The sequence below is a fragment of the Pseudomonas sp. MHK4 genome (assembly GCF_054600775.1).
This window is the reverse complement of sequence record NZ_BAAIAK010000003.1, coordinates 392,887-449,313: the sequence shown is the minus strand read 5'-3', so window position 1 is coordinate 449,313 and position 56,427 is coordinate 392,887. Positions and strand designations below refer to the sequence as shown.

Sequence of the window (56,427 nt, the reverse complement as noted above, 5' to 3'; positions counted from 1 at the left end):
CGTCAAGGCCACGCAACCGCTGCTCAAGCCACTGCGCCGGGTGATCCCGAGCATGTTCGGCCTGGACATGTCTTCGCTGGTGCTGGCCCTGATCGTGCAAATGGCGCTGTTCGCGGTCATCCTGCTGCTCAGTGGTTACTCGGTCGACGTGCTGTTCCTGGCACCCTGGGCGCTGATCGGCATCTTCGCGCTGTTTTTGAAGATCCTGTTCTGGGCGATGATCATCAGCGTGATCCTGTCCTGGGTCGCGCCGGGGAGCCACAATCCGGGCGCCGAACTGGTCCAGCAGATCACCGAGCCGGTACTCGCGCCGTTCCGCCGGATCATCCCGAACCTGGGCGGCCTCGACATCTCGCCGATCTTCGCCTTCATCGCCCTGCAATTGCTGCAGAGCTGGCTGATTCCGCGCCTGGCTTACTACGCGCTGATGCCGAAGGAATTGTTTGGGCTGATCTAAGACCGTGTCATCGTTCATCTCCAGCAAGCCGGCTCCTACAGGGGGGGGGTACGCAATCCCTTGTAGGAGCCGGCTTGCTGGCGATGGCAGCGCCTCGATACAACTGAATGAAATCAGGCCCGGCCTTTGCTTGCCGCTAACCCCACCGGTCTTTAGACTTACGCCTCATTTCAACGAGAGCAGGGTCGATGCCAGCTGCCTTTCCCCCCGATTCTGTTGGTCTGGTGACGCCGCAAGTGGCGCACTTCAGCGAAGCCCTGGCCTTGGCCTGCGGTCGATCGCTTGCGGCCTATGACCTGATCTACGAGACCTACGGCACCCTGAACGCCACGGCGAGCAACGCCGTGCTGATCTGCCACGCCTTGTCCGGCCATCACCATGCCGCCGGCTATCACAGCCCCGACGACCGCAAACCCGGTTGGTGGGACAGCTGCATCGGACCCGGCAAGCCCATCGACACCAGCAAGTTCTTCGTGGTCAGCCTGAACAACCTTGGCGGCTGCAACGGCTCTACCGGCCCGAGCAGCATCAATCCGGAGACCGGCAAGCCGTTCGGCGCGGACTTCCCGGTATTGACCGTGGAAGACTGGGTGCACAGCCAGGCGCGCCTGGCCGATCGCCTCGGCATCGCGCAGTTTGCGGCGGTGATCGGCGGCAGCCTCGGTGGCATGCAGGCGATGCAATGGAGCATCACGTACCCCGAGCGCATCCGCCATTGCCTGGCCATCGCCTCGGCACCCAAGCTGTCGGCACAGAACATTGCCTTCAACGAAGTGGCGCGCCAGGCGATCCTCACCGACCCCGAGTTCCACGGCGGTTCGTTCCAGGAACACAGCGTGATCCCCAAGCGCGGGCTGATGCTGGCGCGGATGGTTGGGCACATCACCTACCTGTCCGATGATTCCATGGGTGAGAAATTCGGTCGCGGCCTGAAAAGCGAGAAGCTCAACTACGACTTCCACAGCGTCGAGTTCCAGGTCGAAAGCTACCTGCGTTATCAGGGTGAAGAGTTCTCCGGGCGTTTCGATGCCAACACTTACCTGCTGATGACCAAGGCCCTGGACTACTTCGACCCGGCGGCCAACTTCGACGATGACCTGGCGAAAACCTTCGCCGGCGCCACCGCCAAGTTCTGCGTGATGTCGTTCACCACCGACTGGCGTTTTTCCCCTGCCCGCTCGCGGGAACTGGTGGACGCGCTGATGGCCGCGCGCAAGGACGTCTGCTACCTGGAAATCGACGCGCCGCAGGGCCACGACGCCTTCCTGATTCCGATCCCGCGCTACCTGCAGGCGTTCGGCAATTACATGAACCGCATTACGTTGTGAGATAGCCATGAGAGCTGATCTGGAAATCATCCAGGAATGGATCCCCGCCGGTAGCCGCGTGCTCGACCTCGGGTGCGGCGATGGCGAGCTGCTGACCTGGCTGCGCGACAACAAGCAGGTCACCGGCTACGGCCTGGAAAACGACGCGGACAACATTGCCGAGTGCGTGGCCAAGGGCATCAACGTCATCGAGCAGGACCTGGACAAGGGCCTGGGCAACTTTGCCAGCAACAGTTTCGACATCGTGGTCATGACCCAGGCGCTGCAAGCGGTGCACTACCCGGACAAGATCCTCGACGAAATGCTGCGGGTCGGCCGCCAGTGCATCATCACCTTTCCCAATTTCGGTCACTGGCGCTGCCGCTGGTACCTGGCGAGCAAGGGCCGGATGCCGGTTTCCGAGTTCCTGCCCTACACCTGGTACAACACGCCGAACATTCACTTCTGCACCTTCGCGGACTTTGAAGCCTTGTGTCGCGAACGTGAAGCCAAGGTCATTGATCGGCTGGCCGTGGATCAACAGCATCGGCATGGGTGGGCCAGTAAGCTATGGCCTAATCTGTTAGGTGAGATCGGTATTTACCGCGTCAGCAGCCCGGGGCTTTCAGACCACAAGGTCGCGGTCTGAATCACCACATTTCGAGGAGAATGATCATGGGTCGTCTAGCGCTGCTTCTGTTCACCGCCTGCCTGAGCGTCACGGCCATGGCCGCTGATGCGATCAAGGGCGAACGCCAGGAAAAATTCGGCGACGTGACGGTGCACTACAACACCTTCAACTCCACCTTCCTGACGCCGGACATCGCCAAGGCCGCGGAGCTCACCCGCAGCAAGAACCAGGGCGTGATCAACATTTCCGTGCTCAAGGAAGGCAAGCCGCAGATGGCCCAGGTCAGCGGTACGGTCAAGGACCTGACCAGCCAGAGTGTAAACCTGAACTTCCGCCAGATCACCGAACAAGGCGCGATCTACTACATCGCCCAGTTCCCGGTGGATCAGCAGGAAACCCGCACCTTCGACATCAAGGTGCAGACCGGTGACAAAATCAACACCATCAACTTCAACCAAGAGCTCTTCCCCGGCGAATGATCAACTTCACGCAACTCGTACTGGCCAGCCATAACGCCGGCAAACTCAAGGAACTCCAGGCCATGCTCGGCGAGTCGGTGCAACTGCGCTCGATCGGCGAGTTCAGCCAGGTCGAGCCTGAAGAAACCGGCCTGTCGTTCGTCGAGAACGCCATCCTCAAGGCCCGCAATGCCGCGCGCATTTCCGGCCTGCCGGCCCTGGCCGACGACTCCGGGCTGGCGGTGGATTTCCTCGGCGGAGCGCCGGGCATCTACTCGGCGCGGTATGCCGATGGCAAGGGCGATGCGGCGAACAACGCCAAGCTGCTCGACGTGTTGAAGGACGTGCCTGAAGCCGAACGCGGCGCGCAGTTCGTCTGCGTGCTGGCGCTGGTGCGACACGCCGACGATCCGCTGCCGATTCTCTGCGAAGGCCTGTGGCACGGGCGCATCCTGACCCAGGCCAGCGGCGAACACGGTTTTGGCTACGACCCGCTGTTCTGGGTACCGGAGCGTGATTGCTCCAGCGCCGAGTTGAGCCCGGCCGACAAGAACCAGATCAGCCACCGCGCCCGTGCAATGGATCTGCTGCGCCAGCGTCTGGGCTTGAAATGACCCGTGAATCCTCCGCGTCGCCGCTGATCTTCGGCGGCGCCGCACAATCGCCGCGGGCCGCCCTGCCGGTGCTGCCGCCCCTGGCGCTGTACATCCACATCCCGTGGTGCGTACGCAAATGCCCGTATTGCGACTTCAACTCCCACACCGCCAGCCCCGTGCTGCCGGAAGAAGAGTATGTCGACGCGTTGCTGGCTGACCTCGACCAGGACCTGCACGCCGTCTATGGCCGTGAGCTGAGCTCGATCTTCTTCGGCGGCGGCACGCCAAGCCTGTTCAGCGCCCAGGCCTTGGGGCGCCTGCTAAAAGGCGTGGAACAGCGCATCCCGTTTGCCCACGACATCGAAATCACCCTGGAAGCCAACCCCGGTACGTTCGAGCAGGAAAAGTTCGTCGCCTACCGCGCGCTGGGCATCAATCGCCTGTCCATTGGCATCCAGAGCTTCCAGCAAGAGAAGCTCACTGCCCTGGGTCGCATCCACAACGGCGATGAGGCCGTGCGCGCTGCCGGCATGGCGCGCCAGGCGGGGTTCGACAACTTCAACCTGGACTTGATGCACGGCTTGCCCGATCAATCCCTGGACGACGCCCTGAGTGACCTGCGCCAGGCCATCGCCCTGAAGCCGACCCACCTGTCCTGGTATCAGCTGACCCTGGAACCGAACACCGTGTTCTGGAACCAGCCACCGACACTGCCGGAAGACGACACCCTGTGGGATATCCAGGAGGCCGGGCAGGCGCTGCTGGCCGAACACGGCTACGCGCAATACGAAGTTTCGGCCTATGCCCAGCCCGGGCGCCCGGCGCGGCACAATCTCAATTACTGGAGTTTTGGCGACTTCATTGGCATCGGTGCCGGTGCCCACGGCAAGCTGAGCCACCCGGACGGCCGCATCGTGCGCACCTGGAAGACCCGCCTGCCGAAGGACTACCTGAATCCGACGAAAAGCTTCCAGGCCGGCGAGAAAGCGCTGACCAATGACGAGATGCCGTTCGAGTTCCTGATGAATGCCCTGCGCCTGACCGCCGGGGTTGAGGCGCGGCTGTATCCGGAACGCACCGGCATGAGCCTGGAAAGCCTCGCACAAAGCCGTCGCGAAGCCGAACAAAGCGGCCTGTTACAGGTCGAACCGTCACGTCTGGCGGCTACCGAGCGCGGACAACTCTTCCTCAACGACTTGCTGCAGAAATTTCTGAGCTGATTTCAGCCTTAAGGGAAAACGAATGGATTTGGTACTCGACCTGCTCGCCACCGCTTCTCGCTGGAGCCGCAGCAACCTCTCGGAAATCGCCCTCGCCCTGGTAGGTTGCCTGCTCGTGCTGTTCGGTGCGGATTTCAAAGGCTGGGTCGAGCAACGCCTGGGCAGCATCGCCGGCGCCTTGCGCGTACCGCTGATGTCCCTGCTGTGCATGATCGGCAGCGGAGCGGCGCTTATCTATGCCACGCCATGGATCGTCAAGGGCCTGAGCCAGTTCAACAACTACAGCCTGGCGCCGGTGTTGTTGGTGGTGCTGGTGTTGATCGGCGTAGTAGCAGACCGCCGCTGATTTTGCGTGTCCAAAAATAACTGTGGGAGCCAGCCCGCTGGCGATGGTGTGTCAGACACATTGATGTCGACTGACACACCATCGCCAGCAGGCTGGCTCCCACAGGTTTACAGCACAGGGTTTAGGACTGTTTTTCGAACTTCAGGTCCCAAACGCCATGCCCAAGACGTTCGCCGCGGCGTTCGAACTTGGTGATCGGGCGCTCGGCCGGGCGTGGTACGCACTTGCCGTCTTCGGCCAGGTTGCGGTAGCCCGGGGCCACGTTCATCACTTCCAGCATGTACTCGGCGTACGGTTCCCAGTCGGTCGCCATGTGCAGGATGCCGCCGACCTTCAGCTTGCTGCGCACCAGTTCGGCGAATGAAGCCTGGACGATACGACGCTTGTGGTGACGGCTCTTGTGCCACGGGTCCGGGAAAAACAGCATCAGGCGATCGAGGCTGTTGTCGGCCACGCAGCGGTTGAGCACTTCGATGGCATCGCAATCGTAGACCCGCAGGTTGGTCAAACCCTGGGTCAGCACGCCATTGAGCAGCGCGCCGACACCCGGACGGTGAACCTCGACGCCGATGAAATCCTGTTCCGGCGCAGCCGCGGCCATTTCCAGCAGCGAATGGCCCATGCCGAAGCCGATTTCCAGCGAGCGCGGTGCCGAGCGACCGAACACCTGGTCGAAATCCACCGGCGCGTCGGCCAGGGGCAGCACGAACAGTGGCGCGCCCTGCTCCAGGCCGCGTTGCTGGCCTTCGGTCATGCGCCCGGCGCGCATCACGAAACTCTTGATGCGGCGGTGTTGGCGCTCGTCGCCTTCTTCCGTCTGGATTGGCGTGTCGTTCGATTCAGTCATCAATGGCTCTTACTTGATCAGACCATCCAGCGGCGAAGAGGCGCTGGCATAGAGTTTTTTCGGCATGCGGCCGGCGAGATAGGCCAGGCGGCCTGCGACGATCGCGTGTTGCATGGCTTCGGCCATCATGATCGGCTGCTGCGCGTGGGCGATGGCCGAGTTCATCAGCACCGCATCACAGCCCAGTTCCATGGCGATGGTGGCGTCGGACGCGGTACCGACACCAGCATCCACCAACACCGGGATGTTCGCTTCTTCGAGGATGATCTGCAGGTTGTACGGGTTGCAGATCCCCAGGCCCGAACCGATCAGACCGGCCAGCGGCATGACCGCGATGCAGCCGATTTCCGCCAGTTGACGGGCAATGATCGGGTCATCGCTGGTGTAGACCATCACGTCGAAGCCTTCCTTGACCAGTGATTCAGCGGCCTTGAGGGTTTCGATCACGTTGGGGAACAGGGTTTTCTGGTCGGCCAGCACTTCCAGCTTCACCAGGTTGTGGCCATCGAGCAGCTCACGGGCCAGACGGCAAGTGCGCACGGCCTCGATCGCGTCGTAGCAACCGGCGGTGTTCGGCAGGAAGGTGTAGCGATCCGGCGAGAGGAAATCCAGCAGGTTCGGTTCGCCCGCGTTCTGGCCGAGGTTGGTACGGCGCACGGCGAAAGTGACGATCTCGGCACCCGAGGCCTCGATGGCCAGGCGGGTTTCTTCCATGTCACGGTACTTGCCGGTACCGACCAGCAAACGCGACTGGTAAGTACGACCGGCCAGGACGAAAGGCTTGTCGTTACGAACGATGCTCATGGGGAATCCTCTGTAGGAGTGAGGTACTTGCAGAATTCTGTGGCCACTCGGCCGAGACTACTAGCCGCCGCCGATGGCGTGTACCACTTCGACGTTGTCGCCGTCGTTCAACGCGGTGTCTGCGTGCTGACTGCGCGGGACGATATCCAGATTGAGTTCGACCGCCACCCGGCGTCCGGTCAAGTCCAGACGGGTCAGCAGGGCCGCAACGGTCTCACCGTCGGGCAGTTCAAAGGATTCGCCGTTCAACTGAATGCGCATGCGCAATGCCGCCATCATTTTTTGGGGCTGGCATTCTAGCCCGATCGTGACCTAAAGGTCAGCAACAAGCGTCAAGCGGTCAACGGCAAGCGCCAGGCGGCAAGGCCCAGGCAGAGCCAGCCCGCCAGGAACGCCAGGCCACCGAATGGGGTGATGATGCCGAGCTTGCTGACACCCGTCAGCGTCAGCACGTACAGGCTGCCGGAGAACAACAGGATGCCGATGACAAAGGAAGCGCCGGCCCAGGTGACCAGGCGACCGGGAATCTGCGTCGCCAGCAACGCCACGCCCAGCAATGCCAGGGTGTGCACCAGCTGATAGGTGACGCCGGTATGGAAAATCGCCAGGTATTCGGCACTCAGGCGGTTTTTCAGGCCATGGGCGGCGAACGCGCCGAGACCGACTCCGGTGAAGCCGAAAAAAGCGGCTAGCATCAAAAAGCCACGCAGCATGAAGAACTCCAGTCAGTCTCGATCAACAGGGTCTGTATAATGGCCCGCTCAACGGGTTCGGCCAAGCCATCTCTATGCTGCGTATCTATTTCCGTCGATTCACCAAGGCCGTACTCTGGTTCATGGGCGTCAGCGTCGTGCTGGTGCTGATTTTTCGCGTGGTGCCGCCGCCCGGGACCACGCTGATGGTCGAGCGCAAGGTCGAATCCTGGTTCGATGGCGAGCCTATTGACCTGCAACGCACCTGGAAACCCTGGGATGAAATCTCCGACGACCTGAAAGTCGCGGTGATTGCCGGTGAGGACCAGAAATTTCCCGAGCATTGGGGCTTTGATTTCGGCGCGATCCAGAAAGCTCTGGCCCACAACGAGCTCGGCGGCACGATCCGGGGTGCCAGCACCCTGAGCCAGCAAGTGTCGAAGAACCTGTTCCTGTGGTCTGGCCGCAGCTGGCTGCGCAAAGGCCTGGAAGCCTGGTTTACCGGGTTGATCGAGGTGTTCTGGCCCAAGCAGCGGATTCTTGAGGTGTATCTGAACAGCGTCGAGTGGGATGACGGGGTGTTTGGCGCCGAAGCCGCGGCCCGGCACCACTTTGGCGTAAGCGCGAAAGGCCTCAGCCGCCAGCAATCGAGCCTGCTGGCCGCAGTGCTGCCTAACCCCAGGGTGTGGAGCGCCAGCCATCCGACCAATTACGTGGCGCGACGCGCTGGCTGGATTCGGCAGCAGATGAGCCAGCTCGGTGGGGACAGCTATCTGGTGGGTCTCAACGATTCGCGTCGTGCGCCTTGGGCGCAGTAACACCGCAGAACCCCTTTGGGAGCGGGCTTGCTCGCGAAAGCGGTGTGTCATTCAGTATTAAAGCGCCTGACGCGACGCCTTCGCGAGCAAGCCCGCTCCCACATTGGCTCTGCGGCGCACCAGGGATTCTCGCTCCAAACAAAAAAGCCCCAATCATTGATTGGGGCTTTTTTTATTGCCTTGGTGCAGCTTACGCGGCGATCGACATTTTGAGCTTGTTCATCGCACTCTTCTCGAGCTGACGAATACGCTCAGCCGACACGTTGTACTTCTGCGCCAGGTCGTGCAGCGTGGACTTTTCTTCTGCCAGCCAGCGCTGGTAAAGGATGTCACGGCTGCGGTCGTCCAGCACTTCCAGCGCTTCGTGCAGGTTGTGGTTGGAGTTGTCGCTCCAGTCGGCATCTTCCAGTTGACGCGCCGGGTCGTACCGGTGGTCTTCCAGATAATTGGCCGGTGACTGGAAAGCGCTGTCGTCGTCGGCTTCCGCCGCCGGGTCGAAGGCCATGTCATGACCGGTCAGGCGACTTTCCATCTCGCGCACTTCCCGCGGCTCGACGCCGAGGCTTTCCGCCACACGGTGGACTTCCTCGTTGTTCAGCCAGGCCAGGCGTTTTTTCTGGCTGCGCAGGTTGAAGAACAGCTTGCGCTGGGCCTTGGTGGTCGCGACTTTCACGATCCGCCAGTTACGCAGGATGAATTCGTGGATTTCCGCCTTGATCCAGTGCACGGCAAAGGACACCAGGCGCACGCCCATTTCCGGGTTGAAGCGCTTCACGGCCTTCATCAGGCCGACGTTACCTTCCTGGATCAGGTCAGCCTGGGCCAGGCCGTAGCCGGAATAGCTACGGGCGATATGTACGACAAAACGCAGGTGGGCGAGCACCATCTGCCGAGCCGCCTCAAGATCCTGCTCATAATAGAGACTCTCGGCCAGTTCACGCTCCTGCTCCGGCGTCAGCAATGGAATGCTGTTGACGGTGTGCACATAGGCCTCCAGGTTCGCACCCGGGACCAGAGCATATGCAGGCTGCAAAGAATTGGTCATACGAAAAAACCTCCCACTTACATACTCGTGCCAATGGCACTGCGAAAATTGACCGGAAACCGAAAGACAAGTTCCCCTAAAAACTGCAAGGTCAATCACGCGCAAAAAAGATTCTACTTCGGCGCCAGCTCCCTGAGATGACGTGCGACTGCAATCCATGCACCGATATAACCCAACAGCACCGCGCCAAGCAAGAGAGACAGACCATCGGCAACCGGTACACCGGCCAGTGCGAAATCACTGCCATACAAACCAGCCAGCCCGACCACCGCATCGTTCAGCCAGTTCAGACCGAACGCCAACACGCCCCAGGAAAAAATCCCCGCACCAAAACCATAAAGCGCGCCCATATAGAGAAAGGGCCTGCGCACATAGCTGTCGGTGCCGCCCACGAGTTTAATCACTTCTATCTCTGTGCGGCGGTTTTCAATATGAAGACGAATGGTATTGCCTATCACCAAAAGTAATGCAGAAACCAGGAGCACGGTCAGACCGAAGACAAATCGATCGCCCAGCTTGAGGATGGCTGCCAGACGCTCGACCCAGACTAGATCAAGCTGCGCCTGTTGTACCCTGGGCAGTTCGGAAAGTTTTTGTCTTAATGCTTCAAGGGTAGGCTTGTCGACCTCGGTCGGCGTCACCAGCACCACGCCAGGGAGCGGGTTTTCCGGCAGTTCCTTGAGTGCTTCGCCCAGGCCAGACTGCTGCTGGAACTCTTCCAGCGCCTGCTCGCGGCCGACGTATTCGGCATCGGCCACGCCAGGCATGCCCTTGATCTGTTCGCGCAGCGCCTCGCCGTCAGACGGGCTGGCTTCGAGTTGCAGGTACAGGGAAATCTGCGCCGCGCGCTGCCAGGAACCGCCCAGGCGCTCGACGTTACTTAGCAAAAGTGACAGGCCCATGGGCAAACTCAAGGCCACCGCCATCACCATGCAGGTGAAAAAGCTGCCGATGGGCTGCTTGCCCAGGCGGCGCAAGCTGTCCAGCAGGCTGGCGCGATGACTTTCGATCCAGGCGCGCAACAGCGTAGCGAAGTCCGGACCGTCATCGTCGTCGTGTTTTTTCTTTTTCGGTTGCGGATCGGCGGCCTTGGGGGCCACGCGCTCGGAAACCTTTGGACTGCGTGTCGCACTCATTCGCCGGCCTCCCCATCGCCGATCAATCGGCCGCGTTGCAACGTCAGCATGCGGTGGCGCATACGTGCGATCAGCGCCAGGTCGTGGCTGGCGATCAGCACGCTGGTGCCCAGGCGGTTGATGTCTTCGAAGACACCCATGATTTCCGCCGCCAGGCGCGGGTCGAGGTTACCGGTCGGTTCGTCCGCCAGCAGCAAGGCCGGGCGGTGAACGATGGCGCGGGCAATACCGACGCGTTGTTGCTGACCGGTGGACAAGTCGCCCGGATACAGGTCGGTCTTGTCCGAGAGCGCCACGCGCTCCAGGGCCGAGTCCACGCGCTTGGCGATTTCGGCCTTGGACAGACCGAGGATCTGCAACGGCAGCGCGACGTTGTTGAACACCGTGCGATCGAACAGCAACTGGTGGTTCTGGAACACCACGCCGATCTGCCGACGCAGGAACGGGATCTGTGCGTTGCTGATGGTGCTCAGGTCTTGCCCGGCCAGCAGCAGCTTGCCGCTGGTCGGACGCTCCATGGCCAGCAGCAGCCGCAACAAGGTGCTCTTGCCGGCGCCGGAATGGCCGGTGACAAACAAAAACTCACCCCGACGGACTCGAAAGCTCAGCTCATGCAAGCCGACGTGACCGTTCGGGTAGCGTTTACCGACCTGTTCGAAACGAATCATGAACGCTCCCGCTCGGCAAACAGTGCCTGGACAAAGGGTTCAGCTTCAAAAGTGCGCAAATCGTCGATGCCTTCACCGACGCCGATGTAGCGGATCGGCAGGCCAAACTGCTTGGCCAGGGCAAAAATCACCCCGCCCTTGGCGGTGCCGTCGAGCTTGGTCAGCGCCAGGCCGGTCAGTTCGACGGTCTGGTTGAACTGTTTGGCCTGGTTGATGGCGTTCTGGCCAGTGCCGGCATCGAGTACCAGCAACACTTCGTGCGGCGCGTCGGCATCGAGCTTGCCGATCACCCGGCGAACCTTTTTCAGTTCTTCCATCAGGTTGTCTTTGGTGTGCAGGCGACCGGCGGTATCAGCGATCAGCACATCGATGCCACGGGCCTTGGCGGCCTGCACGGCGTCGAAGATCACCGAAGCCGAGTCGGCGCCGGTGTGCTGGGCGATGACCGGAATCTTGTTGCGTTCGCCCCAGACCTGCAATTGCTCAACCGCGGCGGCGCGGAAGGTGTCGCCGGCGGCGAGCATGACTTTCTTGCCTTCCAGTTGCAGTTTCTTCGCCAGCTTGCCAATGGTGGTGGTTTTACCGGCGCCGTTGACGCCCACTACCAGGATCACGAACGGCTTGCTCTGCGAGGTGATTTTCAGCGGCTGCTCGACGGGCTTGAGCATGGCTGCCAGCTCGGCCTGCAAGGATTTGTACAACGCGTCGGCATCGGCCAGTTCCTTGCGTGCGACCTTCTGGGTCAGGCGCTGGATGATCACCGAAGTGGCCTCCACACCCACGTCGGCGGTCAGCAGGCGGGTTTCGAGGTCATCGAGCAGTTCGTCATCGATGGCTTTGCGGCCCAGGAACAGGCTGGCCATGCCTTCGCCAATGCTGGCGCTGGTCTTGGACAGGCCTTGCTTGAGACGAGCGAAGAAACCGGCTTTGGATTCCTCGGTGCGTACCGGCTCGACTGGCACTTCGACGGGGGCCGCGACAACAGGCGTAATAACAGGTGCAGGTGCAGGTGCAGGCTCTGGCGCCTGGGTGATCGGTGCAACCGGTGCAACCGGCGGTACGAACGCAGGGGCCGCGGGCGTTGGCACAGCCTCGACGACGGGCGCAACGACCGGCTCGATCACTGGCGCCGGAACCGACTCCGGCGTCAACGCGGTCGGCGCCGGAATCGGCGGGGTAACATGCGGCGCCAGCTCATCTTCGACCAGCGCCACCGGCTCTTCCGCCACCGGCAAGGTCAGCCAGGGCTCGGCGACCGGGGTCAGCGGCAGTTCGGCGGCGATTTCAGGTGCAGGCTCGACAACCGGTTGCAGCACCGGCTCGGCGATCGGCAACACCACCGGCGCGGGTTCGGCGTCTATCACCGGCGCGGGCGTTGGCTCCGGAAGTGGCTGTGGCTGTTCGACGACGGGTTCCTGCGGCTTTTTGCGCAGCCATCCGAACAGGCTTTTCTTTTCGCCAGCCGCAGCTGGGGTCTTCTTGTCGTCGTTGGAACCAAACATGGAGGACGGCTATCTCACGGTAGCGACGCGCCAACGGGCGCCCCGGCAAATAAAAATTCGATGCAGAACAGACTGCGATTGACCCAGCTTGTTCACGCGCAACATTTTGTCGAGGTGCTTATCGGCGCCTCAAGGAATCGGCTTCTCATAGGACTAAAGCAGCAATATCGGCGAAAAAGCGGAATTCAGTTGATAAATATCCACCTTCCGTCGCAAACCCATTCAACCTGATCAAGCATAAAGGCCTGATAGGCGTGGCCGCCGCTAAAACGGATCAGTATCCTAGCACCCTCTCGCCCGCTGACGCTAAGACCAAGCGGGCAGCCCCAAAGGTTTAAAAACGAATGAATGCTCTAGCCCGCCGCGCCGCAGGCCTGCTGCTCAGCACAGTTTGCCTGCCCCTTTCGGCCCTGGCGGCCGACCCGCAACCGACCCACGAATTCACCCTCGACAACGGCTTGAAGGTCGTCGTGCGCGAAGACCATCGCGCACCGGTGGTGGTTTCCCAGGTCTGGTACAAGGTTGGCTCCAGCTACGAGACGCCAGGCCAGACCGGCCTGTCCCATGCCCTGGAACACATGATGTTCAAGGGCAGCGAGAAAGTCGGCCCCGGCGAAGCGTCGCTGATCCTGCGCGACCTCGGTGCCGAAGAGAACGCCTTCACCAGCGACGACTTCACTGCGTACTACCAGGTCCTGGCCCGCGACCGCCTGGGCGTGGCCTTCGAACTGGAAGCCGACCGCATGGCCAGCCTGCGTCTGCCGCCCGACGAGTTCGCCCGGGAAATCGAAGTCATTAAAGAAGAACGGCGCCTGCGCACCGACGACAAACCCATGTCCAAGGCCTACGAGCGCTTCAAGGCCATGGCTTACCCGGCCAGCGGCTATCACACGCCGACCATTGGCTGGATGGCGGACCTGGACCGGATGAAAGTCGAAGAGCTGCGCCACTGGTACCAATCCTGGTACGTGCCGAACAACGCCACGCTGGTGGTGGTCGGCGACGTGACGCCGGACGAGGTCAAGACCCTGGCCCAGCGCTACTTCGGCCCGATCGCCAAACGTGAGGTGCCGGCGGCGAAGATTCCGCTGGAGCTGGCCGAGCCCGGCGAACGCCAGATTACCCTGCACGTGAAGACCCAATTGCCCAGCCTGATGCTGGCCTTCAACGTGCCGAGCATCGCGACCGCCGAAGACAAACGCCTGGTCAACGCCTTGCGCCTGATCTCGGCGCTGCTCGATGGCGGCTACAGCGGTCGCATCCCGACTCAACTGGAGCGCGGCGAAGAACTGCTGTCCGGCGGCTCGTCGAGCTACGACGCCTACACCCGTGGCGACAGCCTGTTCACCCTGTCGGCAACCCCCAACAGCCAGAAGAACAAGTCCATCGCCCAGGCCGAAGCCGGTTTGTGGAAGCTGCTTGAACAACTCAAGACCACCGCGCCGACCAGCGAAGAACTGGAACGCGTACGGGCCCAGGTCATCGCCGGGCTGGTCTACGAGCGTGACTCGATCACCAGCCAGGCCACGGCCATCGGCCAGCTGGAAACCGTCGGCCTGTCGTGGAAGCTGATGGACAGCGAGCTCGCTGACCTGGAAAGCGTGACACCGCAAGATGTCCAGAACGCCGCCAAGCTGTATTTCACCCGCGAACGTCTCAGCGTCGCCCATGTACTGCCGGAGGAGACGACTCATGAGTGAGCGTAAAAAACCGCGCCTGGCCCTGCTCGGCCTGATCGCCGTCGCACTGGTAGGGTCCGCCGCGTTCTATTTTTCCAAGACCGACCAGACCAATGCCAGCGAAGCGCTGGACAAGGCCAAGGCCAGCCAGAAGCTGCAATCACTGACCGAACTCAATGGCAAGGCGCCGAGCCACCGCAAGCTCGACGTGCAGACCTGGAACACCGCCGAAGGCGCCAAGGTGCTGTTCGTCGAAGCCCGTGAGCTGCCGATGTTCGACATGCGCCTGATCTTTGCCGCCGGCAGCAGTCAGGACGGCAACGCACCAGGCCTGGCGCTGCTGACCAACGCCATGCTCAACGAAGGCGTGGCCGGCAAGGATGTCAGCGTCATCGCCCAGGGTTTTGAAGGGCTGGGTGCCGATTTCGGCAACGGTGCCTACAAAGACATGGCGATTGCCTCCCTGCGCAGCCTCAGTGCTGCAGACAAGCGTGAACCGGCACTGAAGCTGTTCGCCGAAGTCGTTGGCAAGCCGACCTTCCCCGCCGACTCGTTCACCCGCATCAAGAACCAGATGCTCGCCGGCTTCGAATACCAGAAACAGAACCCCGGCAAGCTCGCCAGCCTAGAGCTGATGAACCGTTTGTACGGCGATCATCCGTACGCGCACGCCAGCGATGGCACGGCGCAAACCGTTCCGTCCGTCACCCTCGCGCAACTGCGTGCGTTCCACCAGAAAGCCTATGCCGCAGGCAACGTGGTGATCGCGCTGGTCGGCGACCTGTCCCGCGCCGAAGCCGAAGCCATTGCCGCGCAGGTCAGCGCCGCACTGCCCAAAGGTCCGGCCCTGCCGAAGATCGAGCAACCCGCCGAACCCAAGGCCAGCATCGGCCACATCGAGTTCCCGTCCAAGCAGACCAACCTGATGCTTGCACAATTGGGCATCGACCGTGACGATCCGGATTTCGCGGCACTGTCCATGGGCAACCAGATCCTCGGCGGTGGCGGTTTCGGTACGCGACTGATGAGCGAAGTACGCGAAAAACGCGGCCTGGCGTATGGTGTGTACTCGGGTTTCAGCCCGATGCAGGCTCGCGGCCCGTTCATGATCAATCTGCAGACCCGCGCCGAAATGAGCGAAGGCACCCTGAAACTGGTGCAGGATGTGCTTGCCGACTACCTCAAGACCGGCCCGACCGAAAAAGAACTCGATGACGCCAAGCGCGAACTGGCTGGTAGCTTCCCGCTGTCCACCGCCAGCAACGCCGACATCGTCGGCCAGCTGGGCGCGATCGGCTTCTACAACTTGCCGCTCAGTCACCTGGAAGACTTCATGCAGCAGTCACAGAACCTGACCGTCGAGCAGGTCAAGGCGGCCATGAACAAACACCTGAGCACGGACAAACTGGTCATCGTCAGCGCTGGCCCGACCGTGCCGCAAAAGCCGTTACCGGCCCCTACTGATAAACCCGCCGAGCAGCCGCTCGGGGTTCCGGAGCATTAATGGCCACTTCTCGTCCGAAAAAACCAGTCCACAACGTGCATAACGGCGTGAACCAGCTGCGCATCATCGGCGGCGAATGGCGCAGCCGCAAACTGAGCTTCCCTGACGCTCCGGGCCTGCGCCCGACGCCGGACCGGGTGCGTGAAACCCTGTTCAACTGGCTCGCACCCTACGTCCCGGGCGCCAAGGTGCTCGATCCGTTCACCGGCAGCGGCGCGCTGTTTCTCGAAGCGCTGTCTCGCGGCGCAGCCATGGGCCAGGCACTGGATGCCAGCAGCCTTGCGGTGTCCAGCCTCAAGGAGCATCTGGGTACGCTGCGCTGCACCACCGGCCAGGTCCAGACTGCCGACGCCCTGCGCTATCTGGAAACCCAGCCAGCGACTGCCTACGACCTGGTGTTCCTCGACCCGCCGTTCAACCAGAACCTGCTGCCCGCCGTCTGCACGCTGCTCGAAGAGCGCCAGTGGCTGGCCGAAGATGCCTGGGTGTACACCGAAAGCGAAAGCGCGCCGTCGACCCTCGGCCTGCCGGGCAACTGGCGTCTGCACCGGGAGCAGAAGTCCGGACGTGTCTACTACTCGCTGTGGCAACGCAGCGCCTGAAGCCCAGGTTTTATGACTTCCCCGAAATCGCCCCGGGGACGCCCTACATAGTTACCGCCGGACATTCCTCCAGATAATCCACAGTGGTTTGCGCAAATACCTGCAAACCACTGAGGATGTACACGGATGAACATCTCCCGCAGCACATGTCTGTTGCTCTTTATCGGGTGGCTGCCGCTCCTGGCTGCCGCCGCATCCCCCCCTTCGACGCAAGCTTTCACCTTGGGCAACGGGCTGAAGGTTATCGTGCGCGAAGATCATCGATCAGCCGCCGTCACCGCTCAGCTCTGGCTGAAAGTCGGGGCAAGCTATGAGCCGCCTGGTCAATCCGGCTTGTCCCATGCCCTGGAACACATGGTCTACAAAGGCAGCAGCAAAGCCTGCGCCGGGGAGTTTGCCGCGCTATTGGAAAACCTCGGAGCCCGCGAAAACGCTTTCACCGGCAAGGACTACACGGTCTATCACCAGACACTTGCCCCCGGTCGGCTGGGCGTCGCGTTCGAAATCATGACCGACCTGATGAGTACGGCGAGTTTGCGCGAGCAAGACTTCGCCACGGAGAGGGAGGTCATTGCGCAGGAGCGTCGCGATAGTATCGACGACCATGCACCGGCACAGAGCGTCGAGCGACTGGAAAGCATTGCGTACCTGAGCAGTGCCTATCGCACGCCTACCATTGGCTGGATGCACGACGTGCAGCGGCTGAATGTCCTTCAACTGCAGCAGTGGTATCAGGCCTGGTACGCGCCAAACAATGCGACGCTGGTGGTGGTTGGCAATGTCACGCCCGACGGGGTGAAGGCGCTGGCGCAGAAATACTTCGGTCATCTGGAGCGCCGCACGACGCCCATTGCCCTCGCGCCTGTCGAGTTGCCCACACCTGGCGAAAGGTCGTTGATCCTGCACGCCCCGATTTCGGCTCCGCGACTCATCATGAGTTTCAACACGCCCGGCCTGGCCACTGCGCCAGAGCGCAGGATCGCTCACACCCTGCGCCTGCTCGAAACCCTATTGGCAGGCTCCAACAGTGCTCGGCTCAAACAGCAACTGCAGTTTGTGGACGGGATATTTTCCGAAGTCCAGTCAGAGTACAACGCCTTCACTCGCGGCGATTCATTGCTGACCATCAGCTCTCAACTCAACCTCGACAAGATAACTAACCCTGACCAGGCACTTGCGCGCCTGTGGCAAGCGATTGATGAACTGAAAACCAAGCCACCGACAAAAGCAGAACTGGATCGGGCCAAAACTATCCTGATCGCCAACACGGTTTATGCGCGGGATGATCTGGAAGGACAAGCCAGCACCCTTGGCCTGCTGGAAAGCATTGGCCTCGACTGGCAGCTGGCGGATCAGGACACGGATGAGCTGAACAAGATCACCCCGCTGGATATTCAAAACGCTGCCGCGACTTACCTGACACGCGAACGCATGAGCATCGCCAAGATCTTGCCGGAGAAAAACAATGGCTAAGTTCACATCCACCATGAAAGAAGCATGGCTGATACTGGCCTTAGCGCTTGTGAGCGGGCAGGCGTTTACGGCATCCGCCGCCACTATGGCTGCATCACAAAAAGCCGCGCTGCAATCGCTGAATGAACCTCAGGTTCAAGCGGTCCCGCGGTCGCTGCCGATCAAGGGATATAAAACCTTTACCGATACCAGGGTCCTGTTCATTCGCACCCCCGGCCTACCCATGTTCGACGTCCATGTCAGCTTCGCCGCTGGCAGCGCTCACACCCCCGATCAACCGGGCCTGGCAGCGCTGACCTATAGCCTATTGAATGAGGGGGTGGAAGGCAGGGACCTCAACGCCATCCTGGAGAGTTTCGACCAACTGGGAGCGAGCCTGGGCATGGGGATCACTCAGGATCGAGCCAGCTTTTCGTTGCGCAGCCTGAGCGACGAAGCCCGGCGAGCGCCAGCGCTGGAGCTGTTTGCCCTGATGCTTGGCAAACCTTCATTGCCGGAGCAGTCCCTGCCTCTGGCGAAATCCCAGCTACTGCATTTTCTCGACCTTGAGGACCAGTCCCACGTAAACCAGGCCAATCAAGCCCTCCATGGGTTGCTGTTCCCCGGACATGGTTACGCTCAGTCCGTCTATGGAACCAAGGCCGGGCTTGCGGCCATCACCCGCGACCAGGTGCAGGATTTCCATCGCAAGGCGTACGCAGCAGGGAACGCGCAGATTACGCTGGTCGGCGACCTTACGGAGGATGAAGCCCAGCGCATTGGCCTACAGATTTCCAGCGCATTGCCTCTGGGGCCAGCCGTCACCACGATCAAATCCCCGGACAGTCCCGCCCCCCCAGGTTATCTGCAGCTAGAAAGGCCGTCGACCCAGGCTTATCTGCGTCTTGCCCAACCAGGCGTCCTGCGCAACAGCCCTGACTTTGTCGCATTGCAGATGGCCAACCAGATTTTCACCACCCGGCTGATGCATGAACTTCGTGAGCGTCGAGGGCTCACCTATGACGTTCAAGCCAGACTCTCTGCCCTTCAGGCGCAGGGCATCCTGGTCATCGAGCTGCAGACCAGACCGGAGGTGGCCGATGCAGTACTGACAAAAATCAGGGAAATGTATCGCGACTTCCTTAACCACGGCCCCACACAGAAAGAACTCGATGACAGCAAAACGCGACTGGCAGGCAGCGCGCCATTGGACAGCACCACCAATGCACAGATCGTCAGGCAGCTGCGCGACATCGGTATCAACGACTTGCCTTTGGAACTCGATTTCTCCACGCAAAAAGCGTTGGAATTGAACCTCGAATCGGTCAAGAACGCACTCAACCGTCACCTCGATAACGAGCGATGGAACACTGTCATCCTGGGACCCAAGACCGACCAGCAACCGTTGCCAGACCCCATCGAAAGTGCGGCCAGTGCCACATGTCGCTCAACAGATGAGTTTGTGGCAGGTTAGAATTCCATGACGACGCGGCCGCAGCGCAGGCTGGCCGCGTCATTGTGCGGCTTCACGAAGACCTTTTACCGAGAATGGATGTGCAACCGCGCCAAACGATCACTCAACGGGCCGCCTTCAGGCCGGCCTTCGGCCTCGGCAACCCGCACTTGCAGACCTTGTGGGGACCGCTGTGGCGCAAAACCACCCACCTCGAACGTGAGCGTGAACGCCTGTGGCTCGAGGATGGCGACTTCCTCGACCTCGACTGGTATGGCCCGCACAGCGCCGAGGCGCCTTTGGTCCTGGTGTTGCACGGGCTGACCGGCTCGTCGAATTCGCCTTACGTGGCCGGGATACAAAAAGCCCTGGGTGACCAGGGCTGGGCCAGTGTCGCGCTGAACTGGCGCGGTTGCTCCGGCGAACCCAATCTGTTGCCGCGCAGCTACCATTCCGGCGCCAGTGAAGACCTGGCCGAAACCATCAGGCATCTGCGGGCGAAGCGTCCGCTCGCGCCGTTGTATGCCGTCGGTTACTCCCTGGGCGGCAACGTGCTGCTCAAGCATCTGGGCGAAACCGGCAGCGCCAGCGGCGTGCGCGGTGCGGTGGCGGTGTCGGTGCCGTTTCGCCTGGACCATTGCGCCGACCGAATCGGCCAGGGTTTTTCCAAGGTCTATCAGGCGCATTTCATGCGCGAGATGCTGGCCTACATCAAGAACAAGCAACGCCAGTTCCAGCACGACGGGCGCGAGGACGGCCTCGCGGCCCTCGCGGCACTGGGATCGCTGGAAAACATGCGCACGTTCTGGGATTTTGACGGCCGGGTAACCGCGCCGCTCAATGGTTTCGTTGACGCCGAGGACTACTACCGCCGCGCCTCGAGCCGCTACTTCCTCGGCGAGATCTGTACGCCAACCCTGATCATTCAGGCAGCCGATGACCCCTTCGTTTTCCCTCATAGCCTGCCGCAAGCCGACGAGTTGTCGGCCTGCACGCAATTCGAATTGCAGGCTCGGGGCGGGCATGTCGGATTCGTCGATGGCTCGTTCCGCCAACCGGGGTACTACCTGGAACGACGCATCCCGCAGTGGCTGACCGACATGGGGCGCGATTAGGCCATGGGCAATCCACTAGGCGAATCCATCCACTTCTGGCAAACGGCGCCATTGGCCGGGATCGAGTTGTTGTCGGCACGCTACATCGAGCAGCGATTCGCCCCCCATGTGCACGACGGCTACGTGATCGGCATGATCATGGCCGGCGCCCAGCGCTACCGCTATCGCGGCACCGAACACTTGGCAGGTAGCGGCACACTGGTGCTGATCAACCCTGATGAACTGCACACCGGCCACAAGGGCACGGAGGATGGCTGGTTGTACCGGGCGTTTTACCCCGATAGCGGGCAGATGCTGTCGCTGCTGGCCGAACTCGAATTGCCCACCGACCATCTGCCGGCGTTCGGCGCCACCTTGTACCGCGATCCGGATCTGGTGAACGGCTTCTGCCAATTGCATCGCTTGCTCGAAAGCCCGGCCACCGCGCTGCAACAACAGACCGCCTGGCGAGAACTGATGCTGTCACTGCTGCAGCGTCACGCGGCGGTTCCCGAAGCCGGCAAACCGGGCAAGGAACACCGGGCAGTGACATTGGCCAAGGACCTGCTGCACGCGCAATTGGCGGCACCCCCCTCGCTTGAAGAACTGGCAGCGGCGGTGAACCTGTCGCCTTTCCACTTCGCCCGGGTGTTCCGCCGTGCCACCGGCATGCCGCCGCACACCTGGCTGATGCAACAGCGCATCGCTCGGGCGCGGGTGTTGTTGCAGGGGGGGTGTTTGCCCCTGGAAGTCGCGACGCAACTGGGGTTTGCCGACCAGAGTCATCTGAGTCGGCAGTTCAAGCAGGTGTATGGGGTTGGGCCTGGGGCGTATCGCAATGCCCGATTGTTTTAAATCTCAAAACAAATCAGTTACCCATGTGGGATTTTCGCGTTCTATTCGCCAGTGGCAACGCCCCGCGCAGGATCATTGATCCACTCGCTCCACGACCCGGCATACAGCGCCGCCAACGGATAACCCGCCAGGCACAGTGCGAACAGGTTATGGCAAGCTGTCACGCCGGACCCGCAGTACGCCACCAGATCGGTCGGCGAGCGATCACCCAGCTTCGCGGCAAAACGCTGCTTGAGCTGGTCGGCTGGCAGGAACCGCCCGTCGCTGCCCAGGTTGTCGGTGAAGGCCGCACATTGCGCACCGGGGATGTGCCCGGCAATCGGGTCGATCGGCTCGACTTCGCCCTTGAAGCGCGGCAAGGCACGGGCATCGAGCAGGGTCAGCGCGGGTCGGGTCAGACGCTTGTGCAACTGCTCGGCGCTGAGAACCAACGCGGTGTCCGGTTTCCCGGTAAAGGTGCCGCGGCTGTTCGCCGGTGGATCAAGGCTCAGGGGCAGCCCCGCCGCGTGCCAGGCCTTGAGTCCGCCATCGAGGATGAACACGCCGTCACGCTTGCCCAGCCAGGCCAGCAGCCACCAGGCCCGTGCCGCGAACGCGCCCGGACCGTCGTCGTACAGAACCACTTCGCTGTCGGCATTGATACCCCAGGCTTGCAGGCGCTCAATCAGGTCCGCCGGCTCGGGCAATGGATGACGTCCGGTCACGCCCTTGATCACTTTTCCACTCAGATCACGCTCAAGATCGGCAAAAGCCGACCCGCCGATGTGCCCTTGCGCATAGCTGCGCTGGCCATAATCCAGGTCTTCGAGGGCAAAACGACAATCAAGAATCACCAACCCCGGCTGGTCCTTCTTCAGGTCCAGTACTTGCGGGCTGATCAGTTGCGCAATGGGCATAACGGGCTCCTGTGATGGGCGATTTTCGATCCTGCAGCAGGCTTTATTTCATACTTCTTCCAGCGCCTGGGCCAGCGGCACGTAAAACTCTTCAAACAACGCAGCGACCGCATCACGCGCCTGGTCCGTGACGAAACCCGCCTCCAGCACCAGCACCTGGTAGACACCGCGCTTGATGGCCTGCTCGCTGAGGTGGCTGGAGTTTTCCCGCGTGGTGCACAAAAAACGCACCCAGGAGGTGAGGATGATCCAGGCATTGATCGTCAGGGACTCGATCTGCACCCGATCCATCTTGAGGATGCCGGCGGCGACAAAACCTTCGTAGATGGCGGCGCCCTGGATCACGCAGCGTTGGGAAAAACGCCGGTAGCGGGCGGCCAGCTCCGGGTCACTGTCGAGCAAGTGCTCCAGGTCCCGGTGCAGGAACCGGTAGCGCCACATGGCTGACAACAGCTCCTTGAGGTAGAAGCGCTTGTCTTCCACCGTGGCTGCGCGGCCCTGCGGCGGACGCAGGAAACTGTCCACCAGGCTCTCATACTCACTGAACAGCACGGCGATGATCGCCTGCTTGTTGGGGAAGTGGTAGTACAGGTTGCCCGGAGAAATCTCCATATGGGCGGCGATGTGGTTGGTGCTGATGCTGCGCTCGCCCTGCTGGTTGAACAGCTCCAGGCTGTTCTGCACGATGCGCTCGCTGGTTTTGATCCGTGGGGCCATGGCTTGAGCTTAAATTCAGAGTGCGGTGAGGGGCATCTTACGACCTATCCGCCAGCGGATAAAACAAAGCGATGCCGAGGATGGTATTTGACTTTCTAGAGTATAGACTCTAAAAATGCTCTCACTACAATAAATCCGGAGCCGACCATGACTGCTGACATTTCCTACCTGCAAAACCTCCAGCAGCCCCTGGAAGAACTCCAGGCCCGGTTCGATGCACAGCGCGCGGCCTATGCCGCCCACCCGATGCCACCCGCGGCCCAGCGCCAGCAATGGCTCAAGGCACTACGGGATTTGCTGAACAACGAACGCCAGGCCCTGATCGATGCGATCAACCAGGATTTCAGCCACCGCAGCGCCGATGAAACCCTGCTCGCCGAACTGATGCCCAGCCTGCACGGCATCCATTACGCCAGCCGCCACCTCAACGGCTGGATGCGCCCGTCGCGGCGCAAGGTCGGTGTCGCTTTTCAGCCTGCCTCGGCGAAGGTGATCTATCAGCCACTCGGCGTGGTCGGGGTGATCGTGCCGTGGAACTATCCGCTGTACCTGGCCATCGGGCCCTTGGTCGGCGCGTTGGCGGCGGGTAACCGGGTGATGCTCAAGCTCAGCGAATCGACCCCGGCCACCGGTTTGCTGCTCAAGGCATTGTTCGCGCGGATCTTCCCTGAAGACCTGGTGTGCGTGGTGCTGGGCGAAGCCGATATCGGCGTGGCGTTTTCGCGCCTGCCTTTCGATCACCTGCTGTTCACCGGCGCCACCAGCATCGGCAAGCACGTGATGCGCGCGGCGGCGGAAAACCTGACGCCGGTCACGCTGGAATTGGGCGGCAAGTCCCCGGCCATCGTTTCCCAGGACGTACCGCTCAAGGATGCCGCCGAGCGCATCGCTTTCGGCAAAACCCTCAATGCCGGCCAGACCTGCGTGGCCCCGGACTACGTGCTGGTACCGGAAGATCGCGTCGACGCTTTCGTTGAGGCCTATCGGCAGGCGGTTCGCGGTTTTTATCCGACCCTCGCCGACAACCCGGACTACACCGCGATCATCAATGACCGACAACTGGCGCGACTCAACGGCTATGTCAGCGACGCCACCGGCAAAGGTGCGCAGCTGATCCCGTTGTTCGATCAAGGCCAGGGCCGCCGTATGGGGCATAGCCTGCTGCTCAACGTCAGCGACGACATGACGGTGATGCAGGACGAAATCTTTGGCCCGCTGTTGCCGATCGTGCCGTACAAACATCTGGACCAGGCGTTTGCCTACATCAACCAGCGCCCTCGCCCACTGGCGCTGTACTACTTCGGCTACGACAAGCGCGAGCAGAACCGCGTGCTCAACGAGACCCATTCCGGCGGTGTTTGCCTCAACGACACCCTGTTGCACGTGGCCCAGGATGACATGCCGTTCGGCGGCATCGGCGCTTCGGGCATGGGTCACTACCACGGCCACGAAGGCTTCCTGACCTTCAGCAAGGCCAAGGGCGTGCTGATCAAGCAACGGTTCAACGCGGCGAAACTGATCTACCCGCCCTACGGCAAATCCATTCAGAAACTGATCCAGAAGCTGTTTATCCGTTAACGATGATCACCCTCGGGTAATAACAAGAATGCACCCTAGCCTGTCCGATACTCCCGCGCTGTCACGGCGCGGCCTGCTCAAATTCAGCCTCGGCGCCAGCGCCTTTCTTGCCACCGCCGGGTTGGGGGCCAGTCTGAGCGGCTGCTCATCGAGCGTGCCTGCCAGCGGCTTCACGGCGCTGCGCAGTGGCGACCTGGCGTTTCTGCGCGCCCTCGTCCCGGTGCTGCTCGAGGGCGCCGTGGCTGCCCAGGGTATGCCCGATGCTGTCGAGGGCACCCTGAAAAGCCTCGATTACAACCTCGATCACCTGTCGCAGGAAATGCTCAAGCTCACCCGGCAATTGTTCGACGTGCTGGGCATGGCCGTCACCCGCGGGCCGCTGACCGGGATCTGGGGCAGTTGGGAAAACGCCAGTGCCGGCGATATCCGGCACTTCCTCGAACGCTGGGAAAACAGCTCGTTGAGCCTGCTGCGCATGGGCCACAGTTCATTGCTGCAACTGGTGATGATGGCCTGGTATGGGCGTAAGGAATCGTGGGCGCATTGCGGGTATCCGGGACCGCCGACGGTTTGAAACCGAGTCGACGCCTTCGCGAGCAAGCCCGCTCCCACAGGTATTGAGGTGTCTCACCTTTTTGCGAACGACTCAACCCCTGTGGGAGCCGGGCTTGCCCGCGATGGCGTCAGCCGCCTCACCACCTAATCCAACAATAAAAAGAGACCTCCAAAGATGCCCGTACCCGACCCGTTCCGCGAAGGCATGGCCCGCGGCTGGAAAACCCACAACGGCTCGCAACTGACCCAGGACCTGACCCTCGAAGCGGATGTGGCGATCATCGGCAGCGGCGCCGGCGGCGGGACCACGGCCGAAATCCTCAGCACGGCCGGCTACAAGGTGCTGCTGATCGAGGAAGGCCCGCTCAAGACCAGCAGCGACTTCAAGTTGCTCGAAGACCAGGCCTACGCCAGCCTCTACCAGGAAGGCATCGGCCGCATGAGCAAGGACGGCGCGATCACCATCCTCCAGGGTCGGGCGGTGGGCGGCACTACGCTGATCAACTGGACTTCGAGCTTTCGAACGCCAGAGCCGACGCTCGAACACTGGGCCAGGGAACACAACGTGAAGGGCCACTCCCCCGCTGAAATGGCGCCCTGGTTCGAAAAAATGGAACAGCGCCTGGGCGTCGCTCCGTGGATGGTGCCACCCAATGCCAACAACGATGTGATCCGCAAGGGCTGCGAAAAGCTCGGCTACAGCTGGCATGTCATCCCGCGCAATGTGCGCGGCTGCTGGAACCTCGGTTACTGCGGCATGGGCTGCCCGACCAATGCCAAGCAATCGATGATGGTCACGACCATTCCGGCCACCCTGGAAAACGGCGGCGAGCTGCTTTACTTGGCCCGCGCCGAAAAGCTCCTGATCAGCGACGACAAGGTCAGCGGCCTGCAATGCGTGGCGATGGACGAGCGTTGCGTCGAGCCCACCGGCCGCAAGATCACGGTCAAGGCGCGGCATTACGTGCTGGCTGGCGGCGGGATCAACAGCCCGGCATTGCTGCTGCGCTCAGGGGCACCCGACCCGCACCAATGCGTAGGCAAGCGCACGTTCCTGCATCCGGTGAACATGTCCGCCGCGCTGTTCGACGAGGTGGTCAACCCCTTCTATGGGGCGCCGCAGTCGATCTACTCCGACCATTTCCAATGGCAGGACGGCACCACGGGCAAAATGGCCTACAAACTGGAGGTTCCACCGCTGCACCCGGCGCTGGCGACGACGCTGCTGGGCGGTTTCGGCCAGGAAAATGCGCAACATATGGCCAATCTGCCGCATACCCACGCCATGCTCGCGCTGCTGCGCGACGGTTTTCACCCGGACAGCCAGGGCGGCAGCGTACAGTTACGCGGCGACGACACACCCGTGCTCGATTATCAGGTGTCTGCCTATGCCTGGGATGGATTGCGCCGGGCCTTCCACAGCATGGCCGAGATCCAGTTCGCCGGCGGTGCCAGGGCCGTGATGCCGATGCACGCCGACGCGCGTTACGTGAACACCCTCGCCGAAGCACGCACCTTGATCGACAGCCTGAGCCTGGAGTTGTATCGCACGCGGCTGGGCAGTGCCCATGTGATGGGCGGCTGCGCGATGGGCGAAGAGCCGAAAAATGCCGTCGCCGACAGCCTCGGCCGACATCATCAACTGGTCAATCTGTCGATTCATGACGGCTCGCTGTTCCCCACCAGCATTGGCGCAAACCCGCAGTTGTCGGTCTACGGATTGACGGCGCAACTGGCGACTTCACTGGCCGAACGTTTAAAAAACCCATGAAAAAGACGATTATTCCTATCGTCTTTAGTGCTTTCTTACCCAAAAGGCGACTTGGCCGACCGGTTAGGCTGCGATACCATCCGAATCCCCAACGCACTCCCGCCAGGACGACGCGATGAACCGAGTGTTGTACCCAGGTACCTTCGACCCTATTACCAAGGGCCATGGCGATCTGGTCGAACGCGCCTCGCGCCTGTTCGATCACGTGATCATTGCTGTCGCCGCCAGCCCGAAGAAAAACCCGTTGTTTCCAATGGAACAGCGAGTAGAACTGGCTCGCGAGGTCACCAAACATCTGCCGAACGTAGAAGTCGTCGGCTTCTCGACGCTGCTGGCGCACTTTGCCAAAGAGCAGAATGCCAACGTGTTCCTGCGTGGTTTGCGCGCGGTGTCGGACTTCGAATACGAGTTCCAGCTGGCCAACATGAACCGCCAGCTGGCCCCGGATGTGGAAAGCCTGTTTCTTACCCCGTCCGAGCGTTATTCCTTCATTTCCTCGACGTTGGTCCGTGAAATTGCAGCCTTGGGCGGCGATATCACCAAGTTCGTGCACCCGATAGTCGCGGACGCCCTGACACAACGCTTCAAGAAGTAATACCCGGACTGTAGGAACCGGCTTGCTGGCGATCAATACATCGCGGTGCACCTGACACACCGCCATCGCCAGCAAGCCGGCTCCTACAGAACGTCGCGCCCGCGTGCATAGCGCTCACCAATGCGGCACAATTACGCGCATTGATTTATTGCGCCCGGGCCTGCCGCCCCGGCTGGAGTTAGCATGTCCCTGATCATCACCGACGATTGCATCAACTGCGACGTCTGCGAACCCGAGTGCCCCAACGCCGCCATTTCCCAGGGCGAAGAAATCTACGTGATCGACCCGAACCTGTGCACCCAGTGTGTCGGCCACTACGACGAACCGCAGTGCCAGCAGGTCTGCCCGGTGGATTGCATTCCGCTGGACGAAGCCCATCCTGAGACTGAAGAGCAGTTGATGGAGAAGTACCGCAAGATTACCGGCAAGGCTTGAAAGATCGCAGCCTGCGGCAGCTCCTTCAGAGATCGCATTCCCCTGTAGGAGCTGCCGCAGGCTGCGATCTTTTGTTTTTCAGGTCTGACAGCGCGGGCAGAACACGCTGGCGCGCTGCCCGAGTTTCACTTCACGCAATGGCGTACCACAGACCTTGCAGTGCTCGGCACCACGGCCGTACACGAACAGCTCCTGCTGGAAGTAGCCCGGCTGACCGTCTCCGCCGATAAAGTCGCGCAGCGTGGTGCCGCCCCGCTCGATGGCGGCCGCCAGGATGCGCTTGATCTCGATTGCCAGCTTCAGGTACCGCGCCCGGGAAATGCTCCTGGCTTCACGACGCGGGTCGATACCGGCGGCGAACAGCGCTTCGGTCGCATAGATGTTACCGACGCCAACCACCACCGCGTTGTCCATGATGAACGGCTTGACCGCCATCGAGCGCCCGCGCGACTGCTGGAACAGCCGTTCACCGTCGAACAAGTCGGTCAGCGGCTCTGGCCCCAGGCGAATCAACAGCTCATGATTGTACGGATCGAGGCTCCACAGCATCGCGCCGAACCGCCGCGGGTCGGTGTAGCGCAAGGCCAGGCCCGACTCCAGCTCGATATCCACATGCTCATGCTTGGCGGCCGGCAGGCCGGCTTCAACCAGACGCAAATTCCCCGACATGCCCAAATGGCTGATCAAGGTGCCAACCTCGGCATTGATCAACAGGTACTTGGCGCGCCGCTCCACCAGCACGATGCGCTGGCCCGACAAACGCACATCGAGGTCTTCGGGAATCGGCCAGCGCAGGCGCCGATCACGCACGATCACCCGGCTGACGCGCTGGCCTTCCAGGTGCGGCGCAATCCCGCGGCGGGTGGTTTCGACTTCTGGCAGTTCAGGCATGGGGTTCTCGAATCAGACGCTCGGTGAGAAGAGATTCGCCACTCAGCGATGAGCGCCGAGGTCGCGAATCGTCTGCTTGAGGGTTTCGAAATCGTAATCCGAGAGGCCGACGTAATCGAGCACCAAATGCCCGATGCTGTTCCACTCATGGTCTTCGGGCTGGTTGCCCAGCACCCGGTAGGACGCACAAATATGCTCGGCCATTTTCAGGATCGCCAACAGGTTTTTCAGGGCGCTGTTGCGCGACGACTCGTCACTGAAGATCGCCAGGGCATTGTGATGGTTGGCGATCGCGGCAGACACGTGATCCGGCAGGCGCCAGGACTTGGCCGTGTAGTACCCGACCACGGCGTGGTTGGTGTTGAACGCCTGGTTCTCGGTGTCCACCACCCGGCAATCGGGGCCGGCGTTGGCATAGGCCTGTTCCAGCACGCTCATGTAGTTGGGGAACCGCTGCAGCATCAGCGGCACGCCGCAATCGTGGAACAACCCGAGGGCATAGGCTTCATCGCCGGCCTGGGCGCCAATGCGCTTGGCCAGGGTCAGGCAGGTCATCGCCACGTCCTGGGCGGTGTCCCAGAACCGGTTCAAGGTGACGATGGTATCGTCGTTCATCTCGCCCTTGATCGACTGCGCGTTGATCAGGTTGATGATCGAACGGCTACCCAGCAGATTCACCGCGCGCTGGATCGAAGCGATCTTGTTGCTCAGGCCGTAATACGGCGAGTTGACGATTTTCAGCAGGGAGCCAGAGAGCCCCGGGTCCTGGGAGATCAGCTTCGCGATCACATCCAGATCCGGGTCGGGCATGTACTGCTCCATCTGCAGATCCACCATGATCTGCGGCTGGGCCGGCACACTGATGCCTTGCAGGGATTGCTGGATTTGTTCGGGCGTCAGCTCTTGGGACATAAGTACACACTCTGGGACAGGCGCAGATTCTAACCTTTCTGATATTGGATCCGACATACCAGCGAGCACATCGCAGGAACTTTCATTCAAAACCTGGCTTCGGACTTTGTAATGCCCACGGGCAATCACTCTCTCAAAGTCAGGAGCTTTTTCATGTCCAATTCCCTGAATGGCAAACGCGTCGCGATACTGGTGACCAATGGTTTCGAGCAGGTCGAACTGACCGGACCGAAAGAAGCCCTGGAGCAGGGCGGGCGCCCGGGTCGACATACTTTCCGCGAAGGAAGGTCAGGTCAAAGGCTGGAATCACGATAAACCGGCGGACGACTTCAAGGTTGACCGGACATTCCGCTCGGCCAGTATCGAGGAATACGACGCCGTGGTCCTGCCTGGCGGTGTGCAGAATTCCGACACCATCCGCCTCGACCAGGATGCCCAGCACCTGGTCAAGATGGGCACCTCTGCCGGCAAGCCGATCGCGGTCATCTGTCATGGCGGCTGGCTGTTGGTTTCGGCCGGGCTGGTCAACGGCAAGACCATGACCAGCTACAAGACGCTAAAGGACGATCTGGTGAATGCCGGTGCCCATTGGGTCGACAAGGAAGTGGTCAAGGACGGAACACTGATCAGCAGCCGCCAACCGGATGACATTCCGGCGTTCAATCGTGAGTTGATTCAGCTGCTTTCGGCGTAAGTATTCCAAACCGCTATCGCGAGCAAGCTCGCTCCCACAGGGCAACCCATTCCAATGTGGAAGCGAGCTTGCTCGCGATGGGGCCATCAGCGTTTCATCGCCCTTCGAACCCGCCACACCCCTCAACACGCTATACTCCCGCTCTTTTTTCCGGAGCGACGTCATGTCCCTGCCTAGCCTGCGCCTCAAAGCCAACGCCGACCGTCGCCTGCGCAACGGTCACCTGTGGGTCTACAGCAACGAAATCGACGTGGCTGCCACCCCGTTGCACGGCTTCAAGGCCGGCGACCAGGCGATCCTCGAAGCCGCCGGCGGCAAGCCGCTGGGCATCGTCGCCATGAGCCCGAACAACCTGATCTGCGCGCGCCTGCTGTCGCGCGACATCAAGCTGCCACTCGACAAATCGCTGCTGGTGCATCGCCTGAACGTGGCCCTGTCGCTGCGCGAGCGCCTGTTCGACAAGCCGTTCTATCGCCTGGTCTACGGCGATTCCGACCTGCTGCCAGGCCTGGTGGTCGACCGTTTCGGCGACATCCTGGTGGTGCAGATCGCCTCGGCGACCATGGAAGCCCATAAAGACGACGTGATCGCGGCCCTGACCCAGGTGCTCAAGCCAAGCGGCATCCTGTTCAAGAACGACTCCGCCGCCCGTGATGCCGAAGGTCTCAATCGCTACGTCGAAACCGTCTTCGGCCTGGTGCCGGAGTGGGTCGCGCTGGAAGAGAATGGCGTGAAATTCGAAGCGCCGGTCATCCAGGGCCAGAAAACCGGCTGGTTCTACGACCACCGCATGAACCGCGCACGCCTGGCGCCCTACGCCAAGGGCAAGCGCGTGCTCGACCTGTACAGCTATATCGGCGGCTGGGGCGTGCAAGCGGCCGCGTTCGGCGCCAGTGAAGTGTTCTGCGTCGACGCCTCGGCCTTCGCCCTCGACGGCGTCGAGCGCAACGCCGCGCTGAACGGTTTCGCCGAGAAAATGACCTGCATCGAAGGCGACGTCTTCGAAGCCCTGAAAGAACTGAAAGCCAGCGAAGAGCGCTTCGACGTGATCGTGGCCGACCCGCCAGCGTTCATCAAACGCAAGAAAGACATGAAAAACGGCGAAGGCGCCTACCGCCGCCTGAACGAACAAGCCATGCGCCTGCTCACCAAGGACGGCATCCTCGTCAGCGCTTCGTGCTCGATGCACCTGCCCGAAGACGACCTGCAGAACATCCTGCTGACCAGCGCCCGCCACCTGGACCGCAATATCCAGATGCTGGAACGTGGCGGTCAGGGGCCGGATCATCCGGTGCATCCGGCGATTGCCGAGACTCGGTATATCAAGAGCATTACTTGCCGGTTGTTGCCGAATAGCTGATTGCACTATTTTATTGGGGGGCGACGGCTTATCGCCCCCCAATACATTTTCTGAACTTTACGCCCCCTCTACGCCCTAGTGGGAAGCTACGTTATTGTTATTGATCCGAAAAGCCATAAAGTCGATTAGTATGTAGGATTACTCCGACAACATTAATAGAATATTCCTACTCAGTATTTTCTTGAAAAAACATGACCAACACCTATGATTGAACTGTCACTTCAAAAGTGACATTCACTTAAAATCAAAAGGAGTTCAAACATGAAAGCAATTACTCTGGAAGCTTCCCACATCGCGAACTTGGCTTTTCTGGTTTCCAAGAAAGCCTGATAAGTAAATGAAGCGCTGGGGAGTGCCGGCTACCCAGCGTTTTATAGGGCACCACCCAGAGAATCATTTAACATGCAAATAAATCCTAATATTTTCATACTTCCGCGCACCCCCAACCAAATAATCTGGGATTACAAAAGTCACAAACAGTTTGAGCTCAACCTTGAATACTCAACTCGACTTGCCGAACTAATCGAAAATCCAAACAACTTCAACAATTCAAACGAAATTGACTCTCAATTCCTTAGTGCAGGAATCCTTACAAACACCAAACCCAGCCACACAAAATGGGGCTGGGATGAACTATCAAAAATATTCCACACTGGCACTAAGAACATCCCTTGCGTTCACGTCCCGCAAGACACTCATGAATGGTCGAGCCTATATCTCGATCATTGTACAAACGTCCTCAATACCTCCCCCCCTCCAACCAGAGTCGCGGAATCCTTGGCACGCGACCTGATTGCCCTACCGCTCCCTTCTTGCCTCCCGGAACGCTCCCTAGCAAACGTTCTGATTGACCGAAAAACCTGCCGCACTTTCACAGGTGAAGCCGTTTCTCTAGAGATCATAAGTACACTTCTTTACCTGACCCTCGGCTATTTGCGTGAGCGCGAAAACGACATCGATGAAAGCATTGCTGAAGGCCTCGGAGCTCGGCGAAGCAGTCCATCTGGTGGTGGGCTAAATGCCTGTGAAGGCTTTCTCCAGGTTCAAAACGTTGTTGGTCTGAAGACCGGTTTATACGCCTATCATTCCACGGCGCACGCGCTGAGTTTCGTCAACCCCTTGCCCGATCAACCATTAGGGCATCTTCTATCCGGGCAACACTTCATCAACAACCTGCCATTCGGATTGTTCATAACCTGTAGATTCGACAAACTTTGGTGGAAATATGAGCACTCGCGAGCCTATCGAATGGCCTACATCGAAGCCGGCCATATTTCCCAGACGTTCCAGTTAGCAGCCACCGCAATGGGATTGAACACCTGGTTGACCGGCGCATTGACAGATGATCAGGTGGAAGCCTTGTTGGGATTGGAAGATAGTCCAGAGCAAGTGTTGTTTTTTGTTGGTTGCGGCAAGAGTGACGGGCAAGTGATGTGTAAAGAGTTAAAATCGCTGTTGACCTCGCAGGAGCAGAGGCAATGAACGCTTTCCCTAACGACCGTATCATGTGGGTCCGCCGCTTCACCCTTGGTGACTGGAACACCCGATCCTCAGTTAGAAGCAGCCCGCACTGTTATCTACTGCCCTCGGACTTAAATGAACAATTGGAAACTCGATACTGGTTTCCACCGACTTTTCTCTCTTATCTAAATCACCCAGCGCTCAAAACAAAAAATAAAGCAATCACTCAACGCCTTTCCGCCAACCATTTGGTGCACTTTCTCGACTACACCACCTTGCTTGAACACCGCATCGTCAACCGATCAGTTGAAATCATTGCCCACGACGAACTGGGCATTGCTATTCCTACAAGGATGAAAACAGCTGCTCTGCAGCTTTACACTGATGAAGGCTATCACGCGCTGTTCTCCAATAATCTTGCCGAACAAATTGCAGACTTTTATGGCATGACTGACCGACCGGTCATGCCCCAACGAATTACCCGACTGAATGAACTGATCGACCACACACCGACCAAGCACAAAGCATTGGTGTGGTTTCTTGTGGGCTTCGTCTCGGAGACGATTATCGCCAAGGAGCTGCTCGACGTTTGTCGCGACGCTTTGGTGAGCACCGTTCAGGAAATGCTCAGAGATCATCTCGCCGACGAGGCTCGACACAGTCGCTACTTCTGCGAAGTGTTTCATTATTTTTGGCTGAACTTTAGCGGCGCTCAGCGCGCCCTAGCAGCCGAGCTGCTCATAGAGATTCTGCTTATTTTCTTTGAGACCGATGAATGCTGGCTCAGCGGGAGCCTACGCAGCGTTGGCCTTAGCGAAAAGTCAGTTGCTCAAATTATTGCTGATATGGCGGACGAGCACGCTCGTCTTCTTCGCATCCGATCAAGCGCCAGCGCCACATTTCAAGCATTGAAAGAGGCAGGGTTCTTTGACCTGCCTATCAATAGGCAACTGTTCTCCGAGGCAGGGCTTATCGATGAATGATGAAAAATATGCAGTCAGTGCAGAAAAGCGTCGGGCAGCGGTCGTTCTGTTAATGACGATGGTGTTACTCGGCGTCTTCCCCCTCGACGTGTTGCTGCCCTCCTTCCCCGCCCTGGCCGAACACTTCTGGACCACGCCCGCTGATATCGCGCTGTCCATCAGCCTTTTCGCCATCGGCATCTCCCTTTCCCAACTGTTGATCGGACCGCTCTCGGATACTATCGGCCGCAAACGTCTGCTCCTGGCAGGCATGGCGGTTTCGATCGCGGGGGCGACCGGCTGCCTGCTTTCCACCGATTACGTAGCGTTCCTGATGTTCCGCGTGGTCCAGGCCATCGGCTGCGGTTGCTTCGTGCTGTCGCAGGCGCTGGTCCAGGATTTGTTCCAGGGCAAGGAGCGGGATCGGCTGCGGATTCTGATGGTAACGGCCAGCGGGGTGTTCATTTCCGTCTCGCCGTTGTTGGGCAGCGTGCTGCAACAGGCCTTGGACTGGCACGGCAGCTTTCTTCTGTTTATTGCATTGGCCGTCGTCGTGTTTCTGAAGGCGTATTTCATGTTGGAAGACCAGCGACCTGCCCTGGCCTCACGCCAGCGCATCCTTCACACCTACCAACGGGTGTGTGGCAACGCGGGGTTCATGGGCTATTGGTTGATCGCGGCCATAGCCTTTACTTGCCACTTTTCCTTCATCGTCGTTTCGCCGCTGATCTTCATGGATCAGCTACACATGTCGGTCTACGCGTTCTCCCTGACCCTTCTGCTCTATGGTGCAGCGTATATCATCGGCGGGATCGCCGCCCGGGTGCTTACCAGCCGGATTACACCCAATACTCAAATCATTGTCGGATTGAGCCTGATTTTCTTCTCAGGAGTGGTGATGCTTTTACTCTCAAGTTGGCTTGGGCTTTCGACCTTGACGGTATTGGTGCCGATGATCATCTGTACCGCCGGCACGACCATCGCACGCCCCATCGCCACGTCCAAAGCGATGGACGTGTTTCCGGACAACGCCGGCACTTCAGCGTCGGCCGGGAACACACTGGTTTTCATCTGTGGCGGTTTGATCAGCGCATTGATCAACCTGAGTGGAACAGATCTGCAAACGACCCTGGCACTGGCTTTTCTGCTGCTCAGCGCGGTGGCGCTCGGCCTCAATACACTGATCAATCGCCGCCATTCCTGTGGGAGTGAGCTCGCTCGCGATGGTCACCAACAATGACGCTGAAAGTCTGGTACTCCGCGGCGTTCCCTGGCTCATCGCGAGCGAGCTCACTCCTACAAGGGTTGCGTCCGCACGTCTTGTGAATGCCGACTCCCCGCTTGCAGGTATTCCCTCCTGCCGCCAGCCGTGTAGCTGCGCTGAACGGTTTCGCCGAGAAAATGACCTGCATCGAAGGCGACGTCTTCGAAGCCCTGAAAGAACTGAAAGCCAGCGAAGAGCGCTTCGACGTGATCGTGGCCGACCCGCCCGCGTTCATCAAACGCAAGAAAGACATGAAAAACGGCGAAGGCGCCTACCGCCGCCTGAACGAGCAAGCCATGCGCCTGCTCACCAAGGACGGCATCCTGTTCAGCGCATCGTGCTCGATGCACCTGCCGGAAGACGACCTGCAGAACATCCTGCTGACCAGCGCCCGCCACCTGGATCGCAATATCCAGATGCTGGAACGTGGCGGTCAGGGGCCGGATCATCCGGTGCATCCGGCGATTGCCGAGACTCGATACATCAAGAGCATTACTTGCCGGTTGTTGCCGAATAGCTAATACCGCAAACCACTGTAGGAGCGAGCTTGCTCGCGAAGAACAAACAGGCACCGCGGATGTTCAGACATACCGCGTTATCGTTGACGTTTTTCGCGAGCAAGCTCGCTCCTACAGGGGTACCGACACATCCAGACCAACTGTCATCACGACATCTTTTACCGCTGCGTCTAACGTTTTCTCTTCCAGTCATCGAAGAGGACAACGGAATGTCCATCCCTCCCCACGCTCACCGTTTACGTACCGGCCGCCACTCGGAAGATGGCCGTATCTATCTGCTCACCGCTGTCACTCATGAACGACAACCGATTTTCAAGGACTGGCGCATGGGTCGCCTGGTTGTACATGAGCTCAGAAGAACTCATGAAGCCGGCGACGCAACGGCTTTAGCCTGGGTGATCATGCCCGATCATATTCACTGGCTGGTTGAACTCCATAACGGCGATTTGCCGAAGCTCATGCAAGTAACCAAATCCCGCAGTGCTCGACTCATCAATCAGGCGCGAGGCCTTTCAGCGCCTGTTTGGCAAAAAGGCTACTTCGACCGAGCGTTGCGCCGCGACGAGGATCTGAAAGCCATGGCTCGATACATCATTGCCAACCCATTACGCGCAGGGCTCGTCGACCATATCGGCGAATATTCGCTCTGGGACGCCATCTGGATCTGAAACACAGTCCATGTAGGAGCGAGCTTGCTCGCGATGGTCGTCAACGATAACGCTCAAAGCCTGACACCCCGCGACACTCTCAGGTTTTTCGCGAGCAAGCTCGCTCCTACAGGCATTCCCTCCTGCCGCCAGCCGTGTAGAATCGCGAACATTCATCGCCAGTCATCCCCGGCGGGTTTATGAGCTCAAGCTGAAGCGCGCGGCGATCCCGCAAAGTTATCGGCAACTTCCGGACACGCGGCCATTTCTGAGTGTTCCAGACGTCAATAGAAGCTCACTTCCCTTTTGATACCTGATTAGCCGCCCGGAGTGCTTCATGCCTGATTACCGCTCGAAAACATCCACCCATGGCCGCAACATGGCCGGCGCTCGCGCACTGTGGCGCGCCACGGGGATGAAAGATGACGACTTCAAGAAGCCGATCATCGCCATTGCCAACTCCTTCACCCAGTTCGTACCGGGTCACGTGCACCTGAAAGATCTGGGCCAACTGGTCGCCCGCGAAATCGAACGCGCTGGCGGTGTGGCAAAAGAATTCAACACCATCGCCGTCGATGACGGCATCGCCATGGGCCACGACGGCATGCTGTACTCGCTGCCGAGCCGCGAGATCATCGCCGACTCCGTCGAATACATGGTCAACGCCCACTGCGCCGACGCCATCGTTTGCATCTCCAACTGCGACAAGATCACCCCTGGCATGCTGATGGCGTCCCTGCGCCTGAACATCCCGGTGATCTTCGTGTCCGGCGGCCCGATGGAAGCCGGCAAGACCAAACTGGCCAGCCACGGTCTCGACCTGGTCGACGCCATGGTAATCGCCGCCGATTCCAGCGCTTCTGACGAGAAAGTCGCCGAGTACGAGCGTAGCGCCTGCCCGACCTGCGGCTCGTGCTCCGGCATGTTCACTGCCAACTCGATGAACTGCCTGGTCGAAGCCCTGGGCCTGGCATTGCCGGGCAACGGTTCCACCCTGGCCACCCACAGCGACCGCGAGCAACTGTTCCTGCAGGCCGGCCGCACCATCGTCGAGCTGTGCAAACGTTACTACTTTGATAACGACGAGTCGGTGTTGCCGCGCAACATCGCCAACTTCCAGGCGTTCGAAAACGCCATGACCCTGGACATCGCCATGGGCGGTTCCACCAACACCATCCTGCACTTGCTGGCCGCGGCCCAGGAAGCCGAGATCGATTTCGACCTGCGCGACATCGACCGTCTCTCCCGCCACGTGCCGCAACTGTGCAAAGTTGCTCCGAACATCCAGAAGTACCACATGGAAGACGTGCACCGTGCCGGCGGGATCTTCAGCATCCTCGGCTCGCTGGCCCGTGGTGGCTTGCTGCACACCCAGCTGCCGACCGTGCACAGCCGCAGCATGGAAGAAGCCATCGCCAAGTGGGACATCACCCAGACCACCGACGAAGCCGTGCACCACTTCTTCAAGGCAGGTCCTGCGGGCATCCCGACGCAAACCGCGTTCAGCCAGTCGACCCGTTGGGAAACCCTGGATGACGACCGTGAAAACGGCTGCATCCGCAGTGTCGAGCACGCTTACTCGCAAGAAGGCGGCCTGGCCGTGCTCTACGGCAACATCGCCCTGGACGGCTGCGTGGTGAAAACCGCCGGCGTCGACGAGTCGATCCACGTGTTCGAAGGCAACGCCAAGATCTTCGAAAGCCAGGACAGCGCCGTACGCGGCATCCTTGCCGACGAAGTGAAGGAAGGCGACATCGTCATCATTCGCTACGAAGGCCCGAAAGGCGGCCCGGGCATGCAGGAAATGCTCTACCCGACGTCGTACCTGAAATCCAAAGGCCTGGGCAAAGCCTGCGCCCTGCTCACCGACGGCCGTTTCTCCGGCGGCACCTCGGGCCTGTCCATCGGCCACGCATCGCCTGAAGCCGCTGCCGGTGGCGCGATTGGCCTGGTACAGGACGGCGACAAGGTGCTGATCGACATTCCGAATCGCTCGATCAACCTGTTGGTCAGCGACGAAGAACTGGCTGCACGCCGCGTCGAGCAGGACAAGAAAGGCTGGAAACCGGTTGAAGTGCGTCCTCGTAAAGTGACTACTGCACTGAAGGCCTACGCCCTGCTGGCGACCAGTGCCGACAAGGGTGCTGTGCGTAACAAGGCGATGCTTGACGGGCTGTAAGCGTCAGTTGCAACGAATAAAAATGCCCCGCCAAGTGCGGGGCATTTTGCTTCCACAGATCAACTGTAGGAGCGAGCTTGCTCGCGATGAACGCAAGGACACCGCGTTAAATCAGAAAGCACGCGTCATCGTTAACGACCATCGCGAGCAAGCTCGCTCCTACAGTGAATCAAAACCCTTACTGGATTTCTTGCGGTGTGACGATCACCCAGTTCTTGTCCGCCGTCACCGGCAAACCTTCCTTGGCCTGGGCCGCGGCGTGCTTGGCCATCATGCCCTGGATCTGGGTCATGTATTTGTCTTTGCGGTTGACCCACAGGTGGATGCCACCCTTGGCCACGTCGACGCTGTGGAACAGCATGTAGCCGTCGCTGGTGGGGGTATCGCCGCCGACCAGGACCGGTTTTTTCCATTCATCGATGTAGGTCAGGATTGCCGCTTGTTTACCCGCCATCCAGGTCGCCGGGGTCCACAGGTACGGGGTCAGTTCCAGGCCGAGGTTGGCCTTCTCGTCATATTTGCCCGCAGTGATCTGCTTGCGTGCAGTGGTCAGTTCACCGGTCTTGGGGTCCTTGAGCAGCAGCGACACGCCGATCACGTTCTGCGGTTTGACGTTGTAGCCGTACTTCGGATCGGCGGCGACCATGCGCACCAGTTCTTCGGAGGCGGCGGTCATGACATAGACCTCGATACCGTTCTCCATCAGCTTGTTGTACAGCTCTTGCTGGCCGGTGAAGATTTTCGGCGGGTTGACGTCGAGGTTCTTGACCACATCGCCTTCGTAATAAGTGGCCGGCACCGGTTTGCCGGACGCCATCATCTCGTCGACATAGCCCTTGAGTTCTTGCAGCGTGAAGCCGGAGAACACTTGAGCGACCCATGGATAACACACCATGTCGTCGACTTCACAGAGGCGATAGTAGTAGCTGAACAGGCTTTCCTTGTGGTCAGCGGTGTCCTTGAACGGCATCAGTTTCAGGGAGGGGTCGAGCTTGTCGCGGGTGATCAGGCCCTTGTTTTCCATGAACGGCAGCAACGACTCTTCGAGGTCGTAGCGGTAACTGGTGTTGTCCATGTCGAACACCGCGTAGTTACCCTTGTTGGCATTGGCCGCGATCATCGCGTCCAGCGCCTTGGCCTGATCGGCTGGCCAATGCTTCAGATCCGTGGCGAGTACCTGGCCGGCAAGGCCCAGGCAAAGTGCGGCGACCAGAAATTTCGGTGCGAACTTCATCTGCGTTTCTCCCTGAGTGAAAGAGATCGACGCTAACAAATAACTGTGACAGTCCTCGTCTGTCAGCGACCGCCAACGTGCCTTTCGCGTCAGCTGCATCCCCGAGAGCGACATCCGCTTATTCCAAAAACGACAGTTACCAGACGTTTTTGATATTAAATCATTGCAAATCAAGCTGTTAGGCTTGCCGGTTCGCAGCTGCCCCGGAAGGTGGCTGGCACAAGTCACTTTCGGAGTCCTCATGAATCTGCCGCTGATTCTCAATCTGCTGGTGTTCCTCGCCCTGCTCCTGGGCCTGGCACAAACCCGCCACACCACCTGGAGCCTGGCGAAAAAAGTCCTGATCGCCCTGGTGATGGGCGTGGCGTTTGGTGTGGCGTTGCACACTGTCTACGGTGCCGGAAATCCGGTGCTGAAAGCGTCGATCGGCTGGTTCGATCTGGTGGGCAACGGTTACGTGCAGTTGCTGCAAATGATCGTGATCCCGCTGGTATTCGCCTCGATCCTCAGCGCCGTGGCCCGCCTGCACAACGCCTCGTCGCTGGGCAAGATCAGCTTCCTGACCATTGGCACGCTGCTGTTCACCACCGCCATCGCGGCCTTGATCGGCATCGGCCTGACCAACCTGTTCGGCCTGACCGCCGAGGGACTGGTGGCCGGTACCCAGGAAATGGCGCGCCTGCAAACCATCCAGACCGACTACGCCGGCAAGGTTGCCGACCTGAATGTGCCGCAATTGTTGCTGTCGTTCATTCCGCAAAACCCGTTCGCCGACTTGGCGCGGGCCAAGCCGACGTCGATCATCAGCGTGGTGATCTTTGCTGCGTTCCTCGGGGTCGCGGCGTTGCAGCTGCTCAAGGATGACGTGGAAAAAGGTCAGAAAGTGATCAACGCCATCGACACCCTGCAAGCCTGGGTGATGCGCCTTGTGCGCCTGGTGATGAAGTTGACCCCGTACGGTGTGCTGGCGCTGATGACCAAGGTGGTCGCAGGCTCCAACCTGCAGGACATCATCAAGCTCGGCAGTTTCGTGGTGGTGTCCTACGTCGGCCTGGGCCTGATGTTTGTCGTGCATGGCGTGCTGGTGTCGGCGGCGGGGATCAACCCGCTGCGGTTCTTCCGCAAGATCTGGCCGGTGCTGACGTTTGCGTTCACCAGCCGTTCGAGCGCCGCGACCATTCCGCTGAGCATCGAAGCGCAGACCAGCCGCCTGGGCATCCCGCAATCCATCGCCAGTTTTGCCGCGTCGTTCGGCGCGACCATTGGCCAGAACGGTTGCGCCGGCCTGTATCCGGCGATGTTGGCGGTGATGGTGGCGCCGACCGTTGGCATCAATCCATTGGACCCCTTGTGGATCGCGACGCTGGTGGCGATTGTCACGCTGAGTTCAGCGGGCGTGGCGGGCGTTGGCGGGGGTGCGACCTTTGCCGCGCTGATCGTGTTGCCGGCGATGGGCTTGCCGGTGTCACTGGTGGCGTTGCTGATTTCGGTCGAGCCGCTGATTGATATGGGGCGTACGGCGTTGAACGTGAGTGGTTCGATGACGGCTGGGGCGATTACCAGCCAGGTGATGCAGCAGACGGATAAAGAATTGCTGGATGCGGATGAGCATTCGGCGTTGGCGCACGCTTGAATTCTTGAGCGTCTGAGCGGGCCTCATCGCCATCAGGCTGGCTCCCACAGGGGTTTTGGGCGATGACACAATCTGTGTTTCACCTCAAACCCACTGTGGGAGACAGCCTGCTGGCGATGCTTTCAGGCTTTTTCCCAGACTTCGAAGTTGTACGCCGGTTTGTCACCTTCCGCCGCATTCGGCACATTCGACACCAACTTCCACTGGGTCAAATCAAACTCCGGAAACCACGCATCCCCTTCCGGGCTCAACGCCACGCGGGTCAGGTACAGCCGATCGGCCTGCGCCAAACCCTGCGCATACAACTGCGCCCCGCCAATCAGCATCAGCTCATCGACGCCCTGCTCCTTCGCCCATTCTTCAGCGCGAACCACGGCCGCCTCCAGCGACGGGTAAACCTCCGCGCCTTCAAGCCGCAGATCCGCCTGACGACTGACCACGATGTTCAAGCGCCCCGGCAACGGGCGGCCGAGGGAATCCCAGGTCTTGCGGCCCATGATGATCGGCTTGCCCAGGGTGGTGGCCTTGAAGTATTTGAAGTCCCCCGGCAGGTGCCAGGGCATGCTGTTGTCGACGCCGATCACGCGGTTTTCACCGAGGGCTGCGATCAGGCTGAGGGGGAGTGATTTAGTCATGCCGGCGAGGATACCAGAGCCGCGCTTTCCCCGATAAGCGCCACAGCGGTTATGCTCACAGTTCAATTAAGCGACGGGATGCCGCGTGACTGAACTGAATACTCTCTGGCTGACAGAAACCATCCGCCTGCGCGAAGAACATGCAGGCCCCCTGGAAGATCTGGAAGCCAACCGATTGGCCCGCAGCGCCGGCGGCGATCTGCCGACGCGCATTCAACGCCGCGCCCTGTGGCTGGCCGAGCGCGATGGCCTGAGCGATGCCCTCAAACACTGGCAACAAGGCGCGCGACTGGCGCTGATCGTAATGGCGCTGCTGGCCGTGGTCAGCGGCGCCGGCCTGGCCTTTGCCGCCATGGGCGACGGCCTGCACCCGGTGAATGTGTTCTGGGCGCTGGGCAGTCTGCTCGGGCTCAACCTGATCCTGCTGCTGAGCTGGGCCCTGGGACTGGTGTTCGCCGGCGAGCACGGCGCCAGCCTCGGGCGCTTGTGGCTGTGGCTCAGCGAAAAACTCGCCCGGGACGCCAAGGCCGCGCAACTGGCACCGGCCCTGCTGCTGTTGCTGCAACGCCAGAAACTCAATCGCTGGGCCATCGGCGTACTGGTCAATGGCCTGTGGTTGCTGGCGATGCTCAGTGCCCTGGTGATTCTGCTGACGTTGATGGCCACCCGACGCTATGGCTTCGTCTGGGAAACCACGATCCTCGGCGCCGACACCTTTATTACGGTGACCCAGGCCCTCGGGGCACTACCGGCCTTGCTCGGCTTCAGCGTACCGACCGAGGAGATGATCCGCGCCAGTGGCGACGCCGCATTGAACATCGAAAGTGCCCGCCAGGCCTGGGCGGCCTGGCTGGTAGGCGTGTTGCTGGTCTACGGCGTGGTGCCGCGCCTGGTGCTGGCGTTGTTTTGCCTGTGGCGCTGGAAGTCCGGCCGGGCAACCTTGCAGCTCGACCTGAACCTGCCCGGTTATGCCCAACTGCGCGAACGGCTGATGCCCACCAGCGAACGCCTGGGGGTCAGCGATGCCGCGCCGGCTCAACTTCATCGCGCGCAAAGTGGCGTCATTGAACAACACAGCGATGGCGCACTGTTGGTCGCCATCGAGCTGGACGACGATCGCCCGTGGCCGCCACCACTGGCGAAGAACGTCAGCAACGCCGGCATCCTTGACAGCCGCGAATCGCGCAACAAACTCCTCGAGCAACTGAGCCGTTTTCCTCCCGCGCGCCTGGCGATCGCTTGCGATCCACGGCGCTCACCGGATCGCGGCAGCCTGGCATTAATTGCCGAACTGGCCCGCAGCGCCAGCGCCACCCGCGTGTGGTTGCTGCAGGCGCCGCCCGGTGAAGCGCTGGACGCCGAACGCCTGGGCGACTGGCATGTGGCGCTGCAACAGCTGCAACTGCCGTTCGCCGATTGCGCACCGATGAACTGGCTGGAGACGGGTCATGACTAATCCCCTGAAACTCGCCGTCGTCGGCCACACCAACGTCGGCAAAACCTCGTTGTTGCGCACCCTGACCCGCGACGTCGGTTTCGGCGAAGTGTCCCACCGCCCCAGCACCACGCGGCATGTCGAAGGCGCGCGGTTGTCGGTGGACGGCGAGCCGTTGCTGGACCTCTACGACACCCCCGGCCTGGAAGACGCGATCGCCCTGCTCGACTACCTCGAACGCCTGGAGCGTCCCGGCGAGCGACTGGACGGCCCTGCGCGATTGGCGCGTTTTCTTGAGGGCAGCGAAGCCCGGCAGCGCTTCGAACAGGAGGCCAAGGTCCTGCGCCAGTTGCTGGCGTCGGACGCCGGGCTCTATGTAATCGACGCCCGGGAACCGGTCCTGGCCAAGTACCGCGATGAGTTGGAAGTGCTGGCCAGCTGCGGCAAACCGCTGCTGCCGGTGCTCAATTTTGTCAGCAGCGCCAACCATCGCGAGCCGGCGTGGCGTGAAGCACTGGCGCGCCTGGGTTTGCATGCGCTGGTGCGTTTCGACAGCGTCGCACCGCCGGAGGACGGTGAGCGCCGGCTCTATGAAAGCCTGGCCTTGCTGCTGGAAACCGCCCGGCCGCAACTGGAACGCCTGATCGCCGACCAGCAGGCGCAACGCCTGGCCCGTGAGCGCAGTGCGGTGCGCTTGATTGCCGAATTGTTGATCGATTGCGCCGCGTGCCGGCGCAGCGTGGTCAGCGATGCGCAACAGGAACAACAGGCGATCGATGAACTGCGCAAAGCCGTGCGCCAACGCGAGCAGCGTTGCGTCGAAGCGTTGCTCAAGCTCTACGCGTTTCGCCCACAGGACGCGGCGGCCAGTGATCTGCCGCTGCTCGATGGGCGTTGGGGCGATGACTTGTTCAACCCCGAAACCCTCAAGCAACTGGGCGTGCGGGTGGGCGGTGGTATCGCTGCCGGTGCCGCCGCGGGGGCCGGCGTCGACTTGCTGGTCGGCGGCCTGACGCTGGGTGCTGCCGCCCTTGCCGGGGCGATCGCCGGCGGCGCGCTGCAAACCGCGCGCAGTTATGGCAGCCGTTTGCTGGGCAAGATCAAGGGCCAGCGCGAGCTGACTGTGGATGACAGCGTGTTGCGGCTGTTGGCACTGCGCCAACGCCAACTGCTGCAAGCGCTGAACGCCCGTGGGCATGCGGCGATGGACAGCATTCAAGTGGCCACGCCGCAGGACAAGAGCTGGCGCGAAGGCAAACTGCCGGAAGCGCTGAACAGGGCGCGGGCGCATCCGCAGTGGTCGTCGCTCAATGCGCATCCGAAGTTGAATCAAGCGGAGCGGCAGGAGCAGATCGAAGAGTTGGCGCAGCAGCTTTAGCGGTTGGGCCGATTAGCAGTGGTGCCGACCCTGGCCCCTTCGCGAGCAAGCCCGCACATTGAATCTGCGTCATTCACAGATCTAATGTGTGTGGGTTTGCTCGCGAATGCAGCAACTCGGTGTCACAGGCTTTACGCCGCCAACAGGCGCACCGCCTTGTCCTTCAACACAGCCAGATCAATCACCGGCACATGCATCTCCTTGGCCAGCTCATCCCACTGGCGCATGCGCAGACTGACTGCGCACAACGGGTCCTGCTCGAATGCATCGGCCTCAGCGTCGGACATCACACCACCCTGATATTCCAAGGTGCGACGGCTGGCTTCGCTCAGACGCTCGTAGTACCCCGGCTCTCTGAGTGTCAGATAACGCTTGGCCTGCACGTGATATTCCACCAACCGCGCCATTCGCTCGCCGAAACCTGCACGGCGCAAATAATCAGCGCCCAACCGCTCATGACTCACTACGCCGAAGCCGCCCATGTTCTCGGCGCTGTCGGTACAGATATGCCCGATGTCGTGAAAAAACGCCGCCAACACCACTTCATCATCAAAGCCTTCGGCCATCGCCAGTTGCGCGGCCTGGGACATGTGCTCGATCTGCGACACCGGCTCGCCGATGTAGTCGCTGTCACCGAAGCGCTCGTACAAAGCGAACACGTCGGCGATCACTTGCTCGTTGCGTTGCATCAGATTTCTCCCAACAGGGTGGCGACGTTACGTTCGGCCATGGCCGGCCCGACGCTCATGCCGACGCCAGTGTGCATCAATGCCACGCTCAGGCCCTTTTCCGGACGCAGGAACGAAAACGGCCCTGGCCCCCGTGAACCATAGACACCCTGCCAGCGTTCCACCACTTGCACTTTGCAGCCCAGCGTCTGCTCGGCCAACTCGATCATCCAGTCGTCCACCTGCTCGGCATTGAAGGGCGACGGATCACTCCCGTAATGGTGCGAGTCGCCAATGATCAACTCGCCATAGGGCGTCGGGCTGATCAGCAGGTGAATGCCGTTTTCATCCAGGTGCGGCGCGTGTTGCAGGATCTCGGCCTGCACCGCTGCAGCTTCGGGCAAGTCGGCGAAGGCGCCGTAATGCACGCAGCTCAAACCGGTGAGCACTGCGTGTTGCAGGTTGAGGTTGATCTGTGGCCGGGCGCGGAGCATTTGCAGGCGACAGATTTGCGGGTCGAGTTCGGCGATCTGCTCGGCCAGCAAGGTCTGATAGTCGTGACCGGAACAGAGGATGATCTGCTCGGCGCTGAAGCTGCCGGCGGTGCTGTGCAGTCGGCCCGGCTCGATGTCGCGCACCAGGGTGGAGAAGTGAAACTCGACGCCCAGGTCGCGACGCAAAAAGTCGATCAGCGCAGGAATCGCTTCGCGCGAATACAGTTGCTGGTCGTCCATGCCGTGCAACGCCGCGCGGTGATGGCGGAACTGGCCGTTGTACAGATCACCCAATTGGGCGCCGCGCAGCAGCTCGACGCGGTAGCCGTGTTCCACGGCGCGACCGGCGCAGAAGGCTTCCAGCAACTGTTCTTCTGCTTCGGTGCGGGCAAACAGGTATGAGCCGTTGCGCTTGATTTGCAAACCGGCGAGTTGCGCCCAGTCGCCCCAGATTTCACGACTGGCCCGGGCCAGCGCCAGCATCGGTCCCGGGGATTGGCCGGTGACCAGCGCTTGGCCGAAGTTACGCACCGAAGCGCCAAGGGGCGTTGCGCTGCGTTCGAAAACCCTGACCTTGAGACCGCGCTTGGCGGCGGCATAGGCATGGGACAGCCCAAGGATGCCGGCGCCGATGATCAGCATGTCGTTGTGTTGTGTCATCAAGAAATGCTCTGAATGGAAGACCGCAATCGCTGGCAAGCCAGCTCCTACAGGGGGTATGCGTTCACCTGTAGGAGCTGGCTTGCCAGCGATGAGGCCCTGTCAGCCGATAAAGATCTTACTTGGCCGCCACTTTCTCGGACTTGCCGTCATAGCGCTTGCGCCATTCGGTCAGGATCTCGTCACGGTTTTTCGAAGCCCAGGCGAAGTCGTTCTTGATCAGGCGCTGCTCGTAATCCGCTGGCAGTTCGGTCTGCGGCTTGGCGATCCCAGGCTGCGCGAGCACGGCGAAGTTTTCCTTGTACAGATCCATCGCTTCGGCGCTGGCCGAGAAGTCAGCCAGTTTCTTCGCGGCTTCCTCGTGGGCGGTGCCCTTGATCACGGCAGTCGCTTCGATCTCCCAGCCCAGGCCTTCCTTCGGCAGGATGATGTCCAGCGGCGCGCCCTGGCGTTTCAGCTGAACAGCCGGGTACTCGAAGGAAATGCCGATCGGGAATTCGCCAGCCGCCGCCAGTTTGCAAGGCTTGGAACCGGAGTGAACGTACTGGCCGATGTTCTGGTGCAGGCCGTCCATGTAGGCCCAGCCCTGCTTCTCGCCGAAGGTCTGCAGCCAGGCGCTGACGTCGAGGAAACCGGTGCCGGATGACGCCGGGTTCGGCATGACGATCTTGCCTTTGTATTCAGGCTTGGTCAGGTCCTGCCAGCTCACGGGCTTGGTCAGGCCCTGTTTCTCGGCTTCGACGGTGTTGAAGCAGATGGTCGCGGCCCAGACGTCCATGCCGACCCAGGCAGGTGGGTTGGCGGCGTCGCGGTAGTTGGCGCCGATCTTGCCGAGGTCTTTTGGCGCGTAGCTTTGCAGCATGCCTTGCTGGTCGAGGATCGCCAGGCTCGAAGCGGCCAGGCCCCACACGGCGTCGGCCTGCGGACGGGCTTTTTCGGCCAGCAGTTTGGCGGTGATGATGCCGGTGGAATCACGCACCCATTTGATCTCGACGTCCGGGTTGGCCTTTTCGAACGCTTCCTTATAGGTCTTCAGTTGCTCGGCTTCGAGGGCGGTGTACACCGTCAACTCGGTTTTCGCCGCAAAGGCGTTCAGGCTGAAAGCGGTGAGGACAGCAGCGGCCAGGGCCATAGGCTTGAACATGATCTTTTCCTGTAGTTGAGTTGAGTCAAGGGTATGCATCAGTGACCGGGCGCGGTCTGCCGCCAGGCTTGCGAGCGGCGCAGTAAACCGCGCGAAGCCCAGGCCAGCAGCAGGGACACGCCCGCCGAGGTGAACAGAATCAGGGTCGACATCGCCGCCGCGCCGCCGACGTTGCCGGCGTCGTCCATGTTCAGCACCGCGACCGCCGCGAGGATGGTGTCGGGGCTGTAGAGGAAGATCGCCGCCGAGACGGTGGTCATGGCCGAGACGAACAGGTAGCGCACGATGTCCAGCAGCGCCGGCAGGCAAATCGGCACGGTGACCCGCAGGTAGTGCCGATACAGCGGCGCCTTGAGCGACAGCGCGGCGGCTTCGAACTCGGCGTCGAGTTGGCGCAGCGCGGTGGTGGCAGTCATTTGCGCAGTGGTCAAATAGTGCGCAATGGTGCAGACCACCAGCAGGGTCATGGTCCCGTAGAGCACGTGCAGCGGGTTGCCGGTGAGGTTGAAGAAGAAAACGTATCCCAGTCCCAGCACCAGCCCCGGCACCGCCATCGGGACGAAACTGAGCATGCGCAGGGTCAGGTTCAGTCCGCGCTGGCCGCGGGTTTTTTCCATCAGGTAGGCGCCGGTGAAAATCAGCACGCTGCCAATCAGCGCCGTGCACAACGCCATCTTCACGCTGTTGCCGTAGGCCAGCCAGCCACCGCCGGCGGTTTCGTTGAACTGGTAATGGTTGAGCGACAGCGACAGGTTGTACGGCCAGAACTTCACCAGGGATGAGAACACTGCCATGCCGAACACCAGCAGCAACGCGCTGCAGATCAGCAGGACCACGGCCAGGTAGCAGCCGTCGCGCAGTTTCGAGGGTGCAGGCTTGAACACCTGGGCACGACCGCTCATGGAGTCGCCGTGGCGCCGACGCAGCCAGGCATCGACCCCGAAGCTGAACAGCGCCGGCAGCAACAACACCATGCCGATCAATGCGCCGCGACCGAACTGTTGCTGGCCGACCACCGCCTTGTAGGCTTCAAGCGCCAGCACTTGATAGTCGCCACCGACCACCACGGGCACGCCAAAATCGGTGATGGTCAGGGTGAACACCAGGCAGAATGCGGCGAATACAGCCTGACGGGTCGCCGGCCAGGTGATGCTGCGAAAGGCTTTGGCAGGACTGGCGCCCATGCTGGAGGCGGCATCGAACAGGCGTGCATCCGCCAGGGACAGCGCCGACAGCAGGATCATCAAGGCATGGGGGAAGGTGTAGATGACTTCGCCGAGCACAATGCCCCAGAAGCCATAGATGTTGTCCGAGAGCAAGCCACGCAGCATGCCCTGGTTGCCGAACAGGTACACCAGCGCGATACCGGGCAGCATCGACGGCGCCATCAAGGGCAGCAGCGAAATGCCACGCCAGATGCCTTTGCCCGGGATCAAGGTGCGTTGCAGTGCGTAGGCAAACAGATAGGCCAGCGGTACGACAATGGCCGCCACGCTGAGGGAAACCTTCAGGCTGTTGCCGAGCAACCAATGGAAGTTCTCGCTGGTCACCAGTTCCTTGGCCGCGACCCAACCACCGCCCTGCCCGGCCTCGGCGCTGAAACCACGCCAGAAGATCGCCAGCAACGGCATCAAGACGGCGACGCCCAACAACGCCAGCAGAAGGACTTTGCCGCCGACCACGAACAGCCGGTCGCCGATCTCGGCACGGGAAATCTGCCGCACCTGCTTTTGCGGCAGCGGTAGCGCGATGTTCGCGCTCATCAGGCAAACACCTGCAGGCTGCGTGGCGGCAAGGCGACCATGATCTGCTGGGCGCCCAGGCGCGGCATGGCTTCCGGTGCCAGTTCCGCCAACAGCGCATGGCCCGGCAATTGATCGAGTTCGAAACTCATGCGGCAGCGGTTACCGAGGAAGGTGATTTCCCGAACCTTGGCCGGGAACAGGTTTTCCTCGTGCACCAGCGGGTTGACGTTGATCGCTTCCGGACGGCAGAACAAACGGCCCGACGCGGTCTTGGCGCCGCCATCGGCCAGGCGCATGCTCATCCCGCCGACCTGGGCGTGGCTGTCGCTGCTGCGCTGGAACGGCAACCAGTTGCCCTGGCCGACGAACTCCGCCACGAACGGCGTGGCCGGACGGTTGTAGATTTCCTGCGGCGTGGCGTACTGCTCGACCTTGCCGTTGTTCATCACGGCGATGCGGTCGGCCATCAGCATGGCCTCATCCTGATTGTGCGTGACCATCAAGGTGGTGATGCCAAGGCTGCGTTGCAGCTGGCGCAGCTCGGTGCACAGGTGCTCACGGACGCGGGCATCAAGGGCCGACATCGGTTCGTCCAGCAGCAACAGCGAAGGTGCCGGGGCCAAGGCGCGAGCCAGCGCCACACGCTGCTGCTGGCCGCCGGACAACTGGCCGGGGTACTTTTTCTCGCTGCCGACAAGGCCGACCAGCTCCAGCATTTGACCGACACGCTGACGCACCTGGTCGCGACCACTGCCGGCCAGGCCGTAGGCAATGTTGGCTTCGACAGTGAGATTGGGAAACAGCGCGTAGGACTGGAACAGAATGCCGTAGTCCCGCGCCTGGGGCGCCAGATGGGAAACGTCGCGATCGCCCAGGTACAGCTCGCCGCTGTCCTGCTTCTCAAGACCGGCGATGCAACGCAGCAAGGTGGTTTTGCCGCAGCCCGAAGGGCCCAACAGGCACACCAGTTCACCGGCTGCCACGTCGAGGGAAACGTTGTCCAGCGCGGTAAAGGCGCCAAAGCGCTTCTGTACGCCGCGCACCTTCATAGGGGCGCCGGGGTTGGTCAGGGCGGTTGCGATCGAGCTGTTCATGGACGGACCTCATCTGGCAGATGGGGCCATCCTAGGGTTGTAATGCGTCCGTCATGTGGCAGTAAGGCAAAAACTGCCGATAGTGGTATTCAAGGATTTGGGTTGGGAGATGTGCTGTCTGGACTGACGCCTTCGCTGGCAAGCCAGCTCCTACAAGGTTTCGCATTCCCCTGCCAGCGAAGAGGACCGAACAACCACCGCAGATCTCAGGCCGGGGACATTTCCTGCGCCAACCCCAGGAACGCCGCCGGCAGCCGCGCGTTCTTGCGTTCCTTGAGGCAATACAAATACTCAGGAATCTGCGGCGCATGCTCGATCGTCAGCACCCGCAACTGCGGATCGTGGGGCACTTCCTGGCGGGCGATGATGCTGATGCCGATGTTGCGCAACACCGCCTCGCGGATCGATTCGCGGCTGCCGATCTCCAGCAGTGGCCCGAAACACACACCGGCGCTGGCGAGCAATTCTTCGGTCAAACGGCGGGTGGTCGAACCCGGCTCGCGCATCAACAAGGTATGCCCGGCCAATGCGCCAAGCGGCACGTGATCGTGAACCGCCAGCGGATGATTGCGATGCACCGCCAGCACCAGCGGATCACTGCCGAGCACCCGCCGAATCAGCCGCGCATCCTCCAGCAACTGCGAGGACGCCGCGACATCGACCCGATACTCCTCGAGCGCTTCCAGCACTTGCTGGGAGTTGCCAATCTCCACCGATACTTCCACCTGCGGCAGGCGCTCGCGGAAGGTCTTCACCAGGTCGAGGATGTAATACGGCGCCGTGGCGGCAATGCGCAACGTGCCCTGGACCTGCCCGCTATTGCGCAGGAAAAACTCGATGTCGGCTTCCTGCTGCAGCAGCGCCTTGACCATCGGCATCAGCCGCGCCCCTTCATCGGTGACGCTGAGACGGCGGCCGCCACGGTAGAACAGTTCAACCGAGTACTGGCTTTCCAGATTGCGAATCTGGGTGGTCACCGTGGGTTGGCTCAAGCCGAGCTTTTTCGCTGCCAGGGTGATGCTGCCCAAGCGGGCAACCATGTAAAACGCCTTCAGCTCGGCACTCAGCACAACCATCCCTCATCGTCTATTTGCGCAGCAGGCGCAATCCATTGAACACCACCAACAGGCTCACGCCCATGTCGGCGAACACCGCCATCCACATGGTAGCGAGGCCGGCAAAGGTTACCCCAAGAAAGATCGCCTTGGTCACCAATGCCAGGGCGATGTTCTGCTTGAGGATGCTCGAGGTCTGGCGCGACAGGCGAATGAACGCCGGAATCTTGCGCAGATCGTCGTCCATCAGGGCGACATCGGCGGTTTCGATGGCCGTGTCGGTGCCAGCGGCCGCCATGGCGAAACCAATCTCGGAACGGGCCAGTGCCGGAGCGTCATTGATGCCGTCGCCCACCATGCCGACGTTATGACCCTTGGCATACAGCGCTTCGATTGCCTGCAACTTGTCGCTAGGCAGTAGATCGCCCTTGGCCTCGTCGATGCCAACCTGCGCGGCAATCGCCTGGGCAGTGTGGACGTTGTCGCCCGTGAGCATCAGGGTCTTGATGCCCAGGTCATGCAACTGCTGGATCGCTTCGCGGCTGGACTCCTTCACCGTGTCGGCCACGGCGAACAGCGCCAATGGGCCGGACGGATCGAGCAGCAGCACGACGGATTTACCCTGTTTTTCCAGCGCGAACAGCTTCTCTTCCAACTCGGGCGAACACAGGTTCAGCTCTTCCACCAGCCGGTGGTTGCCCAGGTGATAGGTCTGACCGTTGATGTCACCCCGCACCCCGCGCCCTGCCAGGGCCTCGAAGTTATCCACAATCAACGGCGCGGATTGTTTATCCACAGCCGCATTGGCGATGGCCAGCGACACCGGGTGGTCCGAACGACCGGCCAGCGCCGCGGCAATCGCCGGCGCAGATCCGGCGGCAGCCGAGTCAAGCGACAGATAATCGGTCTGCACCGGTTTGCCATGGGTGATGGTTCCGGTTTTATCCAGCGCCAGGTAATCGAGCTTGTAGCCACCTTCCAGATAAACGCCGCCCTTCACCAGAATGCCTTTGCGCGCAGCGGCGGCGAGGCCGCTGACGATGGTCACCGGGGTGGAAATCACCAGGGCGCAGGGGCACGCCACCACCAGCAACACCAGTGCGCGATAAATCCAGTCGAACCACAACGCGTCCATGAACAGCGGAGGAATCACCGCCACCGCGAGGGCGAGGAGGAACACGGCTGGCGTATAGATTCTCGAAAACTGGTCAACGAATCGCTGGGTCGGTGCGCGCGCACCCTGAGCCTGTTCGACGGCGTGGATGATCCGCGCCAGAGTCGAATGGTTCGCTTGCGCGGTCACGGCATATTCCAGGGAACCGGCCTGATTGATGGTGCCGGCGAACACCTTGTCGCCAACGGTTTTCTCCACCGGCAGGCTTTCACCGGTGATTGGCGCCTGATCGATGGTCGAACTGCCGGACAGCACTTCACCGTCCAGGCCGATGCGCTCACCGGGGCGTACACGCACCCGCGCACCGAGCCCGATGGTTTTGACATCCTGCGCGATCCAGCTGCCATCGGCCTGCAACACCGAGGCCTGCTCCGGGGTCATCTGCATCAAACCGTTGATGGCGTTGCGCGCCCGGTCCAGGGATTTGGCCTCGATCAACTCGGCCACGGTGAACAGGAACATCACCATAGCCGCTTCGGGCCATTGGCCGATGAGGATCGCGCCGGTCACGGCGATGCTCATCAGTGCGTTGATGTTCAGGTTGAGGTTTTTAAGGGCGATCCAGCCTTTTTTATAGGTACTGAGGCCGCCGCTGAGGATCGAGACCAGCGCAATGATCGCTACAACCCAATTCGGCGCAGCGTTGGTGAAATGAATCACTTCGGCGGCCAGCGCGCCAATACCCGACAGCGCCAGGGGCCACCAGGGCTTTTTCTCTGGAGCCGGCGCGGGCGCTTCAACGCCCTTCTCTATCGGCTCGGCCTGCATGCCGAGGGACTTGATCGCGTCGATGATCGGCGCGGTGCTCGGCAGGTCATGGGTGACGCCCAACACACGGTTGATCAGGTTGAATTCCAGCTGCTGCACACCGGCCAATTTGCCGAGCTTATTCTGGATCAGCGTTTGTTCGGTCGGGCAATCCATGGCCTCGATGCGGAAGCTGCTCAGCCGCGCGCCGGCCGTCGGCGCTTCGCTCAATTTGATCAGCGACGGCGCCGCTGCTTTCGACGAACAGCAGGAATCACCATGGCTGCCATGCGCATGCTTTGATACAGGCTGCAGTTTGTGGCTGTGATCGTGCTCAGCCTCGGGTTTGTGGGTATGTAGGGAATCGCTCATTAGCTCGCGTCCTTGAAGGTGCCTGTTGCCAAGTAAAGACCCTGTAGCCACTATAGGGTCAAGCACCTATTTGGAGATTGCCGTCATGAAGATTGGAGAGCTGGCCAAACTCACCGACTGCGCGGTGGAAACCATCCGCTACTACGAGCGCGAGAACCTGCTGCCGGAACCGGCCCGCAGCGACGGCAACTACCGCGTCTACACCCAGGCCCACGCCGAACGCCTGACCTTCATCCGCAACTGCCGCACCCTGGACATGACCCTCGAAGAAATCCGCAGCCTGCTGGCCTTTCGCGACAGCCCGCAGGATCAGTGCGAAAGCGTGAATGCGTTGATCGACGAGCACATCCACCACGTCAAGGCGAGGATCGATGGGTTGATGGCGCTGCAGACACAGTTGCTCGACCTGCGCCAACGCTGTGGTGAAGGGCCGGATGTCGATCAGTGCGGGATTTTGCAGCGGTTGGAAGTGAGTGGCGGGGTTGTGGCGACGGAGGTGGAGCATTCACATGTCGGGAGAAGTCATGGGCATTGAGGACCTCTTCGCTGGCAAGCCAGCTCCTACAGGGTTTCGGTGAATCTGTAGGAGCTGGCTTGCCAGCGATCACCGCGAAGCGGTGCCAGACTCAGACAGCCATCGGCGCGGTCATGGGTGCGTGGTGCTGATAGCCCTCGAGCGAGAAATCACTCGGTTCAACAAGCTCCAGCCACTCCGGCTGATAAACACCCGTCTTGGCAAACTCCGGCACACGATCGCTGATCACCAGTTTCGGCATCGGGAACGGCTCGCGCTTGAGCTGTTCGTTGAGCATGTCCAGGTGATTTTCGTAGACGTGGGCATCACCGATGAAATAGGTGAACCAGCGCGGCGTGTAGCCGGTCAGGCGCCCGATCAGGCTTAGCAGCGCGGCGCCTTCGGTGAGGTTGAACGGCGTGCCCAGGCCCAGGTCGTTCGAACGGATGTAGAGGGTCAGGGAAATCTCCTTGGTCTCTACATTCGGGTGGAACTGATACAGCAGATGGCAAGGCGGCAAGGCCATTTCATCGAGCTGCGCGACGTTCCAGCCGTGGAACAGGATGCGGCGGCTGCCCGGGTCCTTGATGATGGTGTCGACGCACTGGCGAACCTGGTCGATGGCCTTGTAGAGCACCACGTAGGCCTGGCCATCTTCTTCACCTTCGGCGATCTGGTGGTAGCCTTGCTTCAGGGTCTGCTCGATGGCGGCCGGGTTGCTGACCGGGATCTGCTTGTACGCCGGCCATTTGCGCCATTGCACGCCGTAGATCTCACCGAGGTCGTCCTCACCCTGGCGGAACGGATTGGCCAGCCACTGGGCGTTTTCGTTGGCGTTCTGGTCCCAGACCTTGCAGCCCAAGGCGCGGAATTCGGCGGCATTGTTCACGCCACGCAGGAACCCGCACATCTCGCCGATGGCCGATTTGAAGGCCATCTTGCGCGTGGTGATCGCCGGAAAACCTTCCTTCAGGTCGTAGCGCAACATCGCGCCCGGAAAGCTGATGGTGTTCACGCCAGTGCGGTTGGCCTGTTTGGTGCCGTTCTTGATGACGTGGGCGACCAGTTCGAGATATTGCTTCATGAGTTACCTGTGTCCTTGAACCCGCAGCCATCGCTGCGGGGTTCGAATTTTATACAGCTGCCGCTGGAGTTGCCGGGGCGCGGTGATACGCCAGCCAGATCAGGAACAGCCCGCCGACGATCATCGGCACGCACAGCACCTGGCCCATGGTCAGCCAGTTCCAGGCCAGATAGCCCAGTTGCGCATCCGGTACGCGGACGAATTCGACGATGAAACGGAAGATGCCATAGAACAGCGCGAACATCCCCGACACCGCCATGGTCGGCCGCGGCTTGCGCGAGAACAGCCACAGGATCAGGAACAGCGCCACGCCTTCGAGCGCGAACTGATACAGCTGCGAGGGGTGACGCGCCAGGTGCGCCGGGTCGGTCGGGAAGACCATCGCCCACGGCACATCGGTGGCCTTGCCCCACAACTCGGCGTTGATGAAGTTGCCGATCCGTCCGGCGCCCAGGCCGATCGGCACCATCGGCGCGACAAAGTCCATCAGCTGGAAAAACGACTTGTTGTTCTTTTTGCCGAACCACAAGGCCGCCAGCATCACGCCGATGAACCCACCGTGGAACGACATGCCGCCCTTCCACACTTCAAAGATCAACAGCGGGTTGGCGATATAGGCGCTCAGATCGTAGAACAGTACGTAGCCCAACCTGCCGCCGACAATCACCCCCATCGACATCCAGAACACCATGTCGGAGAGCTTCTCCTTGGTCCAGGTCGGGTCGAAGCGGTTCAACCGGCGCGACGCCAGCAGCCAGGC

General features: G+C 60.9%; 53 protein-coding genes and 2 pseudogenes (2 of these 55 cut by a window edge). 32 read left to right on the top strand and 23 right to left on the bottom strand.

Going from position 1 to position 56,427, the window contains the following annotated elements; translation table 11 throughout:
• From ACYP2Q_RS10740 to ACYP2Q_RS10710, 7 genes are all read left to right on the top strand, one after another.
• A protein-coding gene (locus ACYP2Q_RS10740) for a YggT family protein (protein WP_274075651.1) crosses the window boundary here: on the top strand, window positions 1-457 show its 3' portion. 131 nt of this gene lie to the left of the window's left edge; 457 of the gene's 588 nt are visible here — the last part of the coding sequence; the start codon falls outside the window, past its left edge; its stop codon occupies window positions 455-457.
• A gap of 188 nt (window positions 458-645) precedes the next feature.
• Window positions 646-1,785, top strand: a complete 1,140-nt coding sequence (gene metX / locus ACYP2Q_RS10735; RefSeq protein WP_459730416.1) for a homoserine O-succinyltransferase MetX — start codon at window positions 646-648, stop codon at window positions 1,783-1,785.
• Between the two features lie 7 nt (window positions 1,786-1,792).
• Window positions 1,793-2,413 carry a methionine biosynthesis protein MetW gene (gene metW, locus ACYP2Q_RS10730; RefSeq protein WP_007987819.1) on the top strand — a complete coding sequence of 207 codons (621 nt, stop codon included), beginning with the start codon at window positions 1,793-1,795 and terminating at the stop codon, window positions 2,411-2,413.
• Between the two features lie 26 nt (window positions 2,414-2,439).
• Window positions 2,440-2,874: a DUF4426 domain-containing protein gene (locus tag ACYP2Q_RS10725; RefSeq protein ID WP_459730415.1), complete on the top strand. Its 435-nt coding sequence runs from the start codon at window positions 2,440-2,442 to the stop codon at window positions 2,872-2,874.
• Window positions 2,871-3,467, top strand: a complete 597-nt coding sequence (gene rdgB, locus ACYP2Q_RS10720) for an RdgB/HAM1 family non-canonical purine NTP pyrophosphatase (RefSeq protein WP_459730414.1) — start codon at window positions 2,871-2,873, stop codon at window positions 3,465-3,467. The genes ACYP2Q_RS10725 and rdgB overlap by 4 nt, the downstream gene beginning before the upstream one ends.
• Entirely contained in the window at window positions 3,464-4,669 is a 1,206-nt protein-coding gene (gene hemW, locus ACYP2Q_RS10715) for a radical SAM family heme chaperone HemW (protein WP_459730413.1), read from the top strand. Before rdgB ends, hemW begins: the two co-directional genes overlap by 4 nt.
• A 22-nt stretch (window positions 4,670-4,691) precedes the next feature.
• Window positions 4,692-5,015, top strand: a complete 324-nt coding sequence (locus tag ACYP2Q_RS10710) for a DUF3392 domain-containing protein (protein WP_008063519.1) — start codon at window positions 4,692-4,694, stop codon at window positions 5,013-5,015.
• Window positions 5,016-5,136: 121 nt separating this feature from the next.
• Here the strand turns inward: ACYP2Q_RS10710 and trmB are convergent, their stop codons facing one another.
• The 4 genes from trmB to ACYP2Q_RS10690 form a co-directional block, all read right to left on the bottom strand.
• Window positions 5,137-5,862 carry a tRNA (guanosine(46)-N7)-methyltransferase TrmB gene (gene trmB / locus ACYP2Q_RS10705; protein WP_008065101.1) on the bottom strand — a complete coding sequence of 242 codons (726 nt, stop codon included), beginning with the start codon at window positions 5,860-5,862 and terminating at the stop codon, window positions 5,137-5,139.
• Window positions 5,863-5,871: 9 nt separating this feature from the next.
• Window positions 5,872-6,666: a thiazole synthase gene (locus ACYP2Q_RS10700; RefSeq protein WP_274075661.1), complete on the bottom strand. Its 795-nt coding sequence runs from the start codon at window positions 6,664-6,666 to the stop codon at window positions 5,872-5,874.
• 60 nt (window positions 6,667-6,726) lie between these two features.
• On the bottom strand, window positions 6,727-6,927 hold the full coding sequence (gene thiS / locus ACYP2Q_RS10695) for a sulfur carrier protein ThiS (protein ID WP_050562648.1): 201 nt from the start codon (window positions 6,925-6,927) through the stop codon (window positions 6,727-6,729).
• Window positions 6,928-6,998: 71 nt separating this feature from the next.
• Window positions 6,999-7,379 carry a DUF423 domain-containing protein gene (locus ACYP2Q_RS10690; protein WP_459730412.1) on the bottom strand — a complete coding sequence of 127 codons (381 nt, stop codon included), beginning with the start codon at window positions 7,377-7,379 and terminating at the stop codon, window positions 6,999-7,001.
• A 74-nt stretch (window positions 7,380-7,453) separates the two neighbouring features.
• Between ACYP2Q_RS10690 and mtgA the strand changes: the two genes are divergently transcribed.
• Entirely contained in the window at window positions 7,454-8,176 is a 723-nt protein-coding gene (gene mtgA, locus ACYP2Q_RS10685; protein WP_459730411.1) for a monofunctional biosynthetic peptidoglycan transglycosylase, read from the top strand.
• A gap of 190 nt (window positions 8,177-8,366) precedes the next feature.
• Here the strand turns inward: mtgA and rpoH are convergent, their stop codons facing one another.
• The 4 genes from rpoH to ftsY all read right to left on the bottom strand — a co-directional run bounded on the left by rpoH (window position 8,367) and on the right by ftsY (window position 12,527).
• Window positions 8,367-9,221: an RNA polymerase sigma factor RpoH gene (gene rpoH, locus ACYP2Q_RS10680; RefSeq protein WP_323606627.1), complete on the bottom strand. Its 855-nt coding sequence runs from the start codon at window positions 9,219-9,221 to the stop codon at window positions 8,367-8,369.
• Between the two features lie 113 nt (window positions 9,222-9,334).
• Entirely contained in the window at window positions 9,335-10,357 is a 1,023-nt protein-coding gene (gene ftsX, locus ACYP2Q_RS10675) for a permease-like cell division protein FtsX (RefSeq protein ID WP_459730410.1), read from the bottom strand.
• Window positions 10,354-11,025, bottom strand: a complete 672-nt coding sequence (gene ftsE, locus ACYP2Q_RS10670) for a cell division ATP-binding protein FtsE (protein WP_008065082.1) — start codon at window positions 11,023-11,025, stop codon at window positions 10,354-10,356. The genes ftsX and ftsE overlap by 4 nt, the downstream gene beginning before the upstream one ends.
• The gene (ftsY, locus tag ACYP2Q_RS10665; RefSeq protein ID WP_459730409.1) at window positions 11,022-12,527 is read right to left on the bottom strand and encodes a signal recognition particle-docking protein FtsY; all 1,506 of its coding nucleotides are present in this window, start codon (window positions 12,525-12,527) and stop codon (window positions 11,022-11,024) included. Before ftsY ends, ftsE begins: the two co-directional genes overlap by 4 nt.
• Before the next feature lie 344 nt (window positions 12,528-12,871).
• On the opposite strand from ftsY, the gene ACYP2Q_RS10660 reads away from it, so the two are divergent.
• The 7 genes from ACYP2Q_RS10660 (at window position 12,872) to ACYP2Q_RS10630 (ending at window position 21,166) form a co-directional block, all read left to right on the top strand.
• Window positions 12,872-14,227, top strand: a complete 1,356-nt coding sequence (locus ACYP2Q_RS10660; RefSeq protein WP_459730408.1) for a M16 family metallopeptidase — start codon at window positions 12,872-12,874, stop codon at window positions 14,225-14,227.
• On the top strand, window positions 14,220-15,710 hold the full coding sequence (locus tag ACYP2Q_RS10655) for a M16 family metallopeptidase (RefSeq protein ID WP_459730407.1): 1,491 nt from the start codon (window positions 14,220-14,222) through the stop codon (window positions 15,708-15,710). The genes ACYP2Q_RS10660 and ACYP2Q_RS10655 overlap by 8 nt, the downstream gene beginning before the upstream one ends.
• Window positions 15,710-16,312 carry a 16S rRNA (guanine(966)-N(2))-methyltransferase RsmD gene (gene rsmD, locus ACYP2Q_RS10650; protein WP_459730406.1) on the top strand — a complete coding sequence of 201 codons (603 nt, stop codon included), beginning with the start codon at window positions 15,710-15,712 and terminating at the stop codon, window positions 16,310-16,312. The genes ACYP2Q_RS10655 and rsmD overlap by 1 nt, the downstream gene beginning before the upstream one ends.
• 126 nt (window positions 16,313-16,438) lie before the next feature.
• Entirely contained in the window at window positions 16,439-17,785 is a 1,347-nt protein-coding gene (locus ACYP2Q_RS10645; protein ID WP_459730405.1) for a M16 family metallopeptidase, read from the top strand.
• A complete protein-coding gene (locus tag ACYP2Q_RS10640; RefSeq protein WP_459730404.1) occupies window positions 17,778-19,238 on the top strand; it encodes a M16 family metallopeptidase in 1,461 nt (486 codons plus the stop codon). Before ACYP2Q_RS10645 ends, ACYP2Q_RS10640 begins: the two co-directional genes overlap by 8 nt.
• Before the next feature lie 74 nt (window positions 19,239-19,312).
• Window positions 19,313-20,332 (top strand): hydrolase, encoded by a 1,020-nt coding sequence (locus tag ACYP2Q_RS10635; protein WP_459730403.1) that lies wholly within the window; start codon window positions 19,313-19,315, stop codon window positions 20,330-20,332.
• A gap of 3 nt (window positions 20,333-20,335) precedes the next feature.
• Window positions 20,336-21,166, top strand: coding sequence for an AraC family transcriptional regulator (locus tag ACYP2Q_RS10630; RefSeq protein ID WP_459730402.1), 831 nt, complete (start codon window positions 20,336-20,338; stop codon window positions 21,164-21,166).
• 41 nt (window positions 21,167-21,207) lie between these two features.
• On the opposite strand, the gene ACYP2Q_RS10625 is transcribed toward ACYP2Q_RS10630, so the two are convergent.
• Together ACYP2Q_RS10625 and ACYP2Q_RS10620 are read right to left on the bottom strand one after the other, a co-directional pair.
• Window positions 21,208-22,062, bottom strand: a complete 855-nt coding sequence (locus tag ACYP2Q_RS10625; protein WP_459730401.1) for a sulfurtransferase — start codon at window positions 22,060-22,062, stop codon at window positions 21,208-21,210.
• A gap of 48 nt (window positions 22,063-22,110) precedes the next feature.
• The gene (locus tag ACYP2Q_RS10620) at window positions 22,111-22,779 is read right to left on the bottom strand and encodes a TetR/AcrR family transcriptional regulator (RefSeq protein WP_406591768.1); all 669 of its coding nucleotides are present in this window, start codon (window positions 22,777-22,779) and stop codon (window positions 22,111-22,113) included.
• A gap of 147 nt (window positions 22,780-22,926) precedes the next feature.
• Between ACYP2Q_RS10620 and ACYP2Q_RS10615 the strand changes: the two genes are divergently transcribed.
• The 5 genes from ACYP2Q_RS10615 to ACYP2Q_RS10595 all read left to right on the top strand — a co-directional run bounded on the left by ACYP2Q_RS10615 (window position 22,927) and on the right by ACYP2Q_RS10595 (window position 27,713).
• Window positions 22,927-24,357, top strand: a complete 1,431-nt coding sequence (locus tag ACYP2Q_RS10615) for a coniferyl aldehyde dehydrogenase (protein WP_459730400.1) — start codon at window positions 22,927-22,929, stop codon at window positions 24,355-24,357.
• Window positions 24,358-24,385: 28 nt separating this feature from the next.
• Window positions 24,386-24,931, top strand: coding sequence for a twin-arginine translocation pathway signal protein (locus tag ACYP2Q_RS10610; RefSeq protein WP_459730399.1), 546 nt, complete (start codon window positions 24,386-24,388; stop codon window positions 24,929-24,931).
• A gap of 156 nt (window positions 24,932-25,087) precedes the next feature.
• Entirely contained in the window at window positions 25,088-26,683 is a 1,596-nt protein-coding gene (locus ACYP2Q_RS10605) for a GMC family oxidoreductase (RefSeq protein ID WP_459730398.1), read from the top strand.
• Between the two features lie 115 nt (window positions 26,684-26,798).
• A complete protein-coding gene (gene coaD, locus ACYP2Q_RS10600; RefSeq protein ID WP_459730397.1) occupies window positions 26,799-27,278 on the top strand; it encodes a pantetheine-phosphate adenylyltransferase in 480 nt (159 codons plus the stop codon).
• Between the two features lie 183 nt (window positions 27,279-27,461).
• A complete protein-coding gene (locus tag ACYP2Q_RS10595) occupies window positions 27,462-27,713 on the top strand; it encodes a YfhL family 4Fe-4S dicluster ferredoxin (protein WP_003195146.1) in 252 nt (83 codons plus the stop codon).
• Between the two features lie 78 nt (window positions 27,714-27,791).
• Here ACYP2Q_RS10595 and mutM read toward each other — a convergent pair whose 3' ends face one another.
• The gene (gene mutM / locus ACYP2Q_RS10590) at window positions 27,792-28,604 is read right to left on the bottom strand and encodes a bifunctional DNA-formamidopyrimidine glycosylase/DNA-(apurinic or apyrimidinic site) lyase (RefSeq protein WP_459730396.1); all 813 of its coding nucleotides are present in this window, start codon (window positions 28,602-28,604) and stop codon (window positions 27,792-27,794) included.
• A 42-nt stretch (window positions 28,605-28,646) separates the two neighbouring features.
• Window positions 28,647-29,462: an HDOD domain-containing protein gene (locus ACYP2Q_RS10585; RefSeq protein ID WP_459730628.1), complete on the bottom strand. Its 816-nt coding sequence runs from the start codon at window positions 29,460-29,462 to the stop codon at window positions 28,647-28,649.
• A 207-nt stretch (window positions 29,463-29,669) separates the two neighbouring features.
• Here ACYP2Q_RS10585 and ACYP2Q_RS10580 point away from each other — a divergent pair.
• The 8 genes and pseudogenes from ACYP2Q_RS10580 (at window position 29,670) to ilvD (ending at window position 38,601) form a co-directional block, all read left to right on the top strand.
• Window positions 29,670-30,210: pseudogene (locus ACYP2Q_RS10580) on the top strand (type 1 glutamine amidotransferase domain-containing protein).
• A gap of 163 nt (window positions 30,211-30,373) precedes the next feature.
• Complete coding sequence (locus tag ACYP2Q_RS10575; protein ID WP_459730395.1) at window positions 30,374-31,570, top strand: class I SAM-dependent rRNA methyltransferase; 1,197 nt, start codon at window positions 30,374-30,376, stop codon at window positions 31,568-31,570.
• 402 nt (window positions 31,571-31,972) lie between these two features.
• Window positions 31,973-33,052 (top strand): SagB family peptide dehydrogenase, encoded by a 1,080-nt coding sequence (locus ACYP2Q_RS10570; protein ID WP_459730394.1) that lies wholly within the window; start codon window positions 31,973-31,975, stop codon window positions 33,050-33,052.
• Complete coding sequence (locus ACYP2Q_RS10565; RefSeq protein ID WP_459730393.1) at window positions 33,049-34,014, top strand: diiron oxygenase; 966 nt, start codon at window positions 33,049-33,051, stop codon at window positions 34,012-34,014. Before ACYP2Q_RS10570 ends, ACYP2Q_RS10565 begins: the two co-directional genes overlap by 4 nt.
• On the top strand, window positions 34,007-35,233 hold the full coding sequence (locus ACYP2Q_RS10560) for an MFS transporter (protein ID WP_459730392.1): 1,227 nt from the start codon (window positions 34,007-34,009) through the stop codon (window positions 35,231-35,233). Before ACYP2Q_RS10565 ends, ACYP2Q_RS10560 begins: the two co-directional genes overlap by 8 nt.
• Window positions 35,234-35,361: 128 nt before the next feature.
• Window positions 35,362-35,778, top strand: a pseudogene (locus ACYP2Q_RS10555) (RlmI/RlmK family 23S rRNA methyltransferase); the annotation flags it as partial.
• Window positions 35,779-35,984: 206 nt separating this feature from the next.
• Window positions 35,985-36,443, top strand: coding sequence for an REP-associated tyrosine transposase (locus tag ACYP2Q_RS10550; RefSeq protein WP_459730391.1), 459 nt, complete (start codon window positions 35,985-35,987; stop codon window positions 36,441-36,443).
• A 316-nt stretch (window positions 36,444-36,759) separates the two neighbouring features.
• Window positions 36,760-38,601: a dihydroxy-acid dehydratase gene (gene ilvD / locus ACYP2Q_RS10545; protein ID WP_110662550.1), complete on the top strand. Its 1,842-nt coding sequence runs from the start codon at window positions 36,760-36,762 to the stop codon at window positions 38,599-38,601.
• A 178-nt stretch (window positions 38,602-38,779) separates the two neighbouring features.
• On the opposite strand, the gene ACYP2Q_RS10540 is transcribed toward ilvD, so the two are convergent.
• Window positions 38,780-39,835, bottom strand: a complete 1,056-nt coding sequence (locus ACYP2Q_RS10540) for an HAD family hydrolase (protein WP_459730390.1) — start codon at window positions 39,833-39,835, stop codon at window positions 38,780-38,782.
• 241 nt (window positions 39,836-40,076) lie between these two features.
• On the opposite strand from ACYP2Q_RS10540, the gene ACYP2Q_RS10535 reads away from it, so the two are divergent.
• The gene (locus ACYP2Q_RS10535) at window positions 40,077-41,468 is read left to right on the top strand and encodes an L-cystine transporter (RefSeq protein ID WP_459730389.1); all 1,392 of its coding nucleotides are present in this window, start codon (window positions 40,077-40,079) and stop codon (window positions 41,466-41,468) included.
• Between the two features lie 122 nt (window positions 41,469-41,590).
• Here ACYP2Q_RS10535 and ACYP2Q_RS10530 read toward each other — a convergent pair whose 3' ends face one another.
• Window positions 41,591-42,103, bottom strand: coding sequence for a dihydrofolate reductase (locus ACYP2Q_RS10530; protein ID WP_459730388.1), 513 nt, complete (start codon window positions 42,101-42,103; stop codon window positions 41,591-41,593).
• A gap of 85 nt (window positions 42,104-42,188) precedes the next feature.
• Here ACYP2Q_RS10530 and ACYP2Q_RS10525 point away from each other — a divergent pair, with 85 nt between their 5' ends.
• Together ACYP2Q_RS10525 and ACYP2Q_RS10520 are read left to right on the top strand one after the other, a co-directional pair.
• Window positions 42,189-43,559, top strand: coding sequence for a DUF2868 domain-containing protein (locus ACYP2Q_RS10525; protein WP_459730387.1), 1,371 nt, complete (start codon window positions 42,189-42,191; stop codon window positions 43,557-43,559).
• On the top strand, window positions 43,552-44,916 hold the full coding sequence (locus ACYP2Q_RS10520; RefSeq protein WP_459730386.1) for a GTPase/DUF3482 domain-containing protein: 1,365 nt from the start codon (window positions 43,552-43,554) through the stop codon (window positions 44,914-44,916). The genes ACYP2Q_RS10525 and ACYP2Q_RS10520 overlap by 8 nt, the downstream gene beginning before the upstream one ends.
• Before the next feature lie 131 nt (window positions 44,917-45,047).
• On the opposite strand, the gene ACYP2Q_RS10515 is transcribed toward ACYP2Q_RS10520, so the two are convergent.
• From ACYP2Q_RS10515 to ACYP2Q_RS10485, 7 genes are all read right to left on the bottom strand, one after another.
• On the bottom strand, window positions 45,048-45,605 hold the full coding sequence (locus ACYP2Q_RS10515; protein WP_459730385.1) for a phosphonate degradation HD-domain oxygenase: 558 nt from the start codon (window positions 45,603-45,605) through the stop codon (window positions 45,048-45,050).
• Entirely contained in the window at window positions 45,605-46,738 is a 1,134-nt protein-coding gene (locus tag ACYP2Q_RS10510) for a TIGR03364 family FAD-dependent oxidoreductase (RefSeq protein WP_459730384.1), read from the bottom strand. Before ACYP2Q_RS10510 ends, ACYP2Q_RS10515 begins: the two co-directional genes overlap by 1 nt.
• A gap of 118 nt (window positions 46,739-46,856) precedes the next feature.
• Window positions 46,857-47,882, bottom strand: a complete 1,026-nt coding sequence (locus ACYP2Q_RS10505; RefSeq protein ID WP_459730383.1) for a putative 2-aminoethylphosphonate ABC transporter substrate-binding protein — start codon at window positions 47,880-47,882, stop codon at window positions 46,857-46,859.
• Window positions 47,883-47,920: 38 nt separating this feature from the next.
• Window positions 47,921-49,645, bottom strand: coding sequence for a putative 2-aminoethylphosphonate ABC transporter permease subunit (locus ACYP2Q_RS10500; protein ID WP_459730382.1), 1,725 nt, complete (start codon window positions 49,643-49,645; stop codon window positions 47,921-47,923).
• A complete protein-coding gene (locus tag ACYP2Q_RS10495; protein ID WP_459730381.1) occupies window positions 49,645-50,721 on the bottom strand; it encodes a putative 2-aminoethylphosphonate ABC transporter ATP-binding protein in 1,077 nt (358 codons plus the stop codon). Before ACYP2Q_RS10495 ends, ACYP2Q_RS10500 begins: the two co-directional genes overlap by 1 nt.
• Before the next feature lie 206 nt (window positions 50,722-50,927).
• A complete protein-coding gene (locus ACYP2Q_RS10490) occupies window positions 50,928-51,791 on the bottom strand; it encodes a LysR family transcriptional regulator (RefSeq protein WP_459730627.1) in 864 nt (287 codons plus the stop codon).
• 16 nt (window positions 51,792-51,807) lie between these two features.
• Window positions 51,808-54,069, bottom strand: a complete 2,262-nt coding sequence (locus tag ACYP2Q_RS10485) for a heavy metal translocating P-type ATPase (RefSeq protein ID WP_459730380.1) — start codon at window positions 54,067-54,069, stop codon at window positions 51,808-51,810.
• Between the two features lie 85 nt (window positions 54,070-54,154).
• Here ACYP2Q_RS10485 and cadR point away from each other — a divergent pair, with 85 nt between their 5' ends.
• Window positions 54,155-54,604: a Cd(II)/Pb(II)-responsive transcriptional regulator gene (gene cadR / locus ACYP2Q_RS10480; RefSeq protein ID WP_408599256.1), complete on the top strand. Its 450-nt coding sequence runs from the start codon at window positions 54,155-54,157 to the stop codon at window positions 54,602-54,604.
• Between the two features lie 91 nt (window positions 54,605-54,695).
• Here cadR and ACYP2Q_RS10475 read toward each other — a convergent pair whose 3' ends face one another.
• Both ACYP2Q_RS10475 and lgt read right to left on the bottom strand, forming a co-directional pair.
• Window positions 54,696-55,667: a thymidylate synthase gene (locus ACYP2Q_RS10475; RefSeq protein WP_459730379.1), complete on the bottom strand. Its 972-nt coding sequence runs from the start codon at window positions 55,665-55,667 to the stop codon at window positions 54,696-54,698.
• Between the two features lie 49 nt (window positions 55,668-55,716).
• Window positions 55,717-56,427: the 3' portion of a prolipoprotein diacylglyceryl transferase gene (lgt, locus tag ACYP2Q_RS10470; protein ID WP_459730378.1), read on the bottom strand. The gene runs 96 nt beyond the window's last position; only the last 711 of its 807 coding nucleotides appear in the window; its start codon lies beyond the right edge, outside the window; its stop codon occupies window positions 55,717-55,719.

Coding starts and splice junctions, on each gene's coding strand:
- metX (WP_459730416.1), top strand. CDS start 646: ATGCCAGCTGCCTTTCCCCCCGATTCTGTTGGTCTGGTGACGCCGCAA.
- metW (WP_007987819.1), top strand. CDS start 1,793: ATGAGAGCTGATCTGGAAATCATCCAGGAATGGATCCCCGCCGGTAGC.
- ACYP2Q_RS10725 (WP_459730415.1), top strand. CDS start 2,440: ATGGGTCGTCTAGCGCTGCTTCTGTTCACCGCCTGCCTGAGCGTCACG.
- rdgB (WP_459730414.1), top strand. CDS start 2,871: ATGATCAACTTCACGCAACTCGTACTGGCCAGCCATAACGCCGGCAAA.
- hemW (WP_459730413.1), top strand. CDS start 3,464: ATGACCCGTGAATCCTCCGCGTCGCCGCTGATCTTCGGCGGCGCCGCA.
- ACYP2Q_RS10710 (WP_008063519.1), top strand. CDS start 4,692: ATGGATTTGGTACTCGACCTGCTCGCCACCGCTTCTCGCTGGAGCCGC.
- trmB (WP_008065101.1), bottom strand. CDS start 5,862: ATGACTGAATCGAACGACACGCCAATCCAGACGGAAGAAGGCGACGAG.
- ACYP2Q_RS10700 (WP_274075661.1), bottom strand. CDS start 6,666: ATGAGCATCGTTCGTAACGACAAGCCTTTCGTCCTGGCCGGTCGTACT.
- thiS (WP_050562648.1), bottom strand. CDS start 6,927: ATGCGCATTCAGTTGAACGGCGAATCCTTTGAACTGCCCGACGGTGAG.
- ACYP2Q_RS10690 (WP_459730412.1), bottom strand. CDS start 7,379: ATGCTGCGTGGCTTTTTGATGCTAGCCGCTTTTTTCGGCTTCACCGGA.
- mtgA (WP_459730411.1), top strand. CDS start 7,454: ATGCTGCGTATCTATTTCCGTCGATTCACCAAGGCCGTACTCTGGTTC.
- rpoH (WP_323606627.1), bottom strand. CDS start 9,221: ATGACCAATTCTTTGCAGCCTGCATATGCTCTGGTCCCGGGTGCGAAC.
- ftsX (WP_459730410.1), bottom strand. CDS start 10,357: ATGAGTGCGACACGCAGTCCAAAGGTTTCCGAGCGCGTGGCCCCCAAG.
- ftsE (WP_008065082.1), bottom strand. CDS start 11,025: ATGATTCGTTTCGAACAGGTCGGTAAACGCTACCCGAACGGTCACGTC.
- ftsY (WP_459730409.1), bottom strand. CDS start 12,527: ATGTTTGGTTCCAACGACGACAAGAAGACCCCAGCTGCGGCTGGCGAA.
- ACYP2Q_RS10660 (WP_459730408.1), top strand. CDS start 12,872: ATGAATGCTCTAGCCCGCCGCGCCGCAGGCCTGCTGCTCAGCACAGTT.
- ACYP2Q_RS10655 (WP_459730407.1), top strand. CDS start 14,220: ATGAGTGAGCGTAAAAAACCGCGCCTGGCCCTGCTCGGCCTGATCGCC.
- rsmD (WP_459730406.1), top strand. CDS start 15,710: ATGGCCACTTCTCGTCCGAAAAAACCAGTCCACAACGTGCATAACGGC.
- ACYP2Q_RS10645 (WP_459730405.1), top strand. CDS start 16,439: ATGAACATCTCCCGCAGCACATGTCTGTTGCTCTTTATCGGGTGGCTG.
- ACYP2Q_RS10640 (WP_459730404.1), top strand. CDS start 17,778: ATGGCTAAGTTCACATCCACCATGAAAGAAGCATGGCTGATACTGGCC.
- ACYP2Q_RS10635 (WP_459730403.1), top strand. CDS start 19,313: ATGGATGTGCAACCGCGCCAAACGATCACTCAACGGGCCGCCTTCAGG.
- ACYP2Q_RS10630 (WP_459730402.1), top strand. CDS start 20,336: ATGGGCAATCCACTAGGCGAATCCATCCACTTCTGGCAAACGGCGCCA.
- ACYP2Q_RS10625 (WP_459730401.1), bottom strand. CDS start 22,062: ATGCCCATTGCGCAACTGATCAGCCCGCAAGTACTGGACCTGAAGAAG.
- ACYP2Q_RS10620 (WP_406591768.1), bottom strand. CDS start 22,779: ATGGCCCCACGGATCAAAACCAGCGAGCGCATCGTGCAGAACAGCCTG.
- ACYP2Q_RS10615 (WP_459730400.1), top strand. CDS start 22,927: ATGACTGCTGACATTTCCTACCTGCAAAACCTCCAGCAGCCCCTGGAA.
- ACYP2Q_RS10610 (WP_459730399.1), top strand. CDS start 24,386: ATGCACCCTAGCCTGTCCGATACTCCCGCGCTGTCACGGCGCGGCCTG.
- ACYP2Q_RS10605 (WP_459730398.1), top strand. CDS start 25,088: ATGCCCGTACCCGACCCGTTCCGCGAAGGCATGGCCCGCGGCTGGAAA.
- coaD (WP_459730397.1), top strand. CDS start 26,799: ATGAACCGAGTGTTGTACCCAGGTACCTTCGACCCTATTACCAAGGGC.
- ACYP2Q_RS10595 (WP_003195146.1), top strand. CDS start 27,462: ATGTCCCTGATCATCACCGACGATTGCATCAACTGCGACGTCTGCGAA.
- mutM (WP_459730396.1), bottom strand. CDS start 28,604: ATGCCTGAACTGCCAGAAGTCGAAACCACCCGCCGCGGGATTGCGCCG.
- ACYP2Q_RS10575 (WP_459730395.1), top strand. CDS start 30,374: ATGTCCCTGCCTAGCCTGCGCCTCAAAGCCAACGCCGACCGTCGCCTG.
- ACYP2Q_RS10570 (WP_459730394.1), top strand. CDS start 31,973: ATGCAAATAAATCCTAATATTTTCATACTTCCGCGCACCCCCAACCAA.
- ACYP2Q_RS10565 (WP_459730393.1), top strand. CDS start 33,049: ATGAACGCTTTCCCTAACGACCGTATCATGTGGGTCCGCCGCTTCACC.
- ACYP2Q_RS10560 (WP_459730392.1), top strand. CDS start 34,007: ATGAATGATGAAAAATATGCAGTCAGTGCAGAAAAGCGTCGGGCAGCG.
- ACYP2Q_RS10550 (WP_459730391.1), top strand. CDS start 35,985: ATGTCCATCCCTCCCCACGCTCACCGTTTACGTACCGGCCGCCACTCG.
- ilvD (WP_110662550.1), top strand. CDS start 36,760: ATGCCTGATTACCGCTCGAAAACATCCACCCATGGCCGCAACATGGCC.
- ACYP2Q_RS10540 (WP_459730390.1), bottom strand. CDS start 39,835: ATGAAGTTCGCACCGAAATTTCTGGTCGCCGCACTTTGCCTGGGCCTT.
- ACYP2Q_RS10535 (WP_459730389.1), top strand. CDS start 40,077: ATGAATCTGCCGCTGATTCTCAATCTGCTGGTGTTCCTCGCCCTGCTC.
- ACYP2Q_RS10530 (WP_459730388.1), bottom strand. CDS start 42,103: ATGACTAAATCACTCCCCCTCAGCCTGATCGCAGCCCTCGGTGAAAAC.
- ACYP2Q_RS10520 (WP_459730386.1), top strand. CDS start 43,552: ATGACTAATCCCCTGAAACTCGCCGTCGTCGGCCACACCAACGTCGGC.
- ACYP2Q_RS10515 (WP_459730385.1), bottom strand. CDS start 45,605: ATGCAACGCAACGAGCAAGTGATCGCCGACGTGTTCGCTTTGTACGAG.
- ACYP2Q_RS10510 (WP_459730384.1), bottom strand. CDS start 46,738: ATGACACAACACAACGACATGCTGATCATCGGCGCCGGCATCCTTGGG.
- ACYP2Q_RS10505 (WP_459730383.1), bottom strand. CDS start 47,882: ATGTTCAAGCCTATGGCCCTGGCCGCTGCTGTCCTCACCGCTTTCAGC.
- ACYP2Q_RS10500 (WP_459730382.1), bottom strand. CDS start 49,645: ATGAGCGCGAACATCGCGCTACCGCTGCCGCAAAAGCAGGTGCGGCAG.
- ACYP2Q_RS10495 (WP_459730381.1), bottom strand. CDS start 50,721: ATGAACAGCTCGATCGCAACCGCCCTGACCAACCCCGGCGCCCCTATG.
- ACYP2Q_RS10485 (WP_459730380.1), bottom strand. CDS start 54,069: ATGAGCGATTCCCTACATACCCACAAACCCGAGGCTGAGCACGATCAC.
- cadR (WP_408599256.1), top strand. CDS start 54,155: ATGAAGATTGGAGAGCTGGCCAAACTCACCGACTGCGCGGTGGAAACC.
- ACYP2Q_RS10475 (WP_459730379.1), bottom strand. CDS start 55,667: ATGAAGCAATATCTCGAACTGGTCGCCCACGTCATCAAGAACGGCACC.